Consider the following 55,736-nt stretch of genomic DNA (forward strand, 5'->3'; position numbering starts at 1 on the left):
CTCCTCTTGCCTCCCGCGCTGGGTCTCTGGGGGTGGGCTCTCGCGTTCCCCCCGCCTGCGGGTGCGGCGGCGGACCGGGTGCGGGGGGGGGCGCGGGGAACTGCGCGACAAGCCGACCACCGGGCCGCAGAGACCAACGGCCCCGCAGGGAAACGGCGGGCAGGTCAGGGCGCGCGGGGCGCGCGGGGCGCGGAGTTACATGGGGAGGCCCAAATGGGAGCCGCGGACCTTGTCCACGACGTCCTGCTCGCCCTCCACGTCCACCTGCGCAACCCCCTGGCGGCCGAACGCGAACATCGTCAGCTCGCCCGGCGCGCCGGTGACCGTCACCACGGGCGCGCCCCGGTGCGCCACCACCGTCTGGCCGTCGGGGCGCCGCAACACCAGCCCCGCCGGCGACTTGCGGCCCAGCAGCCGCGCCGCCTTCTCCAGCCGCGCCCACAGCGCGTCCTCGAACACCCGGTCCAGGGGGCGCGGGGTCCAGTCGGGCTGCGCCCGGCGGACGTCCTCGGCGTGCACGTAGAACTCGACCGTGTTCGCCGCCTCGTCGAGCTGCTTGATGCCGTACGGCGACATCCGCGGCGGCCCGGTGCGGATCAGCTGGATCAGCTCCTCGTACGGCTTCGCCGCGAACTCCTCCTGCACCCGCTCCAGCCGCCCCTTGAGCGCACCGATCAGGATGCCGCCGGCCGCGTCCGGGCGGCGCTCGCGCACCACCACGTGGGCCGCGAGGTCCCTGGTCCGCCAGCCGTCGCACAGGGTCGGCGCGTCGGGGCCGACGCCTTCGAGGAGGTCGGCGAGGATGAGCCGTTCACGCTTCGCATGGGTCGACATGTCCGCCAGCGTACGGCGCACGGGTCGACTCCGCCCAGTGACCGGCCCGTGGACGGCCGCCCCGTCCGCCCCGGCCGACGCGGCACAATGGCCGCATGACCAGCCGTGTCCCCGCAAGCAACCTCGACCCCGCGGTCGCCGCCCGCCTCCGGCGCACCGCCGACGGGCTCGTGCCCGCGATCGCCCAGCAGTACGACACCGGAGAGGTGCTGATGCTCGGCTGGATGGACGACGAGGCCCTGCACCGCACCCTCACCACCGGACGCGCCACCTACTGGTCCCGCAGCCGGCAGGAGTACTGGGTGAAGGGCGACACCTCAGGACACGTCCAGCACGTCAAGTCCGTCGCGCTCGACTGCGACGCGGACACCGTGCTCGTGAAGGTCGACCAGGTCGGCGCCGCCTGCCACACCGGCGACCGCACCTGCTTCGACGCGGACGTGCTGCCGCTCGAACTTCCCGGAAAGTAGGGTCCGGCCCCATGACCATGGACCTCGACACCTTCCGCAAGCTCGCCGCGGACCGCCGCGTCATCCCCGTCAGCCGCAGGCTGCTCGCCGACGGCGACACCCCCGTCGCGCTCTACCGCAAGCTCGCCGCCGAACGCCCCGGCACCTTCCTGCTGGAGTCCGCGGAGAACGGGCGGTCGTGGTCGCGGTACTCCTTCGTCGGGGTGCGCAGCGCCAGCACGCTCACCGAGCGCGACGGTCAGGCCCACTGGCTGGGCACCCCGCCCGTCGGCGTCCCCGAGCACGGCGACCCGCTCGCCGCGCTGCGCGCCACGGTCGAGACCCTGCACACCGAGGGAGACCCGGACGCCGGCATGCCGCCCTTCACCGGCGGCATGGTCGGCTACCTCGGCTACGACGTGGTGCGCCGGCTGGAGAAGATCGGCCCCGGCGAGCGCGACGACCTGAAGCTGCCAGAGCTGACCATGCTGCTCACCTCGGACCTCGCCGTCCTGGACCACTGGGACGGCACCGTCCAGCTGATCGCCAACGCGATCAACCACAACGACCTGGACACCGGCGTCGACGAGGCGTACGCGGACGCCGTCGCCCGGCTCGACGCCATGGAGCGCGACCTGGCCCGCCCGCTGGCCTCCGCGCCGGTCGCGCTGCCCCCGTCCGAGCTGCCCCCCTTCACCGCGCTGTGGGGCGGTGCGCAGTACCAGGAGGCCGTGGAGGACGTGAAGGAGCGCATCCGCGCCGGCGAAGCGTTCCAGGTGGTGCCGTCGCAGCGGTTCGAGACGCCGTGCGCGGCGAGCGCCCTGGACGTGTACCGGGTGCTGCGGGCGACCAACCCCAGCCCGTACATGTACCTGTTCCGCTTCCCGGACAGCGACGGCGGCACCTTCGACGTGGTGGGCTCCAGCCCCGAAGCGCTCGTCAAGGTCGAGGACGGGCGCGCCCTGCTCCACCCCATCGCCGGGACCCGGCCGCGCGGCGCCACCCCGCAGGAGGACCACGACCTCGCCGAGGAGCTGCTGGCCGACCCCAAGGAGCGCGCCGAACACCTGATGCTCGTCGACCTCGGCCGCAACGACCTGGGCCGGGTCTGCGATCCCGGCACCGTCGAGGTCGTCGACTTCATGTCGATCGAGCGCTACTCGCACGTGATGCACATCGTGTCCACGGTCACCGGCGAGGTCGCCGCCGGCCGCACCGCCTTCGACGTGCTCACCGCCTGCTTCCCCGCCGGCACCCTCTCCGGCGCGCCCAAGCCCCGCGCGATGCAGATCATCGACGAGTTGGAGCCCTCCCGGCGCGGTCTGTACGGCGGCTGCGTCGGCTATCTGGACTTCGCCGGCGACTCGGACACCGCGATCGCCATCCGCACCGCCCTGCTGCGCGACGGCACGGCGTACGTCCAGGCCGGCGCGGGCGTCGTCGCGGACTCCGACCCCGTCGCCGAGGACACCGAGTGCCGCAACAAGGCCGCCGCGGTACTCCGCGCCGTCCACACCGCCAACCGTCTCGCCGCGGCGACGACCAGCGGGAACGGCGACGGCCGGAGGGCGGCTGCGGAGCCGGCGGACGCGTAGGGGATAGTGGGGTGCGTGAGCGCTGTTCCCGTACCCCAGCCCCGCGCCGGGGCTCACTCCCAAGCCGCAGCCGCCGCGAAGAACGCGGACACCGGCCGGCGGACCCTCGGCGCAGCCCTCTTCCTCGGCGCCGCCGGTGCCACCGTCGTCCTCCTCGCCGCCGGCCAGACCTGGGCGGAGGGCGGTGCCGCGGTCCCCGGCGGCACCCTGCCCGTGACCGTCGACGGCGGTGACGTCACCGGCGTGCCCACCGCACTCGCCATCGTCGGCCTCGCCGCGCTCGTCGCCGTCTTCGCCGTGCGCCGCAAGGGCCGGCTGGTGGTCTCCGGACTGCTGGCCCTCAGCGGCGCGGGCGCGACCGCCGCCGCCCTCTTCGGCGCCGGCGACTCCGACGCGCTCGACGAGCAGGCGGCCCAGTACACCAGCGACACCGCCGCCGCCGTCTCCGGCGTGACGCACACGCCCTGGCCGTACGTGACGGCCGCGGCCAGCCTGCTGATCCTGCTCGCCGGGCTGCTGGCGCTGCGGTACGGCAAGCTCTGGCCCGCGATGTCCGGCCGCTACGAGCGCGACGGCACGCCCCGGCCCCGCAAGGCGCCCGTGGTCGACCCGGACCGCCCCGAGGACGTGTGGAAGGCCCTCGACCGCGGCGAGGACCCCACCGACCCCACCCGGGGCACCTGACCGCCGGAACTGTCAGACGCGTCACCCTGACTCCCGACCACGGATGGAGTACGGGACAATGGAGGACGGAAGGGTCTGACGACCCACCCCCGGAGCGCGACGGACGGTCGCCGCGTTCGCAGTACCCCGCGCGTCAGCGCGCACTCAGCAACGAGGAGCAACTCATGGCGGGCAGCGCCCACGGACACGGACACACCCCGGCCGCCTGGACCGGCGTCACCATCTCCTTCATCGGCTTCTGCGTCGCCGGTGTCTTCATGGTCGCGGCGAACCCCCTCGGGTTCTGGGGCGGCATGGCCATCGTGCTCGTCGGCGGCGTCGTCGGCTACGGCATGAGGGCCGCCGGCATGGGCGCCCAGAAGGAGTCCGCCGAGCGCAAGCAGGCCCGCGAGCAGGCCGGCCGCGTGGTCGCCGAGCGCGTGGCGGCCCAGTCCGCCGCCTGACCGCCCCACGAGGCAGTACGACGTCGTACGCGGCAGGCAGCAGTACGCAGCGGTACGACGCGAGGCGCAGACCGGCACCCGCCGGGCTGCGCCTCTTCGCACGAGCGGGGACAATCACACGGTGGATTCGAGGACAGCACCCCCCGTCGCCCCCCGGCCCGCGCCCCTCGCCCGACGGCTGGCCGCGCCGCTGGCCACCCTCGCCGCCGTCGGCGCCGCCTTCGCGTACGTCGGCGCCGTCGACCCGAATGAATCCGGTCACTATCCGACCTGCCCGCTGCTGGCCGTCACCGGCATCTACTGCCCCGGCTGCGGCGGGCTGCGCAGCGCCCACGCCTTCGTCCACGGCGACCTGACGACCGCCTTCGGGGCCAACGCCGTCGCCGTCGTCGGCTACGGCGTCTTCGCCGTGCTGTGGACGCTGTGGCTGGTCCAGGCCGTCCGGGGCACCCCGGGCGCCACCTGGAAGATCACCGTCCGGCCCCTGTGGTGGTGGCTCACGGGCGCCGCGGTCCTCGCCTTCAGCGTCGTACGGAACCTGCCCTTCGGCTCCGCGCTGGCCCCGTGACCCCCGAGAGCCCCGCGACCGGCCGGAAACGGACCGTGCGACGGTCCCAGCCAGTGGGACGGCGGACCACCGGATGCGAAGTCCGGGCCGTCCTGCGGATACCATCGAGATGGTTGATCCCTGACCATCATCACCGTCCCGGAAGGGGGCCGCTCGCGTGAGTGTGCTCGACGAGATCATCGAAGGCGTCCGCGCCGACCTCGCAGAGCGGCAGGCGCGGGTCAGCCTCGACGAACTCAAGGAGGGCGCGGCCAAGGCGCCCGCCGCCAAGGACGGCGCCGCCGCGCTGCGCGGCGAAGGCGTCACCGTGATCTGCGAGGTCAAGCGCTCCAGCCCGTCGAAGGGCGCGCTCGCCGCGATCGCCGACCCCGCAGGACTCGCCGCCGACTACGAGGCGGGCGGCGCCGCCGCGATCTCCGTCCTCACCGAGGAGCGCCGCTTCGGCGGCTCGCTGGCGGACCTGGAGGCCGTGCGCGCCCGTGTCGACGTCCCGGTGCTGCGCAAGGACTTCATCGTCACCTCGTACCAGCTCTGGGAGGCCCGGGCCTACGGCGCCGACCTCGCCCTGCTGATCGTGGCCGCGCTGGAGCAGGAGGCCCTGGTCTCCCTGATCGAGCGCGCCGAGTCCATCGGCCTGACCCCCCTCGTCGAGGTCCACGACGAGGACGAGGTGGACCGCGCCGTCGACGCCGGCGCCCGGATCATCGGCGTGAACGCCCGCGACCTGAAGACCCTCAAGGTCGACCGCACCACCTTCGAGCGGGTCGCCCCGGAGATCCCCGCCAGCATCGTCAAGGTCGCCGAGTCCGGCGTACGCGGGCCGCACGACCTGATCGCGTACGCGAACGCCGGCGCGGACGCCGTCCTGGTGGGGGAGTCCCTGGTCACCGGCCGCGACCCCAAGACCGCCGTGGCCGACCTCGTCGCCGCCGGCGCGCACCCCGCGCTGCGCCACGGGCGGAACTGAGCTCCCGTGCCCCTGTCGCCCCTCGCCCGCCCCTGTGCACCGGCCTCCGGTGACGCGTACGCCCGCCTCGCGCGCGGCTGCCGTCCCCGGGGCTGCCGTGCGCCGGCGCGGCGGGTGCACGGGCGCCGGGTGCGCTATGTGATCGGCTCCGAGCCGGGCCAGGTCAATGGAATGCGATGGCGTACGGCCGCCGTCCGCGCGGCCCGCTGACGCGCCACCGCTCCTGAGGCAGCTCCACCCGTACGCCTTCGGTCGCAGTGGTGTGCGCGGCGACGGCCCGCACCGGCAGCCCCACGATCCATTCCACCCAGACCGGGGGCGCACGCCCCCTAGGAGTACGTCGGATGTCCTCTGACTTCTTCATCCCGGACCCGGAAGGCCGGGTCCCGAGCGCCACGGGCTACTTCGGCGCCTTCGGCGGAAAGTTCATCCCCGAGGCCCTGGTGGCCGCCGTCGACGAGGTCGCGGTCGAGTACGACAAGGCGAAGGCCGACCCCGCCTTCGCGGCGGAGCTCGGCGACCTCCTCGTCCACTACACCGGCCGCCCCAGCCCGCTGACGGAGGTGCCCCGGTTCGCCGAGCACGCCGGCGGGGCGCGGATCTTCCTCAAGCGGGAGGACCTGAACCACACCGGATCCCACAAGATCAACAACGTGCTGGGGCAGGCGCTGCTCACCAAGCGCATGGGCAAGACCCGGGTGATCGCCGAGACGGGCGCGGGCCAGCACGGCGTCGCCACCGCCACCGCGTGCGCCCTCTTCGGCCTGGACTGCACGATCTACATGGGCGAGGTCGACACCCAGCGCCAGGCCCTGAACGTCGCCCGGATGCGGATCCTCGGCGCCGAGGTCATCCCGGTGGCCTCCGGCAGTAGGACCCTCAAGGACGCCATCAACGAGGCGTTCCGCGACTGGGTCGCCAACGTCGACAGCACCCACTACCTCTTCGGCACGGTCGCCGGCCCCCACCCCTTCCCGGCGATGGTCCGCGACTTCCACCGCGTCATCGGCGTCGAGGCGCGCCGCCAGATCCTGGAGCGCGCGGGCCGCCTCCCGGACGCGGCCGTGGCGTGCGTCGGCGGCGGCTCGAACGCCATCGGGCTCTTCCACCCCTTCATGGCGGACGCCTCCGTCCGGTTGGTCGGCTGCGAGGCCGCGGGCCACGGCGTGGACAGCGGCGAGCACGCGGCGACGCTGACCGTGGGCGAGCCGGGCATCCTGCACGGCTCGCGCTCGTACGTCCTCCAGGACGACGAGGGCCAGATCACCGAGCCGTACTCGATCTCCGCCGGGCTCGACTACCCGGGCATCGGCCCCGAGCACTCGTACCTCAAGGACAGCGGACGGGCCGAGTACCGCCCCGTCACCGACGACCAGGCGATGCAGGCGCTGCGGCTGCTGTCGCGCACCGAGGGCATCATCCCGGCGATCGAGTCCGCGCACGCGCTCGCCGGCGCCCTGGAGGTCGGCCGGGAGCTCGGCCCGGACGGTCTGCTCGTGGTCAACCTGTCCGGCCGCGGCGACAAGGACATGGACACCGCCGCCCGCTACTTCGGGCTCTACGACGGGGAGGACGCGAAGTGAGCGGGAACGCGACGCTGCTCAGCGAGACGCTGACCGCGGCGAAGACCGAAGGCCGGGCCGCGCTGATCGCCTACCTCCCGGCCGGGTTCCCGACCGTGGACGGCGGCATCGAGGCGATCAAGGCCGTCTTCGACGGCGGCGCCGACGTCGTCGAGGTGGGGCTTCCGCACAGCGACCCCGTCCTGGACGGGCCCGTCATCCAGACCGCCGACGACATCGCCCTGCGCGGCGGGGTGCGGATCGCCGACGTGCTGCGCACGGTCCGCGAGGCGCACGCCGCCACCGGCAAGCCCGTCCTGGTGATGACGTACTGGAACCCGATCGACCGCTACGGCGTGGCCCGGTTCACCGCCGAACTCGCCGAGGCGGGCGGCGCCGGCTGCATCCTGCCGGACCTGCCCGTCGAGGAGTCCGACCTCTGGCGCGAGCACGCCGCCAAGCACGGTCTCGCGACCGTCTTCGTCGTCGCCCCCAGCAGCAAGGACGCCCGCATCGCCCGGATCGCCGAGGCCGGCTCCGGCTTCGTCTACGCGGCGTCGCTGATGGGCGTCACCGGCACCCGCGAGTCCGTGGGCGCCCAGGCGGAGGACCTGGTGCGGCGCACCCGGGCCACCACCGACCTGCCGGTCTGCGTCGGCCTCGGGGTTTCCGACGCCGCCCAGGCCCGCCAGGTCGCCGCCTTCGCGGACGGCGTGATCGTCGGCTCCGCCTTCGTCCAGCGGATCCTCGACGCCCCGGACGCCGCGGCCGGGACCGCGGCGGTCCGCAAGCTCGCCGCCGAGCTCGCCGAGGGCGTGCGCACGGGCTGAAACGGACGCTTCTCGTACGCATCGCTCGTACGGGTGGATCTGGGACCGGGGAGGCGCGGGTGCGCCTCCCCGGTTCGTTTGCGGGGTGTGAGCGAGAAGAACAGGGAACCGAAGAGGACCGCGCGCGAGCGGATGCAGCAGGAGCGGGCGCGGGAGAAGGCCCGGGAGAAGCGGCGGCGCCTGCTGGTGGTGTCCGCGGGCGTGGTGGGCGTGCTCGGGCTGGCCGCCGTGGTCGGCGTCGTCGCGGCCAATGCGGACAAGGGCGACAAGGGCGGCAAGAGCGGGAACAACACCGCCGGGCCGCTGCTGGCGCCCGCCGGCGCGGAGGGCAAGGAGCAGCTCGCCATCCGGGTCGGCGCGACCGACGCCCCTTCCACGCTCACCGTGTGGGAGGACTTCCGCTGCCCCGTCTGCGCCCAGTTCGAGAACGTGATGCGGGACGCGATCCAGGACCTGGAGAAGTCCGGCGACCTCAAGGTCGAGTACCACTTCGCGACGATCATCGACGGGAACATGGGCGGCAACGGCTCGCTGCGCGCGGCCAACGCGGTGGCCTGCGCCCAGGACGTCGGCAAGTTCGCCCCCTACCACGACGTCCTCTACCGCAACCAGCCGCCGGAGCCGGACGACGCCTTCGCGGACAACGACAAGCTGATCGACCTGGCGAAGAAGGTCGACGGCCTGGACACCCCCGGCTTCCGCAGCTGCGTCCAGGACGGGACGCACGACTCCTGGGTGGCCAAGTCGAACAAGGCGTTCGCCGAGGGCCGCTTCCAGGGCACCCCGACGGTGCTGCTCAACGGCGAGTCGATCTTCCCGACGAAGGACGGCAAGCAGATCTCCCCGGAGAACCTGAAGAAGTGGGTCACCGAGGCGAACAAGGGCAAGGAGCCGGGCAAGCAGAGCGCGGAGCCCGGCGGTGGCGAGTCGGGTGGCGGCCAGCCCGGTGGCACCGAGTCCGGTGGCGAGGAGACGGGCGGCGGGCGGTCCTCCGAGCCCGGGCCCGCGACGTCGTAAGTCCACGCCCACCAGGCATTTCGGCCCCGTGCCGCGCCCGGGCAGCCGCCGGTCCCCGGCCGGCCCGCCCGGCGCGCACGGGGCCTTCGTGTGCGCAGAGTTATGCAGAAGTTGCCGGGGGAGGTTGTCGCTCCCACTGCTAAGCAAGGTAGCGTCGGACCTGCCATGGACCTTGCCTACATTCCCAGCCCGTCGTCCGGCGCGATCCACATCGGACCGCTGCCGCTGCGCGGCTACGCACTGTGCATCATCATCGGCGTCTTCGTGGCCGTCTGGTACGGCAACAAGCGCTGGATCGCCCGCGGCGGCAAAGCCGGCACGGTGGCCGACATCGCCGTCTGGGCGGTGCCCTTCGGCCTCGTCGGCGGCCGGCTGTACCACGTCGTCACCGACTACCAGCTGTACTTCAGCGAGGGAAAGAACTGGGTCGACGCCTTCAAGATCTGGGAGGGCGGCCTCGGGATCTGGGGCGCGATCTCCCTCGGCGCGGTCGGCGCGTGGATCGGCTGTCGCCGCCGGGGCATCCCGCTGCCGGCGTACGCCGACGCGCTCGCGCCGGGCATCGCCTTCGCGCAGGCGATCGGCCGCTGGGGCAACTGGTTCAACCAGGAGCTCTACGGAAAGCCGACGGACCTGCCGTGGGCGCTGAAGATCAGCGAGGGCACGAACCGTGAGGCCGGGCTGTACCACCCGACGTTCCTGTACGAGTCGCTGTGGTGCATCGGCGTCGCGGTCCTGGTCATCTGGGCGGACCGCCGCTTCAAGCTGGGCCACGGTCGGGCCTTCGCCCTGTACGTGGCGGGCTACTGCGCGGGCCGCGGCTGGATCGAGTACATGCGGGTGGACCAGGCGCACGAGGTCCTGGGCCTGCGGCTGAACGTGTGGACCGCGATCGTGGTGTTCGTGCTGGCGGTGGCGTACATCGTGATCTCGTCGCGGCTGCGGCCGGGGCGCGAGGAGGTCGTGGAGCCGGACCGCAAGGAAGCGGGCGCTTCCGACGAGCCCGTGCCTTCGGACGAGCCCGCGGCTTCGGATGAGGCGACCCCCGAGGAGCCCTCTGAGTCCCCGACCCCAACGGAAGCCCCGAAGTAGCCCCGCGGAGTCTGTTCGCGCCCCTGTGCCCTGCGGGTACGGGGGCGCGGCGCTTTCCTGGACCCTCTCGCCGTTTCCCCGCGGGAGCGTCGGTCCCTGCGGCCAGGTGGGGCTTGTTCGCGCAGTTCCCCGCGCCCCTAAAACCCCTGGTCCCGGCCCGCAGACAAATGGCGGGAGGCACCGAAACAGGGGCGCGGGGAACTGCGCGACAAGCCATGGACGGTCCGCAGACAAACGGGGGTTTAGGGGCGCGGGGAACTGCGCGAACAGCCCACCACCGGGCCGCAGGGACTGGTGCTCCCGCAGGGCTACGGCGGTGGTGTCCAGGGGCGCGGGCGAACGCAAACAGTGGCGCTCCTGCGGGGGACCGAGGCCGCCCACCTGGACCCGGCCCCGTCAGGGGGCCACTCGGCGGGCCAGGGACAGGACACGTTCCGCCGTCGCGACGATCGCCGCGTCCACGAAGCGACCGTCCGGCAACGCCTGCGCCCCCTCCCCGCGCGCCGCCGCCCGCACCACCTCCACCGCCGCCGCGATCTCCTCCGGCGTGGGGCGGAAGGCCCGTTCGATGACGGGCAGCTGGCGCGGGTGGATCGCCGCCCGGCCCACGAAGCCGAGGGCGCGGCCGTGGGTGCAGGAGGCGTACAGCCCGTCCATGTCGCGGATGTCCGGGAAGACCGACTGCACCGGCGGCGCCAGCCCCGCCGCCCGCGCGGCGACCACGATCCGGGTGCGCGGCCAGTCCAGCCCCGCGCCGCTGCGTACGCCCAGGTCGGCGCGGAGGTCCGCCTCTCCGATGCCGATGCCGCGGACCGCCGGGTGCGCGCTGGCGATGGCGTACGCGTGCTCGATCGCGAGCGCGGATTCGAGCAGCGGATAGAGCGGGACGCCGGGCGCGAGGTCGGCGACGGGGGGAATGTCAGTGCCGTGTGTCACCTTGGGAACACGGAGGGCAGCCAGGCCGGGCAGTCCGGTCAGGGTCTCGATCTCTTCGGGTGAGCGGGGGGAGTTGATGCGGACGTGCACGGGCAGCGGCTGCGGGTCGGAGAGGAGTTCGACGGTCGCGGCGAGGGCGTATTTCTTCCGGTCGGGCGCGACCGCGTCCTCCAGGTCGACGATCACGACGTCCGCGCCGGAGGCGATCGCCTTGCGCACGACCTCGGGGCGGTCGCCGGGCGCGTAGAGATAGGTGAGGGAGATGTTCATAGCGCGCCCTGGGTGCGGAGTGCGGTGATGTCGTCCGGGCTCATACCGAGTTCGGTGAGTACGGCGTCGGTGTCGGCTCCGTGGGGGCGGCCGGCCCAGCGGATCGCGCCGGGGGTCTCCGAGAGCCGGAAGAGGACGTTCTGCATGCGGATGGGGCCGAGCTCCGGGTCGTCGACCTCGGTGACGGTGTCCAGCGCGCGGTACTGGGGGTCGTCCACCACGTCGCGTACGTCGTAGACGGGCGCGATCGCGGCCTCCGCCTTCTCGAAGGCGGCCAGCACCTCGGACCGGGGGCGGCGGGCGATCCAGCCGCCGACCGCGGCGTCGAGTTCGTCGCAGTGCTCGGCGCGGCCGGTGCCGCTGGCGAACCAGGGCTCGTCGACGAGGTCGGCGCGGCCGACGAGCCGTAGCACGCGTTCGGCGACGGACTGCGCCGAGGTGGAGACGGCGACCCAGCAGCCGTCCGCGGTGCGGTAGGTGTTGCGGGGGGCGTTGTTGCGGGAGCGGTTGCCCAGCCGCGGCTGGACGTAGCCGAGTTGGTCGTACCAGAGGGGCTGCGGCCCGAGGACGGTGAGGATCGGTTCGATGATCGCCATGTCGACGACCTGGCCGCGCCCGGTGGCGGCGCGCGCGGCGAGCGCGGTGAGCACGGCGTAGGAGGTCGCGAGGGCCGCGATCGAGTCGGCGAGGCCGAAGGGGGGCAGCGTGGGCGGGCCGTCGGGCTCGCCGGTGACTGCGGCGAAGCCGCTCATGGCCTCGGCGAGGGTGCCGAAGCAGGGGCGGTGGGAGTACGGGCCGAACTGACCGAAGCCGGTGACCCGGGTCAGCACGAGCCGGGGGTTCGCCCGGCTGAGTTCGTCCCAGCCCAGACCCCAGCGCTCCAGCGTCCCCGGGCGGAAGTTCTCGATGACGACGTCCGCGGTGACGGCCAGCTTCAGCAGGGTGTCCCGGCCGCCCGGGGCGGACAGGTCGAGCGTGATGGTGCGCTTGTTGCGGCCCAGCAGCTTCCACCACAGGCCGACGCCGTCCTTCGCCGGTCCGTGGCCGCGGGAGGGGTCGGGGCGCCCCGGGTGCTCGACCTTGATCACGTCGGCGCCGAAGTCGCCGAGCATGGTCGCGGCGAGGGGGCCGGCGAAGAGCGTCGCCAGGTCCAGTACGCGCAGGTCGCGCAACGGAGGGTGCGAGGCGGAAGGAGGGAGGGAGCGCGATGACGGCTGTGGCTGCTGTGTGTGCTGGGTCTGCTGCGTACTCTGCGTTTTCATCAGGGTGTGTCCTCCTGCGGGGCGGGCGTCGGGGCGAAGGCCGCGTCGATCTCCGGGCGGTACGGCAGGGAGGCGGACGCGCCCTCGCGCTGGACGCAGAGCGCGGCGGCGCAGGACGCCCAGCGCAGGGCCTCCTCCACGCGCCGGCCCTCGCCGAGCGCCACGGCCAGCGCGCCCGTGAAGGCGTCGCCCGCGCCCGTGGTGTCGACCGCGGTCACCCGCGGCGCCGGCACGGCGATCGGCGCGCCGCCCCGTCGGGCGTACAGGCTGCCCGCCGCGCCCAGCGTGATCACGACCTCGGGCACCTGACGCAGCAGCACCTCAGCGGCGGCGCGCGGGTCGGCCACGCCGGTGAGCTGCGCGGCCTCGTGCTCGTTCGGCACCAACAGGTCGACGACGGCGAGCAGTTCGGGCGGCAGCGGCTGGACGGGCGCCGGGGTGAGCACGGTCCGCACGCCGTGCCGGCGGGCCGCGGCGGCACCGTCGAGCACGGCGCTGAGCGGGAGTTCGAGTTGGAGCAGGAGCAGGTCCGCGGCGGCGATCAGGGTTTCGTCGCCGGGGGTGAGGGCGGTGACGGTGCCGTTGGCGCCGGGGACGACGACGATCGCGTTGCCGCCGTCGTCGTCGACCACGACGTGCGCCGTGCCGGAGGGGCCTTCCGCGGTGCGCAGCAGGTCCGTGTCCACGCCGGACGCCTCCAGCGCGTGGCGCAGCCGCTCGCCGAAGGGGTCCGAGCCGACCGCGCCGATGACGGCCGTGTCCCCGCCCGCGCGGGCGGCGGCGACGGCCTGGTTGGCGCCCTTGCCGCCGGGCACGGTGCGAAAGGCGCGGCCGGTGACCGTCTCGCCGCGCTTGGGCGGGTGGGCGACGTAGGCGACGAGGTCCATGTTGGTGCTGCCGAGCACCACGATCGTGGTCATGGGCGCTGGGCCTCCTGGTGGGTGAGGTGGGCGAGGGCGTCGAAGCCGATCCCGTCGAACGTGCCGACGGAGGTGGCGAGCCGGTTCTTCAGCGGGCCGGTCCACCGCTCGCCGAGGCCGGCGGGGTGTCCGACGAGCAGACCGCTGATCGATCCGGCGGTGGCGCCGTTGGAGTCGGTGTCCCAGCCGCCCGACACGGCGCGGCAGACGGCGCCGCCGAAGTCGCCGTCGGCGTGCGTGAGCGCGGCGGCGAGCAGGGCGGCGTTGGGGACGGCGTGCACCCAGTGGTAGTGCCCGAAGGCGCGGTGGAGCCGGTCCACGACGGCGTCGAACTCGGCTTCGGCGCGGGCCGTTTCGATGCCGAGGCGTACGGCGCCGGCGAGCCGGGAGCGCGGGGGCACCACGGTCAGGCCGGTGGCGAGCGCCTGGTGGACCCTGGCGCCGCTGCCGGCCGTACCACTGGCGGCCGTGCTGCTGCCGCCGCCGGCTGCGGCGATCGTCGCGGCCACGAACATCGCCGCGTACACGCCGTTCGCGGTGTGGGTGAGCACGGCGTCCCGGTGGGCCTGGGCGGCTGCGGCACCCGGGTTGCCCGGGTGGGTCCAGCCGTGGACGTCGGCGCGGATGGCGGCGCCGATCCACTCCCGGAAGGGGTTGTGGTGGCGGGCCGTGTCGGGCGGCTCCACCCCGGCGAGCAGATTGCGGTACGCGATGCGCTCGGCGGTGAAGGTGCGGCCGGCGGGCAGTTCGTCCAGCCAGAGCGCGGCCACGTCGCGGGTGGTGAAGCCCCGTCCGTACCGCTGCAGCAGGAGCAGGTTGAGCAGCGGGTAGTTGAGGTCGTCGTCCTCGGGCATGCCGTCGATGTTCTCGGCGAGCGAGGTGGCGGCGGAGCGGCGGTTCCAGGGGTGGGCGCGGGCGAGGTCGTCCGGCAGTCCCTCGGCGGTGAACCAGGTGCGCAGCGGCCAGTTCCCGGTCGCGGTGGCGAGCGCCCTGATCCCGGCGAGCGGCAGTTTCTCCACCGGCTTGCCGAGCAGGCATCCGACGGCCCGGCCCAGCCAGGCGGCGTGCAGGGCGTCGACGCGGCCGTGCCCTGGGGCGGTGGGGCGGGGGAGGTGCCGGGAGCCGACCGAGGCGTCCGCGCCGGCTGTGTCGCCGTCCACCGGCCCGCCGCCCTGGCCGCCGCACCGGGGCGCGGCGGGCCAGTCGGGGCAGGCGGCGAGGATCGCCGACAAGTCGGTGGGCTCGCGGTCCGCGCAGCCGCCCGGCAGCGCGGCCAACTCGTCCAACAGCCGCTCGGCGAGAGCCCGCAGCCGCGGGGGAGCGGGGCTCGGCGACGCCCCGGCGGCGCAGGGCGCGGGCGCGCCGCCGGCGTCCCGCCAGGCGTCCGCGACGGCGGCGACGGCCCGCGGGTCCCGCCCGTCCTGCGCGGCCTGCCGCAACTCGTGCCCCACCAGGTCCTCGGGCTGCACCCAGGTCACCCGCAGCGCATCGCCCCGCCCGACGGCCGGCCGCTCGTCCTCCGTCTCCGCGACCGTGGCGACGATCGACGTCATGACGCCTCACCTTCCGCGATGCGCATACGCGGTGGGCGCACGGCCCTTGGGCGACGGCCCGCGGGCCGCAGCCCGCCGTGCCCGCCGTGTTCGGGGGTGGCGTACGGCGTCGTCCGCGAGGGCCGGCCGCTGAGCCCGGGCCCGCCTCCGTGGGCAGCCCGCTCGCAGGGACCTGCCGTGTCGGGTGTCGTCGTCAGTGCCGGGGTACGCCGCAGGAGCACGGCCCAGGTGCACGAGCCCGAGGAGGCCGGTGCGACGCGCCCGCCGTGCCCGCAGGGCGCAGGGGGCCATCGGCGAGTGACGACGGCACCGGGGTCCTTCTCCCGTGCCCGAAGGGCTGCGGGGAGCGGCGGGGTGGCAAGCCCGGCAGGGTCCGGCATACCTGCCCTGGGGCGAGAGGAGCGTCGCCGTGGTGCGGCCGTGCCAGGGCGCCGTGCGGCACGGGGCGTCCGAGGGCAGACAGGGCCGCCCGCCGGGGCGGGTGCGGCGTCCGGAACGCGCGCGCTGCTCCGTACCCGTTCGGGCGCGATCGTCGGCGTGCGTCCTGCGCGCGGGTGGCCACCCCCGGTCGGAAGGGTGGGCGGCGCGGGCGGGGTCACTTGGGGTCACCCGCCAGGAGGGCGAAGTCTTCCTCGTGGGTGCGGCGGCGTTCGACGTCGCGGGCGAAGACCTCGCGGGCGACCGCGGCCAGTTCGCGGGCCGGAGCGTGCAGATCCAGCCGGCTCGCCTCGGCCACGGTCTTCGACCACTCCCGCGGGATCGCCGCCTCGCCGTGCAGGGCGCCCGCGATCGCGCCCGCCATGGTGGCGATGGAGTCGCAGTCCCGGCCGTAGTTGACGGAGCCCAGCACCGTGCGCCGGTAGTCCCCGCCGCCGATCAGCAGCATCCCGAGGGCGATCGGCAGCTCCTCGATCGCGTGCAGCCGCGACGGCCGGCGCGCCCCGAGCGAGGGGGCGCGGTAGTCCGGGCCCACCGTGTCGAAGGGCGCGACCGCCGCGCGCAGCGCGGTGAGCGCGGGCTCGAAGTCCGTGTGCCGTACGGCGACTTCGGCGACCGCCTCGATCGCCGTCCGCGTGCCGTCCTTCGCCAGCGCGAGCGCCGCGTCCACGACGGACGCGGGGGTGGCGCCGGGGGCGCAGGCCGCGGCCACGGCCGCCGCGAAGACGCCCGCCGCCTCCCGCCCGTACGAGGACTGGTGCGCGCCGGCGACGTCCAGGGCTTCGGCGTACGCGGCGGCCGGGTCGGCCGCGTTCACCAGGCCCACGGGGGCCATGTACATCGCGGCGCCGCAGTTGACGATGTTGCCGACGCCCGCCTCGCGCGGGTCGACGTGGCCGTAGTGGACCCGTGCCACCAGCCACTTCTCGGCGAGGAAGAGCCTTTGCAGCGGCAGCGCCTCCGCTTCGAGTTCGGGGATCCAGCGCGGGGTGGTCATCAGGTCCGGGACCAGGTGGTCGGCGACCGCATACGCGTCGAGGTGGTCGCGGACCGTGGCGTACACCCGGATCAGCGCGTGCGTCATCAGGGTGTCGTCGGTGACGTGCCCGTCGCCCTTGTGGTACGGCGCGATGGGGCGCGCGGTGCGCCACTCGGCGCCGTTCCAGGGGCCGACCACGCCCTGGACCCGGCCGCCGTGGCGCTCGGCGATCTGCTCGGGGGCGTATCCCTCGACGGGGCCGCCGAGCGCGTCCCCCACGGCCGCGCCGACCAGGGCGCCGGCGACGCGGTCATCGAGTCCCGGCGATGTGTGCGTGATCGGCATCATTGGTGCCATTGATGTCATGTCGGAATTGTCCACCTCGGGCGGTCGGTTCCGTGGGTGCGAGCCGCTCGGCGAGTTCCACCAGGTCCGTGCCGGCAAGCCGGGGCAGGGCGCAGCCCGCGAGGGTGCGGCACGCCTGCCGCCAGGTGTCGGGGATCGCGCCGCCGCCGCCCAGGACGCCGGTGAGCGCCCCCGCGAGCGCGGGCGCCGAGTCCGCCACGCGCGACAGGCAGGCCGCGGTCGGCACGGCCTCGGCCACCCGTCCACGGGCCGCCGTCACGACCGCGAGCGCCACCGGAACGGTCTCCGCCGCGGCGATCCCGTAGCTGTAGACGTGGTCGACGATCTGGTGCTCCAGCAGGGGGACGAGGTCGAACGCGACGCAGTCGCCCTCCATGGAGCGGGCGAGGCGCACCGCGTGCTGGGCGTTGCGGCCGATCTCGGTCGAGTCCGGCAGTTGGGCGAGCGCCGCGTCCACGGCGTCGTCCACGCCCGCGCCTCCGAGCGCGGCGGCGACCGCCGCGGCCATCGCGCGGGCGCCGTGTACCCCGTCGCCGTCCTGGGTGTAGCGCGCGTCGAACTCCGCGAGCGCGGCGGCGGCGTCGGGGTCCCCGGGATGGACGACCGCGAGGACGGCCGCCCGGACGCAGGCGGCGTCGTCGAAGTAGTGCGGGTTGTCGTGGCCGGTCGCCGGCGGGCGCAGCCCGGTAGCGAGGTTGCCGAGCCCGGCGCGTACGGAGATCCGGGCGCGCAGCGGCAGCACGGCCGACTCGACCTCGGGCGCACGGGCCGCGGCTGCGGCGACCTCGGCGGCGAGCGAGTTCCAGGCCAGGTCGACGGCGGCGCGCAGCCGTCGTTCCGGGGCGAGGCTCGCGAACAGGTCACCGGCCGCGGTGAGTACGGTCTCGGCCGCGAAGGCGGCCCACTCGGCGTCGTCGGACGGGCCGAGGCGCAGGGGCTCGGGGGGTTGGTTGAGCGCGATGGGGACGGGGAGGGTGGTCGTCGCGTTCTGCTCGGCGAAGGTGTCCAACTCCCGCGTCAGGCGCCGGGTCCACTCGGGCATCCGGGCCGCCCGGTGCCGCGCGGCGGGCCAGCCGGCGGCGTCCCCGGCGGCGAGGCCGAGCAACAGGCCCTCCACGGGGCGCGTCCGGAGGTCGGGGCCCTTGTGACGGGCGGGCGGGCGGGCGGCGTCGGCGGGGGGTGCGATGACGACGCGGGCGCCTTCGAGGGCCGAAGCGTGCGGTGGCGACGGGGGCGCCGGTGGGGCGGCGTCGGGGAGGCGGACCGTTCCTGCGGTGGACGAGGTGCGCAGCGTACGCCGCTTGCCGGTGCCGGTGCTGGTGCCGGTGTCCGTGCCTGGATCCGTACTCGTACTCGTACGGGCTGATGCGGCGGTGCGGCCGGTGCCCTCGGCGCCGGGCTGCGCTCCGGTGGTCACGACGCCGCCTTCGGGTCGTCGTCCGGGGTGAGCAGATCGGCGACGTCGAGCACGTGCTGACCGGCCATCGACGGCAGACAACTGCCGCGCACCGGGCCGATCGCCGACGCCCACGCCTCGGGGATCGCCGCGGCCCCGTGGACCGCGCCGGCCAGTGCCCCCGCGACCGCCGCGGTCGTGTCCGCGTCCCGGCCCATGTTGACCGCGGTCAGCACCGAGCCCCGGAAGTCACCGCGGGCCGCCGCGAACGCGCCGAAGGCCAGCCCCACCGCCTCCGGCGCGAGGTCCGTCCACGGGTAGCCGCCGATGACCACCGACGACCGCACGGCGCGCTCCATCGTCAGGGTGTCGGGGTACGTGCGCTGTGCGGTGACCACTCCGCGGCGCAGCGAACGCGCCGTCCAGGAGTCCATCGGGATCACCGACAGCGCGGCCCCGATGACCCCGGCGGGACCCGCGCCGGTCATCGCGGCTGCGACGCCCGCGGCGACCGCCTGGCCGCCGTAGATGCCCTCGCCGTCGTGGCTGACGGAGCCGTCGATGGCCACCAGTCTGGCCGCCTCCAGGGGCCGGCCGGCCGCGAACACCCCGAACGGCGCGGCCCGCATCGCGAGTCCGTCGCTCCAGGCGTGCCGGTGCTGCGCCGAGATGGGGGCGGCGAGCCCGCGCCGCAGGTTCTCCAGGGTGCCGCGCTCGCTGAAACCCGCGCCCCTGAAGGGGCCTTCGTCCAGGTCAGCGATCCAGTGGTGCCAAGCCTTCTCCACGTGGGCGACGGTCAGCGCGGAGCCGTGCCGGGCGAGGAGGAGGCCGGAGAAGATGGCGTACTCGGTGTCGTCGGTGCCGGCCGGGTCGTCGTCGACGAACCCTTCGATGCGGCCCCAGCGGCGACGGATCTCGGAGGGGCGCAGGTTCTCCGCGGGCGCGCCGAGCGCGTCGCCCACCGCGAGGCCGAGCAGCGCGCCGCAGGCGCGGTCGCGCCGGGTGGGCGCGGGGGCGGCCGACGGCCGTGGCGCGGGGTCGAACGGATCGGCGGGATTGCATGCAACGAGCTCCATGAGGAGGGCCCCTTTCGCGCGCGCGAGCCTTTGCCTGCAATCTGTGCCACACGCGGCGCGGGACGAGTCTGAGAAACGTCCCTGTCACCCCGACTGTCACCCGGGAGAGCCCAGGCAAGTGCCGTGGAAGCCCAGGTAAGTACGGCCTACCTTGCTAGCGCGCCCCTTACATCGCGCGTATTTTCGATGGTGTTCGAGGGGGCGGAACGATCAGTTCCGCTGTGAGTCGGTTCCGCCGTGAACGGACGGGGAAGCAAGGGGAGAGGCATGTCCATCATCGAGTCCGCCGCGACGCTGCACGAAGCGCACCGCGACAACCACACGCACCGCGACGTCAACGGCGGCTGGCTGCGGCCGGCGGTCTTCGGCGCGATGGACGGGCTGGTCTCCAACCTCGCCCTGATGACCGGTGTCGCGGGCGGCGCGGCGTCCTCGCAGACCGTCGTCATCACGGGGCTGGCGGGGCTCGCGGCGGGCGCGTTCTCCATGGCGGCGGGGGAGTACACATCGGTGGCCTCCCAGCGCGAGCTGGTCCAGGCGGAACTGGACGTGGAGCGGCGCGAGTTGCGCAAGCACCCGGTGGACGAGATGGAGGAGCTGGCGGGGTTGTACGTGGCGCGGGGCGTCGAGCCCGCGCTCGCCCGCGAGGTCGCGATGCAGCTGTCCAAGGACCCCGAGCAGGCGCTGGAGATCCACGCGCGCGAGGAGCTGGGGATCGACCCGGACGACCTGCCGTCGCCGCTGGTCGCGGCGGTCTCCTCGTTCGGCGCGTTCGCGCTGGGAGCGCTGGTGCCGGTGCTGCCGTACCTGCTGGGCGCGAGTGCGCTGTGGCCGGCGGTGCTGCTGGCGCTGCTGGGGCTGTTCGCTGCGGGGGCGCTGGTGGCCCGGGTGACGGCGCGGAGCTGGTGGTTCAGCGGGCTGCGGCAGCTGGTGCTCGGCGGTGTCGCGGCGGCCCTGACGTACGGCCTGGGCACCCTACTGGGCGCCGCGCTCTAGCTGCGCGCGGCTGGGCCCCTGGCGCCCGCGCCGTCTCCCTGCGGCTGCGTCGACCTCCGCGCCCCGTCTGTGGCTGTTCGCGCAGCTCCGCCCCCTGTGCCCTGCGGGCACGGGGGGACCCTCGGCGCCTGTGGACGCCGGCGCCGTCTCCCTGCGGTGGCGTTGGTCTCCGCGGGCCGTGGTGGGCTGTTCGCGCCGTTCCCCGCGCCCCTAAACGCCCCGCCGCTTTCCTGCGGGAGCGTGCGTCTCTGCGGCTGCTCTGTGGCTTGTCGCGCAGTTCTGCCCCCTACGCCCCTGTGGGCACGGGGGACCCCCAGCGCCCCTGTTTCGCTGCCCCGTCACTCGCCTGCGGCCTGGGGCACGGGGTTTTAGGGGCGCGGGGAACTGCGCGAACAGCCCACCACCGTCCGCGGAGACCAATGCTTCCGCAGGGGAACGGTGAGAGTGTCCAGGAGCGCTGGAGTCCCCCACGCCCTCTGGGCGTAGGGGCGGAGTGTCAGCCCCCGGCGCGATCGTCACCCGATCGACGGGGGTAGCGAAACAGGGGCGCTGGGGGTCCCCCCATGCCCGCAGGGCATGGGGGCGGAACTGCGCGACAAGCCACCCACCGGGGCGCGGAGACCAAAGTCCCCGTACAGAGGTGGCGAGGCCGTCCAGGGGCGCGCATGGGCACGCTCCCGCGGAGCAGGGCGCGGCGGGCCGTGTGACGTAGCTCCCCGGGACGGGAACGCCACGGGGTGAGAGACTGTGCGTGACGTCCACGAAACACAGCGGACATCGCGGTTTCGAATCGCCCACCACCGGGCATGAGCCGAAAGCGCTACGGGCAAAGAAGCCCGCGCCGACAGCACCAGCCCCCCTTCCCCCTGCCCGCGGAGCCTCCGCGGGACCCCGTGGAACCTCAGTGGAACCCCCGTGGGACCCTCATCGGTCACCCCACCACATGTCCGCATGTTGGAATGAAGAATCCACTTTCTGGGAATCAGTCCATCATGTAACCTGCACAAAATTCGCAGAGGGCCAACGTCGTCCCTCGGCACAGCACATGCCACGACGACGACGGGAGAGCCGATGCGTTCCGACGCCTGGTCGCCCATGGACGGTCGCCCCGCCCCCCAGGGGATGTACGACCCCCGTAACGAACACGACGCCTGCGGCGTCGGGTTCGTGGCCACCCTGACCGGTGTTGCCAGCCACGAGCTGGTGGAACAGGCGCTGACGGTCCTGCGGAACCTGGAGCACCGCGGTGCGACCGGCTCCGAGCCCGACTCGGGAGACGGCGCCGGAATCCTGCTCCAGGTGCCGGACGCGTTCCTGCGCGAGGTCAGCGGCATCGAGCTGCCCGAGGCCGGCTCGTACGCCGTCGGCATCGCCTTCCTGCCCGTGGACGGCACCGAGGACGCCGTCTCGCGGATCGAGACGATCGCCGCGGACGAGGGCCTGACCGTCCTCGGCTGGCGCGCTGTCCCCACCACCCCGGACCTGCTCGGCAACGGCGCCCGCGCCACCATGCCCGTCTTCCGCCAGCTCTTCGTCAGCAACGGCGACAGCACCGGCCTGGAGCTGGACCGCAAGGCGTTCGTGCTGCGCAAGCGCGCCGAGCGCGAGGCCGGCGTGTACTTCCCGTCGCTCTCCGCGCGCACCATCGTCTACAAGGGCATGCTCACCACCGGGCAGCTGGAGCCGTTCTTCCCGGACCTCTCCGACCGCCGCTGCGCCACCGCCGTCGCCCTGGTGCACTCGCGGTTCTCCACGAACACCTTCCCGAGCTGGCCGCTGGCCCACCCGTACCGCTTCGTGGCGCACAACGGCGAGATCAACACCGTCAAGGGCAACCGCAACTGGATGCGGGCCCGCGAGTCGCAGCTCGCCACCGAGCTCTTCGGCAAGGGCGACCTGGAGCGGATCTTCCCCGTCTGCACTCCGGACGCCTCCGACTCCGCCTCCTTCGACGAGGTCCTGGAACTGCTCCACCTCGGCGGGCGCTCCCTGCCGCACGCGGTGCTGATGATGGTCCCCGAGGCGTGGGAGAACCACGACTCGATGGACCCGGCCCGCCGCGCCTTCTACCAGTACCACTCCACGATGATGGAGCCCTGGGACGGCCCCGCCTGCGTCACCTTCACCGACGGCGTCCAGGTCGGCGCGGTCCTGGACCGCAACGGTCTGCGGCCGGGCCGCTACTGGGTCACCGACGACGGCCTCGTGGTGCTCTCCTCCGAGGTCGGCGTCCTCGACATCGACCCCGCGAAGGTCGTCCGCAAGGGCCGCCTCCAGCCCGGCCGGATGTTCCTCGTGGACACCGCCGAGCACCGCATCATCGAGGACGACGAGATCAAGTCCACCCTCGCCGCCGAGCAGCCCTACGAGGAGTGGCTCCAGGCCGGCATCATCGGCCTGGGCGACCTGCCCGAGCGCGAGCACGTCGTCCACACCCACGCCTCCGTCACCCGCCGCCAGCAGACCTTCGGCTACACCGAGGAAGAGCTGCGCGTCCTGCTCGCCCCCATGGCGCGCGCCGGCATGGAGCCCATCGGCTCCATGGGCACGGACTCCCCGATCGCCGCCATCTCCGCCCGGCCCCGGCTGCTCTTCGACTACTTCACCCAACTGTTCGCGCAGGTCACGAACCCGCCGCTGGACGCCATCCGGGAAGAGCTGGTCACCTCCCTGCACTCCTCCCTCGGCCCGGGCGGCAACCTGCTCGCGCCGACGGCCGCGTCCTGTCGCAGCGTGACCCTGCCGTTCCCGGTGATCGACAACGACGAGCTGGCCAAGCTCATCCACATCAACGCCGACGGCGACATGCCCGGCATGAAGGCCGCGACCATCTCCGGCCTCTACCGCGTCGGCGGCGGCCACGTCGACCTCGCCGCCCGCCTCGACGCCGTCTGCGCCGAAGTGGACACCGCCATCGAGGACGGCGCCCGGCTGATCGTGCTCTCCGACCGCCATTCGGACGCCGAGCACGCCCCGATCCCCTCGCTGCTGCTGACCTCCGCGGTCCACCACCACCTCATCCGCACCAAGCAGCGCACCCACGTCGGGCTGCTGGTGGAGGCCGGTGACGTCCGCGAGGTGCACCACGTCGCGCTGCTCATCGGCTACGGCGCCGCCGCGGTCAACCCGTACCTGGCCATGGAGTCCGTGGAGGACCTGGTCCGCGCGGGCACGTTCATCGACGGCATCGAGCCCGAGCAGGCCATCCGCAACCTGATCTACGCCCTCGGCAAGGGCGTGCTGAAGGTGATGTCCAAGATGGGCATCTCCACCGTGGCCTCCTACCGCGGCGCCCAGGTCTTCGAGGCCATCGGGCTCGACGAGGGCTTCGTCGAGCAGTACTTCCACGGCACCGCCTCCAAGATCAGCGGCGCCGGCCTCGCGGTGATCGCCGACGAGGTCGCCGCCCGCCACGCCAAGGCGTACCCGGCCTCCGGCCTCGCCCCGGCGCACCGCGCGCTGGAGATCGGCGGCGAGTACCAGTGGCGCCGCGAGGGCGAGCCGCACCTGTTCGACCCCGAGACGGTCTTCCGCCTCCAGCACTCCACCCGCAGCGGTCGCTACGACGTCTTCAAGCAGTACACGCAGCGGGTGAACGAGCAGTCCGAGCGGCTGATGACGCTCCGCGGCCTGTTCGGCTTCGCCGCCGACCGCACGCCCGTCCCGCTGGACGAGGTCGAGCCGGTCTCCGAGATCGTCAAGCGCTTCTCCACCGGCGCCATGTCGTACGGCTCGATCTCCCGCGAGGCCCACGAGACGCTGGCGATCGCCATGAACCGGCTCGGCGGCAAGTCGAACACCGGCGAGGGCGGCGAGGACCCCGAGCGCCTCTACGACCCCACCCGGCGCTCCGCCATCAAGCAGGTCGCCTCCGGCCGCTTCGGCGTCACCAGCGAGTACCTGGTGAACGCGGACGACATCCAGATCAAGATGGCCCAGGGCGCCAAGCCAGGCGAGGGCGGCCAGCTGCCCGGCCCCAAGGTGTACCCCTGGGTCGCCAAGACCCGGCACTCCACCCCGGGCGTCGGCCTGATCTCGCCGCCGCCGCACCACGACATCTACTCGATCGAGGACCTCGCCCAGCTCATCCACGACCTGAAGAACGCCAACCCGCAGGCCCGCATCCACGTGAAGCTGGTCTCCGAGGTCGGCGTGGGCACGGTCGCCGCGGGCGTCTCCAAGGCGCACGCCGACGTCGTGCTGATCTCCGGCCACGACGGCGGCACCGGCGCCTCCCCGCTCACCAGCCTCAAGCACGCGGGCGGCCCCTGGGAGCTGGGCCTCGCCGAGACCCAGCAGACGCTGCTGCTCAACGGCCTGCGGGACCGGATCGTCGTGCAGACCGACGGCCAGCTCAAGACCGGCCGCGACGTGGTCATCGCCGCGCTGCTCGGCGCCGAGGAGTTCGGCTTCGCGACCGCGCCGCTGGTCGTCTCCGGCTGCGTCATGATGCGCGTCTGCCACCTGGACACCTGCCCCGTCGGCATCGCCACCCAGAACCCGGTGCTGCGCGAGCGGTACGCCGGCCAGGCCGAGCACGTCGTCACCTTCTTCGAGTACATCGCCGAAGAGGTCCGCGAACTCCTCGCCGAACTGGGCTTCCGCACCCTCCAGGAGGCCGTCGGCCACGCCGAACTGCTCGACACCGAGCGGGCCGTGACCCACTTCAAGGCCCAGGGCCTCGACCTGGCCCCGCTCTTCCACGTGCCCGAGCTGCCCGAAGGCGCGGTCCGCCACGCCCTGGTGTCCCAGGACCACGCCCTGGAGAAGGCGCTCGACAACCAGCTCATCAAGCTGGCCGCCGACGCGCTCTCCGCGGACTCCGCCGAAGCCGCCCAGCCGGTGCGCGCCCAGGTCGCCATCCGCAACATCAACCGCACCGTCGGCACCATGCTCGGCCACGAGGTCACCCGCCGCTTCGGCGGCGCGGGCCTGCCGGACGACACGATCGACATCACCTTCACCGGCTCCGCGGGCCAGTCCTTCGGCGCCTTCGTGCCGCGCGGCGTCACCCTGCGACTGGAGGGCGACTCCAACGACTACGTCGGCAAGGGCCTGTCCGGCGGCCGGATCGTGGTCCGCCCCGACCGCGGCGCCGACCACCTCGCCGAGTACTCCACCATCGCGGGCAACACCATCGCGTACGGAGCCACCGGCGGCGAGATCTTCCTGCGGGGCCGCACCGGCGAGCGCTTCTGCGTCCGCAACTCCGGCGCGACCGTCGTCTCCGAGGGCGTCGGCGACCACGGCTGCGAGTACATGACCGGCGGCCACGCCGTCGTGCTCGGCGAGACCGGACGCAACTTCGCGGCCGGCATGTCCGGCGGCGTCGCGTACGTCATCGACCTCGACCGGGACAACGTCAACGCCGGCAACCTCGCCGCCGTCGAGGCCCCGAGCGAGGCCGACCAGCAGTGGCTGCACGACGTGGTGCGCCGCCACCAGGAGGAGACGGGTTCCACCGTCGCCGAGAAGCTGCTCGCCGACTGGCCGGCGAGCGCCGCCCGGTTCAGCAAGATCATCCCGACCACGTACAAGGCAGTGCTCGCCGCCAAGGACGCCGCTGAGCTCGCCGGTCTCTCCGAGCAGGAGACCACCGAGAAGATGATGGAGGCGGCGACCAATGGCTGACCCCAAGGGCTTCCTGACCACCGGACGCGAGGTCGCCGAGACCCGCCCCGTCGCCGAGCGCGTCAAGGACTGGAACGAGGTCTACGTACCCGGCTCCCTGCTGCCGATCATCAGCAAGCAGGCCGGCCGCTGCATGGACTGCGGCATCCCGTTCTGCCACAACGGCTGCCCGCTCGGGAACCTGATCCCCGAGTGGAACGACTACGCCTACCGCGAGGACTGGAGCGCCGCCTCCGAGCGGCTGCACGCCACCAACAACTTCCCGGAGTTCACCGGGCGGCTGTGCCCCGCGCCCTGCGAGGCGGCCTGCGTGCTGGGCATCAGCCAGCCCGCGGTCACCATCAAGAACGTCGAGGTCTCCATCATCGACAAGGCGTGGGACTCCGGGGACGTCACTCCGCAGCCTCCGGAGCGGCTGTCCGGCAAGACGGTGGCCGTCATCGGCTCCGGACCGGCCGGGCTCGCCGCGGCCCAGCAGCTCACCCGCGCCGGCCACACCGTCGCCGTCTTCGAGCGCGCCGACCGCATCGGCGGGCTGCTGCGGTACGGCATCCCCGAGTTCAAGATGGAGAAGGTGCACATCAACCGGCGCATCGAGCAGATGCGTGCGGAGGGCACCAAGTTCCGCACCGAGGTGGAGATCGGCCGCGACATCGACGCCGCCGCGCTGCGCCGCCGGTACGACGCGGTCGTCATCGCGGCCGGCGCCACCGTCTCCCGCGACCTGCCCGTGCCCGGGCGCGAGCTGGCCGGCATCCACTACGCGATGGAGTACCTGCCGCTCGCCAACAAGGTCCAGGAGGGCGACTTCGTCGCCCCGCCGATCACCGCCGAGGGCAAGCACGTCGTGGTCATCGGCGGCGGCGACACCGGCGCGGACTGCGTGGGCACCGCGCACCGCCAGGGCGCGGCGTCCGTCACCCAGCTGGAGATCATGCCCCGGCCGGGCGAGGAGCGCAGCACGGGCCAGCCGTGGCCCACGTTCCCCATGCTGTACAAGGTCACCTCGGCGCACGAGGAGACCACCGAGCTGGCGCGCATGAGGAGCGACGGTGCGTCGGAGCAGGGACCCTCCTGCCCGCCGGGGGGCAAGGAGGGACGGGTGTACTCCGTCTCCACCACCCACTTCGAGGGCGACGAGGACGGCAACGTGCAGGCCCTGCACCTCGTCGAGGTCGAGTTCGTCGACGGCAAGTTCACCCCGAAGCCGGGCACCGAGCGCCGCATCCCGGCGCAGCTCGTCACCCTGGCGATGGGCTTCACCGGCATCGACCAGTCCAACGGCCTGGTCGAGCAGTTCGGCCTGGAGCTGGACGGGCGCGGCAACGTCGCGCGCGACGCCGACTTCGCCACGAACGTGGACGGGGTGTTCGTCGCGGGCGACGCGGGCCGAGGTCAGTCGCTGATCGTGTGGGCGATCGCCGAGGGGCGTTCGGCCGCGCGCGGCGTCGACCGCTTCCTGACGGGCGCGAGCGACCTGCCCGCGCCGATCCGCCCGACGGACCGTGCGCTCACGGTCTGAGCAAGCGGCACCGGTCGTCCCGTACGACACAGACGTCCCGTACAACGGCGTACGGAACTGAACGCGGCGCTCGCCCTGTCCCCGACCGGACAAGGGGCGGGCGCCGCGGTGTGTATCCCCGTTCCTGCCGGTGATATCGCACAGATGGCGTAATCTCGCGACATGATCGACCTCCGCAAGGTCCAGGAGAAGGCACCCGCCCTCGTCAGTCTCTACAAGGAGGCCGGCCGCTCGGTGCGCAAGCACGGCATGGAGGGCCAGCGGGTCGCGGTCTACCTGGTGTTGGACTACTCGGGCTCGATGAAGGACTACTACCGGGACGGCAGCGTGCAGGCGCTCGCCGACCGGGTCCTGAGCCTGTCGGCGAACGTCGACGACGACGGCCGGGTCCCCACGGTCTTCTTCTCCACCGACGTGGACGCCGTCACCGAGATCGCGCTGGACAACCACCACGGCAGGGTCGCCGAGATCGTCGCCGGCCTCGGCCACATGGGCAAGACCAGCTACCACCTGGCCATGGACGCGGTGATCGACCACTACGTCGACCAGCAGGACGCCGGCGCGAGGGACCCCGCGCTGGTGGTCTTCCAGACCGACGGCGGCCCGATCAACAAGCTCGCGGCCGAGCGCTATCTGTGCAAGTCCTCCAAGCTGCCGCTGTTCTGGCAGTTCGTCGGCTTCGGCAACACCAGCAGCAAGCAGTTCGACTTCCTGCGCAAGCTCGACGACCTCCCGGTCCCCACCAAGCGCGCCGTGGACAACGCCGGCTTCTTCCACGCGGGCGAGGAGCCCTCGAAGGTCTCGGACAAGGAGCTGTACGACCGGTTGCTGGGGGAGTTCCCGAGGTGGCTGGCGGCGGCGCGGGCGCGGGGCATCGTCCGTTAATCCCAGACAGCAGGTGTCCGGATTCTCTGCTGAGGTGGTGCCCATGAGCACCGACACCTCCTGGGCGGACTTCCACGCCGCCGAGCCCGATTTCGCGGACACCGTCCAAGCCCGCTTCCAACAGCACCTGCACCACGTCCTCGCCACGCTCCGCAAGGACGGCTCGCCCCGGGTGAGCGGGCTGGAGGTCAACTTCCGCGACGGCGAGCTGTACCTGGGCATGATGTACGACTCCTGGAAGGCGAAGGACCTCCTGCGCGACCCGCGCTTCGCACTCCACGCGAACCCGGGCGAGGGCGCCGCTGCCTCCCAACTCGGCGACGTCCGCGTGTCGGGCCGCGCGACCCCGGTGACCGCCGACTCCGAAGAGTTCGCCCGCTTCGTGGAGGGCGTCCGCCCGCCGGAGCCGTTCCACCTCTTCCGCGCGGACGTCACGGAGGCGGTCCGCACGTCGGTGGAGGACAACGAACTGGTGGTCCGATCGTGGCACCCGGGCGCCCCCCTGCGCACGGTCCGCCGTAAGTAGCCTCCCGCAGGGCCAGCCACACCCCCTCGCAGCCCCAGACCGCGCAGTCCCCCGCGTCGCCGTGCCCTGTGGGTGTGGGGGACCCCGGAACCCCCTGACCGCGCGGGGCTGTACCACCCGCCGTAGCCCTGCGGGCTGGGGGTGAGGGTTTTAGGGGCGCGGGGAACTGCGCGAACAGCCCACCACCGGGCCGCGGGTGGCAACGCGTCCGTACCGTCACGGCGGGGATGTCCAGGTGGCACAGGGGGCGGAACTGCGCGAGCAACCACAGGCGGGTCGCAGCCGACAGCGCAGGCCCGCCCCCGTGGCGGATGGCTCAGCCGCTCGTCCGCACCAGCTCGCGGCACGCGCTCGGCGTGCCCCACGCACCCCGCAAGGGGCGGGCCTTGCGGAGCCAGAGCGCGAGGTCCAGCTCGTCCGTGTAGCCCACCGCACCGTGGAGTTGGAGCGCCGCCCCCGCCGCCGCGTAAACCGCCTCCCCCGTCGCCACCTTCGCCGCCGCCACATCCCGCCCGTCCAGCGTGACCGCAGCTCCGTACACCAGCGGACGCGCGAACTCCAGGCCCACCAGCGTGTCCGCGATGCGGTGCTTCACCGCCTGGAAGGAGCCGACCGGGACGCCGAACTGGACCCGTTGCGTCACGTACGCGACCGTACGGTCCAGCAGGGCCAGGCCCACGCCGAGGGACTGCGCCGCCGTCAACAGGCGGGCGAGCAGCGCCGCGTCGGTCGGGTCCACGCCCGTCGCCAGCACCTCGCCGCCCTCCGCCGGCTCCGCCAGCCGCCGCACCGGGTCCGACGAGACCCGGACGGGACCGGTGTGCCCGGGCGCGAGCCGCAGCGTGCCGGCCGACTCCGCCAGCACCAGGTCCGCCGCGTCCGCGTCCAGTGCGAAGCGGCCGGCTCCGGACAGCGCCAGCGTCGCCACGGTCCCGCCGCGTACCAGCCCGGGAATCAGCCGCCCCGCGCCCGCCCCGCCCGCCCCGCCCAACAAGACCGCAGCCGCCGCGGTCTCCACCACCGGGCCCGGCACCGCGTGCCGGCCCAACTCCACGAAGCCAACGGCCAATTCCACCGGCAGTAGCCCGACGCCCCCGTACGCCTCGTCCGCCGCGAGCGCGAAGAGTCCCGCCTCCGCGAGCCGCGCCCACAGCGCGCGCCCCGGCGCGAGGTCGCCCGCGGCCCACGCGCGCGCCGCGGCAGGCGCGTCGGCCGCGGCGAGCATCGCGTCCAGCGACGCGGCGAAGGCGCGTTGTTCGTCCGTCAGCAAGAAGCGCATCAGCGGCGGCCCTTCGGGAGGCCGAGCAGCCGCTCGGCGATGATGTCGCGCTGGATCTCGTTCGTCCCGGCGTAAATGGGGCCGGCGAGGGCGAAGAGATGGCCCTCCGCCCACGCCGTGTCCGCGCACTCGCCCTCCTCGCCCAGCAGGTCGAGCGCGGTCTCGTGGAGCGCGATGTCGTACTCGGACCAGAAGACCTTGTTGAGGCTGGACTCCGCGCCGAGCTGCTCGCCCGCCGCGGACCGGGACGCCGCGGCCCAGGTGAAGAGTTGATACGCGCGCGCCCCGATCACCGCGTCCGCGACCCGGTCGCCGAGCGCCCCGCCAGGCGCTCCCGCCGTGCGCCATTGCGCCACGAGCCGGTCGGCGGCGGCGAGGAAGCGGCCGGGGGAGCGGAGCGTGAGCCCGCGCTCGTTGCCGGTCGTGGACATCGCGATGCGCCAGCCCTGCCCGGGCTCGCCGATGACGTCGTCGTCGGGGACGAAGACGTCGTCCAGGAAGAGTTCCGCGAAGGCCGGCTTGCCGTCGAGCCGGCCGATGGGGCGCACGGTCACGCCCGGCGCCGCGAGGTCGAACATCAGATACGTCAGCCCCCGGTGCGGCCGGTCCACCTTCTCGTCGGTGCGGAAGATCCCGAACGCCCGGTCCGCGAAGGCCGCCCGGGACGACCACGTCTTCTGCCCCCGCAACAGCCAGCCCCCCTCCGTGCGCACCGCGCGCGACCGCAGCGCCGCGAGGTCGGACCCCGCCTCCGGCTCGGACCACGCCTGCGCCCAGACCACCTCGCCGCTCGCCATCGACGGCAGCACCCGCGCGCGCTGCTCGGCCGTGCCGTGGTCGAAGAGGGTGGGCGCCAGCAGGCTGATGCCGTTCTGCGAGACGCGGCCGGGCGCGCCCGCCGCCCAGTACTCCTCCTCGAAGAGGAGCCAGCGCACGAGGTCGGCGCCCCGGCCGCCGTACGCGACCGGCCACGACACCGCCGACCAGCGGTCCGCCGCCAACTCTGCCTCCCACTTGCGGTGTTCGGCGAACCCTTCGCCCGTCTCCAGGGACGGGAGGGGTTCACGGGGCACGTGCGCGGCGAGCCAGTCACGGGCTTCGCGGCGGAACGCCTCCTCCTCGACGCCGAGTTGCAGGTCCACGACGACACCCACCCTTCCCTAACAAGTGTTTGGTAGGTTAACGTGCCCACGTGGCGAACAACAGGGAGCGGACCGCACCGGGAGCACCGGCCCCCGCCTACGTACCGGGCCACGGCCTGCTCACCGGCCGCACCGCCGTGATCACCGCGGCGGCCGGCGCCGGCATCGGCGGCGCGACCGCCCGCCGCTTCCTGGAGGAGGGCGCCCGGGTCGTCATCAGCGACGCCCACGAACGCCGCCTCGCCGAGTCGCGGGCCGCGCTCGCCGACGAGTTCGGTACGGACGCGGTCGCCGCCCAGCCCTGCGACGTCACCGACGAGGCCCAGGTCGGCGCCCTCTTCGCGCGCACCGTCGAGGAGCACGGCGGGCTGGACGTCGTCGTCAACAACGCCGGCCTCGGCGGCACGGCCACCGTCGTCGACATGACCGACGACCAGTGGAGCCGCGTCCTGGACGTCACCCTGAACGGCACCTTCCGCTGCACCCGCGCCGCCCTGCGGGCCTTCCGCACGACCGGCCGCGGCGGTGTGATCGTCAACAACGCGTCCGTCGTCGGCTGGCGCGCCCAGGCCGGCCAGGCGCACTACGCGGCGGCGAAGGCGGGCGTCATGGCGCTGACCCGCTGCTCCGCGATCGAGGCGGCGGAGTACGGCGTACGGATCAACGCCGTCGCCCCCAGCCTCGCGATGCACCCGCACCTGGCGAAGGTGACCTCGGCCGAGCTGCTGGCGGAGCTGACCGAGCGGGAGGCGTTCGGCCGGTACGCGCAGCCGTGGGAGGTCGCGAACACCATCGTCTTCCTGGCCAGCGACTACGCGTCCTACCTGACGGGCGAGGTCGTCTCGGTCAGCAGCCAACGCGCATGAGCCGGCCCCGTTTCGCCATGCGACAAGCCCACCACCGACCGGTGGAGACCAACGCACCGCAGGGCAACGGCGCCCCCGTCCAGTTGCGCAAGCGGGCGCAAGAAGGCGCACGGACAATGGAGTCGTGCCGAAGACGAAGAAGACCCAGGTGACGGCCTCGCCCGAGCGCCGTCGCGAACTGCTCCGCCTCGCCGCCGAGGTGTTCGCGGCCCAGGGCTACAACGCGACCACCGTCCGCCGCATCGCGGACGAGGCCGGCATGCTCGCCGGCAGCCTCTACTACCACTTCGACTCCAAGGAGTCGATGTTGGACGAGATCCTCTCCACCTTCCTGGACGAGCTCTGGCAGGGGTACGACGCGGTGCTCGGCGCCGACCTCGGCCCACGCGAGACCATCGAGGCGCTGGTCACCGAGTCCTTCCGGGAGATCGACCGGCACCGGGCCGCGGTCGCGATCTATCAGAAGGAGTCCCGCGCGCTCGCCGCGCAGCCCCGTTTCCACTACCTCACGGACTCGCAGCGGAAGTTCGAGCAGGCGTGGCTGGGGACGCTGGAGCGCGGCGTCGCCGACGGCGTCTTCCGCGCCGACCTCGACGTCCGGCTGGCTTACCGCTTCGTGCGCGACACGGTGTGGGTCGCCGCGTCCTGGTACCGCCCGGGCGGACAGCACAGCCCCGAGGAGATCGCCCGCCAGTACCTGTCGATGGTCCTGGACGGCATCGCCGTACGCACATAGACATGAGCAGGAGGAGAGCGAGATGGCCGAAGCATACGTCGTCGAAGCGGTCCGCACCCCGGTCGGCAGGCGCCGGGGCGGACTGGCCCGGGTCCACCCCGCCGACCTGGGCGCCCACGTACTGACCGCGCTCGTCCAACGCTCCGGCATCGACCCGGCCGCGGTCGACGACGTCGTCTTCGGCTGCCTGGACGCGGTCGGCCCGCAGGCCGGTGACATCGCCCGCACGGCGTGGCTGGCCGCGGGGCTGCCGCAGGAGGTGCCGGGCGTGACCGTGGACCGCCAGTGCGGATCGTCCCAGCAGGCCGTCCACTTCGCCGCGCAGGCCGTGCTCTCCGGCACCCAGGACCTGGTGGTCGCGGGCGGCACCCAGAACATGTCGATGATCCCCATCGCGTACGCCTCCCGCCAGGCGGCCGACCCGCTCGGACTGACCGAGGGCCCCTTCGCCGGCAGCGAGGGCTGGCGCGCACGCTACGGCGACCAGCCGGTGAACCAGTTCCACGGCGCCGAGTTGATCGCCGCGCAGTGGGGCATCACCCGCCGCGACCAGGAGGAGTACGCCCTGCGCTCCCACGAGCGCGCCGTCCGCGCCCTCGACGAGGGCCGCTTCGACCGCGAGACCGTCCCGTACGGCGACGTCGTACGCGACGAGGGCCCGCGCCGCGACACCTCCCTGGAGAAGATGGCGGCCCTGGACCCGGTCGTGCCCGGCGGCACCATCACCGCCGCCTGCTCCTCCCAGGTCTCCGACGGCGCCGCGGCACTGCTGCTCGCCGGCGAGGCCGCGGTCCGCGAGCACGGCCTGACCCCGCGGGCCCGCATCCACCACCTCTCCGTCCGCGGCGAGGACCCCATCCGGATGCTCTCCGCCCCGATACCGGCCACCGCCCGCGCGCTGAAGAAGACCGGACTCACCCTCGACGACATCGACCTCGTCGAGATCAACGAGGCGTTCGCCCCGGTCGTCCTCGCCTGGCTCAAGGAGACGGGCGCCAACCCGGCGAAGGTCAACGTCAACGGCGGCGCGATCGCGCTCGGCCACCCGCTGGGCGCGACCGGCGCACGCCTGATGACGACCCTGCTGTACGAGTTGGAGCGCACGGGGGGCCGGCTCGGGCTCCAGGTGATGTGCGAGGGCGGGGGACAGGCGAACGTGACGATCATCGAACGGCTGGCCTGACGGACACGCCACCCCCCGCCGTGCGCGAAGGGCGTGCGCGCGCCACGTCCGGCCTTTTCGACGGCCGCACGGAATCTCCATCGGTGGCACGGAACCCTTGCGAAGTGATAGGGCCGTCGCAGTCAGACCGTGATGCTTGCTGTGTCCAGATCGCGCTGATGCATGACTCGATTGATTGAATTCGTTGTCGTGATAGTCGTTCAGGCGTAGGAATGCCTGCGGCGACATCGAACTCGTGTCGCAATCGGCAACCGATCGGCTAACCGTCGCCCGTGGGTGCGGGCGGCGTGAGAGGACCGACTGGCATGTTTGCGAAGAAGAAGACGAAGGTGAAGGCGAAGCGCAAACACCCGTTATCCATGACCATCGGCGTGGCGCTGCTGACCTTGGTTCCGCTCGCCGTGACGACGGGTGCCTTCGCTGAGGAGACCAAGCCGGCTTCCGCGACGAAACGATTCCTCCCCAATGTGGATCCGGCTGGTCCCCCGGCCGAAAGGCCGGCGGCCGGGCCTGAGAAGCCCGTCCTGGCCGCGGCGAGCCGCCCGGTGTCCGGCCGCAATCCGCAGGCCGGCCCGACGTTCACCCAGTCCGGCGGGGTGTGGAACGTCAACCGTTCCACCGCCGTACTCCGCAACACCGTGACCGACGCCGACGGCGATCGGGCCAACCTGAGCTTCGAGGTCTGGACCGTCGACGCCAACGGCAACCCGAAGACCCAGGTGAAGCTCACCGACGCCAATCCGTACGGCGTGCTGGTCTCGGCGTTCGTCGCGTCCGGGCGGACCGCGGAGGTCTCCGTGCCCTACGAGAGGCTGAAGCCGAACACGACGTACGTGTTCCGCACGTCCGCCTACGACGGCGCCCTGTACGAGACGTCCTGGTCTCCGTGGGCGAAGTTCAAGATCCGTGACCACGCCGTGGACATCACCCTGCCGGCGCCGAACAAGAACGCAGAGAACCCCGACTTCGACAACGCGTGGCAGCCGGTCCCCGGTTGGCCGAACGTCACCACCAGGCCGCGGGCCACGGCTGACGCCCGCCACTGCGAGCCGACCAGGAGCGGTGATCGACTCTGCATCACGTCCGCCCCGGTGGCCGATGCCGACATCGCGCGGGCGCAACAGGCTCGGGCCCGTCTCAAAGAGGCGCGAGCGGCGGCTCCTCCGCTGAACGCCAACTGTGAGGCCGGTGCACCGCAGGGGAAGTACGAGTCGATCTTCACCCGCGATGCGGCGTGCATGTACAACGTGCTGTCCGTGGAAGTGACCAACCAGCAGCAGACGGAGTCCAAGGGCTACCAGGAATTCCTGATGTCCTACCACATGAAGACGGACCTGCTGGGCACCCAGATGAGCCTGTGGGCACGCATCACACCGTTGCCGATGCCGGCCGGGAAACTCCCGTTCCCCGCTCAGCCGGGTGCCATCAAGCTGACGATCACGCCGATGTGCAGCGCCGGATGCAAGGACAAGCCGGCGTACAGCTGGGACGGCAACCTCATGTGGGGCGGGTCCTACGACATCGACGGCCACGAGGAAACCGCTACCTCGACGGTCCAGTGGGACGGCAAGGTGCCGAATGCGAGTGGAGTCAAGGACAGCGACCTGTCGCAGGCCATGGCCTTCGCCCCGTTCGCGACCTTCTCCACCAGCGTTCCCGAGACCTTCCCCACCGACAACAGCCACGGCTTCATTGGGAGTCCGGTCTACACCCGCTGCGACGCGGTGTACTCTCCGTCCGGCTGCGTCCTCCGCGACTACATGCCGGGCTACGTCTTCAACACAGCGAAGACGCCGGCGGCTGCCGCACACGCCTGGCTGATCAACACCAAGATCCGCAGGGGTGCTCCGCTGAACTACCTCCCGGACCGCAGGGGCTCCACCGGGACGCACGGCGAACGCAACCGCTACAACCGCGACCCGGACGCCAACCGCAAGGTGATCTGCCCCGACGGCTGGGCCGCCAGGGACGGCAATCCGAGGACGACGCCAGTCACCGACATCAGTGCTTCGGACCGGGCGAGTTGCGACGAGTTCGCCTTCGCCTCCACGTACAACAGCGGCGGCATGCCGGCGGCGGCCGAGGGCACCAATCCGGTCAGTTCCGGTGACGCGTGCGTGCAGACCTTCGCCACCAAGCTGTCCAACGGCACGTGGAAGCTGTACGACGAGGATCGCCAGGCGGCTCCCACCTGGCGGGAGGTCTGTGGTCGCTCGGCGATGTCCGGGTGGATCAACTCCACCTCCATGAGCCGCTTCTCGTCCTTCTCCAAGAAGCTGCGTCTGCTCGATCAGGATCTGTACTTTGTCAGGACGCCGGGCTTCGAGAGTTGTGACGCGAGCAAGCCGACCGTGAAGTGCGACGTCCGGTGACGCTCTAGCAGAAACCGGCCCGTCGGCCTGCTGACGGGAGAGCGGTGGGGGCGGTGCGGAGCGCCGCCCCCACCGCTTGCGAAGGAGGGCAAGTTGAACGACGGAATCGGGTGGCTGGCGCGTGCGGACATCACGTGGCTGGGCTACTGCGTCACGCTCGCCAAAGGCATGGAGCCGGTGGAGCTGGTGCGGCGCCTCGCGGGGGGCGGGGTGTCAGAGGAGATCGGTGACCGGGGGGCCGAGGAGCTGACCGGCCTCCTGGCCCGGCGCGACCGGGATCGCGGTCGGGACGACGGGGTGGCCGTGCGCTACGGGGACTCGGACGGCCTGTCGTTCGCGGTGGCGTACGGACAGTGGCCCGGGGTCGTGGGGCCCGGTTACGCCGACGGACTGGCCGTTCGGGACGGTCGGGACGAACACGTCTTCCAGCTCTACTGCGAGACGCAGAACCCGAAGTTGCCGCCACCGGAGTTCGCCTACTTCCACGACGGCGTCTACGCGTGCGGCTTCCAGATGTACATGCACACCTGGTCGAGCGAGATCACCGGGCCGTGTCCGGAGCTGGTCAGCGACGCGGTACGGGCCGCTGGCATCCCGCAGGAGGAGGACAGGGACGCGGCCCACGCCAAGTCCCTCGCGGTCGTGGAGGAGGCGTTCGGGCTGAGCCTGCCGCGGCAGCAGGTGCTGCACGGGGAGCTTCCCACCGCGTTGATCGCGTAGCGAACGGGTCAAGTTCTCTTCGTCCCGTTGGGGAGTTCCCGGGCCCAGGGCTCCCGGTCCTGGAGGGTGAGGATCTGGCGTACGCCGAAGAGTTGGGACGGCGGCATGTCCAGGAAGGCGGTGCGGGCCTCGCGCCAGACCGTGGCGCCTCGGGGCGGGTTCCCGGCTGCGTGGTGGGCGGCGAGGGCGCGGCGCAGCGGGGCGAGGGCGGCTTCGGCCTCGCCGGTTCGGATCAGCATCGTCCCGATGTTGGTCTCGATGATGCCGACCGCCCGCAGGTCGATCGGGCCGAGCAGCGGACCGTGGAGGTGAAGGTCCGCCCGCAGTAGGGTCGTCAGTTCGTTCGCGAGGCGTGCGAGCCGTTTTGGGGTGGCGTCCGGCGGGAGTGGGCGTTCGTCGGCGGCGCGCTGCCAGACGTCACCCTGTTCGTACCATTCGAGTCCCGCGCCGCGGAGGAGGGCCGTGCACAGGAGGACGGACAGCTCCCGACGGCCGAGCCCGAGCCCGCGCGGGTTCCCGGCGACGTCCTTGGCACCGTTGATCAGGGCGGCCCGGCTGTCGGCGTGGAAGAGGTCGTGCGCGGTGTCCATCGCGTCGGAGCCGCCGAAAGCAGCGGTTTCGGGTTCGTGGACTCCGGTCCGCCAGCGTCGGAGGTGAGCGTGCGCCGTGAGGGCGTCGAGGGCGGCACTCACCGAGGCACGCAAGGCGGTGTCCCGGGTGTGCAGACGGATGCGCCAGCAGGGGTGCTTGCGGATGAACCACCAGGGGCGAGAGGTGGCTTCGAGGACGGGCAACAGATGGGTGGCGGCGACTTGTTCGGCCGCGGTCCAGTCGGGGAACTCGACCGTTGCCTGCCACCAAGGTGCGGTGGAGCGCTCTTCGACGGCCCTGGCTCCGGCGGCGCAGAAGGAGTCGACGGCGCTCTCCAGAGCGTCGGTGGTGATGCCGGCACGGACGGCCGCTTCGAGCGGGGGCGTTCCTGCCAGCACGGCCAGGACTGCTGCGACGGTCGGTCCGACAGCGCTCAGTCGATCAGAGGCATGCGTCCCATTCCGAGGTCGGGGTCTCGTCGCGGGTGGCACGCCAGGCGGTCTGGTGGGTACCGGCCCAGCCGTGGCAGATGCCGGCGTCGGCGAGTCGGGCGAGCTGGGTGGTGTCGGACCTCGCCGAGCCACCCGGCATCGACTCGGGCGACCCTCCGGTGTGTGTCGGCCTCCGGCCAATCGGCCCGGGGCGGATCACCGACGCGTACCGGCGCGATGCCGGCGAAGAGGCCGAAGGGTGTGGCCCGGTGCTGCCAGCGCAGCCGGTACAGAGCGACGGACAGCACCGCCCGTCGGACCCTCCGGGCCTCTTGCACCTGCCCGTTCACGATGCGCTGAACCTGCTCGCCCAGGCCCGGGCTGGTCGCACTCACCGTGGTGCGAAGCCGCTCCCGTGACCAGCACTCCACGAGCCACTCACGGCCGTTGGCCGCTTCGTCAGGGGCGGCCGGGTCGGGGCCGTCCGGTAAGTCCAGACCGACGGGAACCGTCGTCACCCGGACCAGAGCGGCGCCCTGCCAAACGAACTCCACAGCGCCTCCCCATCCAGCCCCGTCGAGCCTGGTGCATCTGGTGTGGCGGGTGTGCCGGGGAAGCGCCCTGGCACACCCGGGAGCAGCGGTTCATCCAGGTCGGGTAACGGCGACCAGGACAGGGCGACCCGGCTGTGCGCCTTGTCGATGACCCGTCCACCGGAGCTCTCGGGGATCTCGTCGTCGGGCGTGCCGGCCGGGTAGACGGTGATGCGGGGGCCGGGCCCCTCGCGGTGGTTCCGGTTCCAGTCCCGCAGGTGTCCCGCCACCTCCTCGACGAAGCCGACGGCCTCCGGACCCAAGGCGTGGACCCCGTACTCGAACGTCCCCTCGTCGGCCGGCCGAGGCGTGACGTAGGCGAAGCTGCGACCGTCCTCGGAGACGGCCGCGAGGGAGAACCGCTTGTTGTAGGGCGCGACCAGCCCGGTGTCCAGGGCGGGGGCGACGGACATGGTGCAGAATCCCGGCAACGCGGTGGCCAGGTAGAGCTGGAGGGTGTCCAGCGGAACGCCGCGCCGGACCATGACGCCGGTCCACCGTTCCACCCGACGGGTGCGGATGACGTTGTCCAGCAGGCGGGGATCGCTCGACAGGCCGTCGTCGAATCGCAGGGTGATCTCGTCGGTGCCGGTGAGCTGCAACACCTGCGAGGCGTGGGCGCCGGAGCCTTGCATCGGCACGAAGCCGCAGGCGCGCGCGGACGTGCTCACCAGACGGTCACCTGGGCTGGAAGGCGACGGAGCGCATCAGGCCCCGCATGCGCAGCGGAACGATCAAGCGCCCGGTTTCCGTGAGCTGAGCCGTCCAGGCGGGTGGTACGTCCCAGGAGCCCGCCGTGACGAGGACCCTGTCGTACGGGGCGCCCTCAGGCACGCCGCCCTCGGCATCCGCCGTCACCACGTGGACCCGTCATGCGTACCCGTTGGCTTCACTCACTTGAAGTAGACCTTCAGAAAATTAAGGCCTGCTCGTTGCAGACTTAAAAAACTCAAGGTACAAATGAAGGGCAGGTGCGGCGCTGAGGGTGTGCCGTCGAAGGGCTAGGGGGTCGTGGGTGGAGTGGCAGGAGCTGACCGATCTGACGCAGGGGCGGTCGTTCGTGGTCGAGCGGGTGCGGCTCGTGGAGAGCGGTGTCGCGGTCGAGGGGCAGTTCGAGCCGCCGCAGTTGGCTCAGCTCGATGTCGATGACCAGGTGTTCGTCGCCGCGTTCGTGCGGGCGCACGGGTCCATCAAGGAGATGGAGCGGATCTTCGGGGTGAGCTACCCCACGGTGAAGTCCCGGCTGAACCGGATCGCGCAGCGCCTCGACTTCGTCGACACCGACCCGGCGCCCAGCGGCGCGGACACCTTGGACCGCCTTCAGCGCGGGGAGATCGACGTCCAGGAGGCGCTGGCCGAGTTGGAGGGGCGGCGGTGATGCCGCAGTTGGTGACGGCGCGCTATCGCCGGGCTGACGGCCGTGTGCGACGGCTGTACGTCCCGGTCGTCCCGGTCCTGCTGGTGCTGGCGCCGCTGCTGCTGCTCGCCGTGGTGGGCGGGCTGATCGCCTGCCGCGTCTTCGGCATCGGCCTGCGGGGTGCGCCGGGGGCGCTGCTCGGCGTCGGGCGGGTGCTGTGGGCGCTGTCCGGGGCCCGGTTCGAGATGGTGCAGGGCCGAACGGCCGTGCAAATCAAGGTCAGTTGAGACGGAGGGGGAGTACGACATGAGTACGGTAGTGAACGAGGAGCGTCGCCAGATCCTGGAGATGCTGGCCGACGGGAAGATCACCGCGGACGAGGCGGGGCAGTTGATCGACGCGCTGGGGCGGCAGCGGGAGGAGGCGCCGCCCGGGGTCGCGTCCGGGCCGAAGGACCGCCGCCCCAAGTACCTGCGCGTGGTGGTGCACTCGGACGATCCGGGCGGCGACGGACCCAGCCGGATCAACGTCCGCATTCCGCTGCAACTGCTGCGCGCCGGGGTCCGGCTCGCGAGCCTCATTCCGCCCCAGGCGCTCACCAAGGTCAATGAGCAACTGCACCGGAACGGGGTCCCGATCGACCTCGCCGAACTCAAGCCGCAGCACCTTGAGGAACTCGTCGAGCACCTCGACGACATCCATGTGAACGTCGACGACCCCGACTCCACCGTCCAGGTCTTCTGCGAGTGACGTCGAAACCTGCGCGAAACCTCCGGAGCTGCGTGATTTCTTTGCGCGGCTCCGTGATTCTCTGAGTAGGTGACCACGGCAAGTGATCGCGCGGTGATGCATTGATCGATTGCCTCCTCTTGGTGAACTCTGTGTTGCGGGAAACACCCCGGCCAAGGGAGGAAACCTCATGCAGATCCTCAAGAAGAAGCTCACCGGTGTCATCGGAATGACGGCTGCGGCTGTCGCGGCCGGCGTTCTGACGATGCCGGGCCAGGCGCATGCGGCTGAGGCTGCGTTCTGGTCTGTCGACTGCGACAAGGTGGCTGCTCCGGGTGACCCCGGGGCCCACAACCTGAGTGCCCGCATCTGGCGGACGGCCGAGCCTGGAAAGTCTGCCCTGGCGCATTTCCAGGGCGGTCCCGAGACGCTGTCGCTCAGCAATCGGGCCGGGGCCATGATGCATTTTACTCTGCAATGGACTAATGCGGCTGGTAACCGTATCGAAAGGGCTTGGGAACTGCACCTGGGGTCCGGTGAAACCCGCAATGAGGACTTCAACATCCCCGAGGGGCGCACCGTTTACGTGTCCGTCGGAACGCCGGGTGGGAGCACCGCCTACTGCAACGGCAAGTCGTAACGGGATTTGATTTCCGGGCAGGTGGTCACCTGCACCGGCTAGAGTGTGAATGCAGGGCCTCCGGGAGTGACCGGAGGCCCTGCATTTTGCATGGCCCGGACCGTCCCGCGGCCCGTCCCTCAGCCCCGGCGGGCGGCCCGCCGTCCCAGCAGGCGGGCTTGTTCGCGCTTCAGGCCGGCGAATCCCTGCCGTGCGTACGCGGCGAGTTCCTCGCTGGGGAACGGCACCAGTGAGAGGTGCTGGCCGTAGTCGCCCTGCGCCCACCGGGCCGTCGTTATCTCGTAACCCGAGACGTGGGCGCACAGCTGGAGCAGGATCGGTGGCATCTCCGGCTCCTCCAGGAGGTCCGCATGCCTGATGACGAGATCGCGCATGGCCTGGATGTTCGGGAGGAAGACGGTCGTGACCCACAGCCTCCACTCGGCGAGTTCGTCGTCCGTGGGCGGTGGTGTCCCGTGCGCGAAGGGCGATCTGCCGTCAGGGCGGGCGTTGCGTTCTTTGAACGCCTGAAAGCTGCGGCTGTTGGCCTCCGTGAGGGCGAACAGGGGCCCGTAGAAGTCGCTGAGCTGGCGGTTCAGGCGCGCCAGACGTTCTTGGCGCTGTGCCAGGCGAAGGCCGTTGAGGTAGGTGGCGACGAAGCCGACGAGCGCAAGTCCGATGGTGACGACCAGAGCGATCATGAAGGGCGATGCTACTGAGCGGTGCGCGCCTTGGTGCCGGCCGCGAGCTTTCCCTCGGCGAGACTCCGGCGTGCCGGGCACGCCGACATCCTGCGCGAAGGCATCGACGGCCGGGCCGGGGTTGCCGCGTGAGACACCCTCTTAATTATTCGCTAACAATTTGATGGGCGCGCGCCCATTTAATGCGATCGCGCGGTGATGCCTTGATCGGAGACCTCCTCTGGGGAACTCTGTGCCGCGGTAGGAGTCCCTGATGTGCGAGAGGGGGGAGTCGGTCATGCGGCTTCTGTGGGGGAAGAACCACACCGGTGTCGTCGGCCTGATGGCGGCGGCTGTTGCGGCCGGCGTCCTGGCGACGCAGGGGCAGGTGCACGCGGCGGAGGCTGCCGGCTGGACGGCGCAGTGCGCGAAGACGCCTGTGGTGGGAGCGCCGGGCGTCTATGACCAGCGAGCATCGGTCTGGAAGACGGACGATCCCAGCAAGCTCGCCGAGTCGATCTTCAAGCCTGCGGAAGACAGGTATTCGGTGCGCAACGAGTCGGGAACCACGATGCGGTACACCATCCAGTGGACGAACGCGAGCGGTACCGCCATCGAGCGGACTTCGTCGTACAGCGTGATGTCCGGCCTGGCCAGGCACATGCTGCTCGATATTCCTGAAGGTCGCACCGTCTACACGTCCATCTCCGCCGGCGACGGCACCGTCGCCCGCTGCTCGGGCAAGTCGTAAGGGTCTCGCTCGTCAGGTGAAGCCAGGGCCGGCAGGTCCTGGCTTTTCTTTGTGTGCAAATTGATGGGCGGGCGCCCATTAAATGTTGAATCACGCGGTGATCGCTTGATCGATGGCATCCGTTGAGCAATTCTCTATTGCTGTAGGGAGCACGTGGTCGGAGAGAGAGGAAGGGATCGGTCATGCAGATTCTCAGGAGGAAGAACCTCACCGGAGTCGTCGGCCTGATGGCGGCGGCCCTCGCGGCCGGCGTTCTGACGATGCCTGGCCAGGCGCACGCGGCGGAGGCCGCCTACTGGACCGTGGACTGTGACAAGACGCCCGCGACCGGCGACCCGGGCGCCCACGACCTGATCGCCATGATCTACAAGACGGGCGACCCGAACAAGGGCGCCATTTCGTCCTTTAAGGCCGCTGGCGAGACGCTGACCATCAGGAACTGGTCCGGTGCCATGATGCGCTTCACTTTGAAGTGGGCGACCGCGGACGGCAGCCGGATCGAAAAGGCGTGGGAGCGGCACCTTGGAACCGGTGGTTCCGTGACGGAGACCTTCAACATTCCTGAGGGGCGCAAGGTTTACACGTCCGTCGGAACGCCGGGTGGGAGCACCGCCTACTGCAACGGGATCTCGTAAAGCGGCTCCCTTTCCGGCCCGTTGATTGAGCGGGCCGAAGGTGCGTGAAGCCAGGGCCTCACGGCCGCCCGGAGCGCGACTCGCTTCGGATGGGACCGGGAGGCCCTGCCTTCGTTTGGCTTCCGCTGGCTTCCGCTGGCTTCCGCTGGCTTCCGCGCGTGGGTGCAATACCACCCGCCGACCAGACCTCAAGGGGGATATTTCCCCCGGGATAAATGGGAGGCTGCTCCCGTGTGCCGCCGGCTCTTCACCGTGAGGATGGGTTCAGGCCGTCGGGGGCAGACAAAAGGAGTTCAGTAGCATGACCAAGCACCACCACCAGCGCATCGGCCGCAGGGCGCTGCTCGCCACGACGGCGGGTGTCATGGGAGCGGCCCTCGTCGCCGGGGCGGCGTACGCGGCCCCGGTCGGGGACGGGGCGACGCCGCGGGCCGCCGCCCGGGAGCAGGCCCAGGACCCCGTGGTCCGCGCGCTGGACCGGATCGCCCACCCGCTGCGCTCCACCGAACCCGGTGGGAAGAACGCCGACCTTCGGGCGTTCGGCGCGATGATCGGCAGTGCCAAGGTCGTCGGCGTGGGCGAGGCCACCCACGGCTCCCACGAGTTCTTCACCATGAAGGAACGGCTCTTCCGCTACCTCGTCCAGGAGAAGGGATTCCGCGCCTTCTCCCTGGAGTTCAGTTGGCCCGCCGGACTGCGGATCAACGACTACCTCCAGACCGGCAAGGGCGACGCCCGGCAGGTCGTCAAGGAGACCCTCGCCGGTACGCCCTGGGACCGCGAAGAGTTCGTCCACCTCATCGAGTGGATGCGCGACCACAACAGCCGCAACCCCACCCGCACCGTCCACTTCGTCGGCAACGACCTCGGCGGCCCCGCCATCACCGACGACTTCTTCGCCCGGATCACCGACTACGTCCGACAGCACCACCCGACGCTGGAACCCCGTATCAACGACCTCTACACGGGGCTGCGCCCCCTCGACGACGTCTTCGCCTACCTCAACAAGCCGCTCGCCGAGCGCCAGCGCTTCGCCGACCGGGCCCAGACCGCCCTCGACCTGATCAGCGCGGCCGGTGGCAAGGACCGGAACGCCCACGCGTGGGCGGTGCAGAACGCCCGCTCCGTCGCCGACACCACCAGGTTCCTGACCGCTGACCCCAGCGACCCCGCGAAGATGCCCGACTTCCAGCGCATCCGCGACAAGGCCATGGCCGACAACGTCCTGTGGTGGCAGAAGCGCACCGGCCACAAGATGCTGATCTCCGCCCACAACGACCACCTCGGCCTCATCGCCGGCACCGCCTCGATGTACCCCAAGACCCAGGGGTCCCTCCTGCGCGACGCGCTGGGCCGGAACTACCTGCCCGTCGGCATGACCTTCGACCGGGGCTCCTTCCTCGCCCAGAAGACCGGCGTCGGCGGCGACTGGAAGAAGTTCACCGTCGGCGCTGCCGCCCCCGGCACCAACGAGCACACCCTCGACCGGGTCCGCCACGACGACTACTACGCCGACATGCGCGCCGCCGCGCCCAGCGCACGCCGCTGGCTGGACACCGCGCGTCCCACCCGCACCATCGGCACGGGCTTCGACGCCAACTACCCCCTGTACGACCTGGCTCTCGGCCGCTCCTTCGACGTCCTGATCCACCTCCACGACGTGCGGGAGGCCGACCCGCGCAAGCCGTAACCGGGTCGGTTCGGATCGGATCGGTTCGGATCGGTTCAGAGGGCGCCCGTCCGGCCCTGACCCTTGCCCAGGTGGGCCGGACGGGCGGCTGGTGGCCCGCCCCCGGAGGCCGGGACCGGGGACCTCGGGGGCGGGCCGGCCCGTCGGCCGGGGCGTAGGCCGGCGGGCGTTCTTGGGGGTGGGGGGTTACGGGTCCGGGGATACGAGGCCGGGTGCGTCGATGTCGTACGAGCAGCGGCCCGGGTGGTCCCGGTACAGGAAGCACACGTCGTCCCGGCCCGAAGGCGCGCCGTTCGTCTCGGCGCAGTCGGGGAGCGCGGTGATCTGTTCCGGGGGGTGGTCGTCCGTCCAGTGGGTCCACAGGTTCTCGCCGTGCGGGGCCGGTAGTAGACGGACGAGCGCGGCGTGCGGGGTGTCCTGGTGCGCTTCGAGTTCGCACGTCAGGCGCGTCTGGATCGCCATGAGCGTTTCGGGCGCGTGGCCTTCGGCGTCCCGGGCGTCGAGCACGAGTTCCGGAGGCAGTACGGCGGGAGCGCGGCAGGCGCGGGGCGGGTCGGGGATGTGGGGGGATCCCATGTCAGCTCCGCTGACTGCTGTTGGCGTTGCGCTCGCTCAGGGCCGGCGCGATCCGGTCGCTGTTGGTCGCCCGACGGGTGAGGTCGCGCAGGGCGTCCCACTCGATGCCGCCGCGGGGCGGGCGGAGGGCGTAGTAGTTCCTGAACACCTCCATGACCACCCCGAGTTCCTGGGTCTCGGTGTCGTACGCGAGTTCGCCAACTCTGAGTTCACCAAGGTCGCCGCACATGAATGCTCCTCTCTGTAGCCAAACCGCTACCGGGCGCAGTCAGATTGGCCTAGTGTTGGTACTGCCTCAACGGGACAGGGCGAGGAGAGCACGTTGGTGAACCGCAAGGAGTTGAATCCGGAAGCATCGGCCCAGGCGGCGTACGGAGCGCGATTACGCAGTCTGCGCGACGCCCGCGGATGGACGCAGGACGAACTCGCGTCCCTGATGGACTACTCGGGGCGGCACATTTCGGCCGTCGAAACCGGCCGTAGAACGCCAACGCGCCAATTCTCGCTGAGTGCGGACCATGTCTTCGAACTCGAAGGTGCGGCCGACACATTCGAACGCGCGTGGCGGGAAATCCGACACGGTGCGCTGCTGCAAGGCTTCCCGGAGTTCATCGGCCACGAGGGTCGCGCTGTGGAGCTCCGGCTGTACGAAATCGGGATCGTCCCTGGGCTGCTGCAAACACCTGAGTACGCAACGGTGCTTGCGAACAGTGCAGTTCAACGCGGTGCCATCTCGGAGACCCAAGCGGAAGAACGAGTGTCGATGCTGATGCAGCGGCAGTCGGCGCTGACGCGTGACCGTCCGCCCATGATGTTCGTGGTCATGGACGAGAGCTGCATCCAGAGATGGGTCGGTGGTCACGACGTCATGAGCGGACAGCTCGACCGACTGCTGGAGTTCGCAGCGCGCCCGAACACCGTGCTTCAGGTCGTCCCGTTCGCCATAGGGGAGCGCAGGCCCTTCAACCTGCCGGTGACTCTGTTGACGCTGTCAGACCTGTCCATGGTCGCCTACGCGGAGTCACAGACCCTCGGTCATCTGGACCGCGAAACCACCGCTGTCCTTCCGTTGTTGACGGCATACCATCAGCTACAGGCCGAAGCGCTCCCGCAATCGGCATCCGTCGACATGATCCATGAGGTACGGAAGGGCACCCCGTGACGACCACAACCGAACCACTGCACTGGTTCAAGTCTTCGTACAGCGACAACGGCGGTCAGTGCATCGAATGGGCCCCCGCGTACGCGTCCGCGCACGGCGTAGTTCCGGTTCGGGACAGCAAGCAGTCCGAAGGGCCGGTCCTGATGGTGTCCGCTGGCGCGTTCGCCAGCCTCGTCTCGCTCGCGCGAGGCGCCGCGCTATAGCCCGTAGCTCCACAGCCACACCCTGAGCCCCGTACGCCGCACTGGTCGTACGGGGCTCAGCGCGCGCCCAGCCCGCGTAGGACCGCGTCCGCGTCGCGTACCACCCGGTCCACCAGCTCCGCGCAGCTCGGCAGGTCGTCCAGCACGCCCGCGACCTGGCCCGACGCCAGTACGCCCAGATCCGTACGGCCGTCGACCATCGCCGCGCGCAGCAGCATCGGGGTGTTGGCGGCCAACAGGACCTGGCTCCAGGTCAGTTCCTTGCCGTGCTTCAGCGCGAGGCCGTCGCGGACCATCGAGCGCCACGTCAGGCCGGACAGTTTTCGGAACGCCGCCGCGTGGCGTAGGGCCAGTGCCAGCGAGCGGGCGCGGCCGTGGCGTTCCAGGGCGGCCACCAAATCCGTACGCAGCATCCGGTGCGGGAGGCCGTCCACCGCGCGCGTGACGGTCACGTCGTTGACCGTCGCCGCCAGATAGCGCGCCTTCACCGCGGCCGGGACGGTGGAGTCGGAGGTCAGCAGGAAGCGGGTGCCCATCGCGACGCCCGCCGCGCCCAGCGCGAGCGCGGCCACCAGGCCGCGGCCGTCGTGGAAGCCGCCGGCCGCGACGACGGGGATGTCGACCGCGTCGACGACCTGCGGGACCAGCACGGTCGTGGCGACCGCGCCCGTATGGCCGCCGCCCTCGCCGCCCTGCACCAGCACCGCGTCCGCGCCCCACGCGGCGACCTTCTCCGCGTGGCGGCGGGCGCCGACCGACGGGATCACGACCACGCCCGCGTCCTTGAGTTCGGCGATCAGGTCGCGGGACGGCGCGAGGGCGAAGGAGGCGACGCGTACGCCCTCGTCGACGATGATCCGTACCCGCTCGCGCGCGTCCGCCGCGTCGGCGCGCAGGTTGACGCCGAAGGGGGCGTCGGTGCGGGCGGCGACCTCGCGCACCGCGTGCCGTAGCTCGTCGACGGTCATGGTCGCGGAGGCGAGGATGCCGAGGGCGCCCGCGTTCGCCGTCGCCGAGACGAGGCGGGGGCCGGCGACCCAGCCCATGCCGGTCTGCACGACGGGGTGGCGTACGCCGGTGAGCCGGGTCAGGGCCGTCTCGATCACGGCGTCCGTCATCCGGCCTTCACCTCGCGCTCGCGCAGGCCGTCCGGGTCGATCACCTCGCGGATCAGCCGTAGTTCCTCGGGGGTCGGCTGACGTGTCGACGGTACGTCCCCGTCGTCGTCCGGTACGGCCAGTTCGAAGCCGGTGGCGGCGCGTACGTCCGCCACCGTCACGCCGGGGTGCACGGACACCAGCCGCATCGTGCGGTCCGGGGTCGCGAAGTCGAAGACGCCGAGGTCGGAGACGACGCGGGGGATGCGGTGGAAGCGCGTCGCACTCGGCCCGGCCGCGGCGGCGCGGTCGTAACCCACTCCGCAGACGACGTCCACCTCCGGGACGAAGACGCGGGGCGAGTGCTTGGGGACCCAGTAGCTGACGGGGTTGTTGAGGGTGTTGACGGGGGCGCCGCGCATTCCGAGGAGTTGGCGGGTCGGGCGGGCGAAGTCGGGGCCGATGGCGGAGATGTTCTGGTTGCCGTGGCGGTCGAGCTGGCTCGCGCCCATCATCACGTGGCGGCGCCCGCCGGTGACCATCGCGAGGTGGCGGCGGTACGGAAGCCAGCCCTCCACCGCGCCGTCGAGGCCGACGAGCAGCGCTTCGCCGTCGGTGAGGAGGAGGTCGGGGGAGAAGGTGCGCTTCGCGAGGCGGGCGCCGACGGACGGGATCAGGCCCATGGGGCTGGCGAGCACTTCGCCGTCGTCGCGCCATGCATCGGCGCAGGCGACGACGCAGTACTCGGCGCGGGTCACGGTCGCGGTCGCGGGCGTAGTGGTGCGGGTGTGGGTGCTCATCGGGACTCCTCCTGCCAGCGGGCGACCGCGGCTTGGTACGCCTTCTCGTCGCCGTCGAGGAAGCGCGCCGCGAACTCGTCCCAGGGCGTGGCGGCGTACGCCTTCTGGAACGCCTCGTCGCGCCCGTAGTCGGGGGCGCAGGAGGTGAAGTGCGCGCCGTTCGGGGTCTCCACCACGCCCGTGACCGAGTGCCGGGAGACGAGGAGGGACTGGGGCGGGACGTCCGCGAACGTGTCAACCAGCGCTTCGCAGCAGACGTACGCAGTGTCCGCGGCTTCGCAGAACAGGTCGTCGAAGTACGGGTCGGGGCCCAGGTAGCAGGCGTTGCCGAGCCGGTCGGCGCGGTTGAGGTGGACGAACGCGGCGTCCATGCGCAGCGCGGGCACGGCGACGAACTCCTCCCCGTCCTCGTACGGCGAAGTCACCGTCCGCAGCTCCGGGTTGAGCCGCAGCACGTCCGAGCCGATGCCGGCGCGCACCGGCAGGAACGGCAGCCGGTTCGCGGCGGCGTGCAGGCCCCACATGAACATCGCCTCGTCGATCTCGGTGACGGGGAAGTCGCCGCGCTGGCGGGCGGCGCGGTAGTGGGGTTCGAGGGGGATGGAGTCGAGCGTCACGAAGGCGGTGACCAGGCGGCGGATGCGGCCGGCGGAGGCGAGGAGGCCGATGTCCGGGCCGCCGTACGACACCACGGTGAGATCGGTGATCTCGGAGCGGAGCACTGCTCTCACGAGGGCCATCGGCTTGCGGCGCGAGCCCCAGCCGCCGATGCCGATGGTCATTCCGCTGCGCAGCCGCCCGACGACGTCGTCGAGTGACATGACCTTGTCGCTCATGCGCCTCCGCTCCTCTCGGGGGTGGTGGGGCCGTCGGGGCTGGTTGGCCTTCCGAAGGTGGCGCGGACCCGGTCCGCGACCCCGCTGAGGCTGGCCTCGTAGGTGAAGCCCTGCTCGAAGCGGTAGCTGCGGCGGACGTCCACCGGGTCGATGCCGTTGATCGCGGCCTTCGCGAGCCGCAGCAGCGTGCCGTCCTTGCGGGCGATCTCCCGCGCCAACTCCAGTGCTGTCGCGTCGAGTTCTGCGCGCGGCACTACCCGCCACACCGAGCCGTGGCCGTGCAGCTCCTGCGCGCTCACGGTCCGGGAGGTGAAGTACAGCGCGCGCATCAGGTGTTGGGGCACCAGCCGGGACAGGTGCGTGGCCGCGCCGAGCGCGCCCCGGTCCAACTCCGGCAGCCCGAACGTCGCGTCGTCGGCGGCGACGATCACGTCCGCGTTGCCGACGAGGCCGATGCCGCCGCCGAGGCAGTGGCCGGCGACCGCGGCGACCACCGGGACCTCGCACTCGTACACCGCGGCGAACGCCTCCGCGCAGCCGCGGTTGACGTCGATCAGTGCGGAGTTGTCCGCGGCGCCCTGGAGTTCCTTGATGTCGACGCCCGCGTTGAAGCCGCGGCCGGCGGCGGCGAGGACGACGCAGCGGACGTCCGGGTCCCGGCCGGCGGCGCGGACCGCGTCGGCCAGGTCGTACCAGCCCTGGACGGGAAGCGCGTTGACGGGCGGACGGTCGACCGTGACCGTCCGCACCCCCTTCGTCTCGTTCGTGGTGGAGACACCCATCACAGGATCAGCTACCTTTCCACCAAACATTTGTTAGGTGAGGAAGGTAGCAGCGGATGGAGCTGGACGGGAGGGTCGCGGTCGTCACCGGCGGCACGCGCGGCGTCGGCGCGGGCATCGCACGGTCCTTCCGGCGGGCCGGGGCGGTGGTGGTGGTCTGCGCCCGCCGCCCACCCGAAGTCGCCATCGGTGGAGTGGAGTTCGTACCACTGGACCTACGGGACCCGGACGCCGTCTTCGACTTCTTCGCGGACGTCGCCGCGCGGTACGGACGGCTGGACGTGCTGGTCAACAACGCGGGCGGGACGCCGCACCGGGCGCTGGCCGACGCCCCTGCCGCCCGGCACGTACGGGTGCTGGAACTCAACCTCACCGCGCCGCTGACCGCGTCCCTCGCGGCGTACGAGCACCTGCGGGCCGCCCGCGGCTCGATCGTGATGATCGGCAGCGTCAGCGCGGACCGCGCATCGCCCGGCTCGGCGGCGTACGGCGCGGCGAAGGCGGGGCTGGCGAACCTGGCGCGTTCCATGGCGGTGGAGTGGGCGCCCGAAGTGCGGGTCAACACGGTCGTGCCCGGCATGGTCCGTACCGAACTGTCCCATCTGCACTACGGCGACGCGGCCGGCGTCGCCGCGGTCGGCGCGACCGTGCCGCTGGGGCGGCTCGCGGAGCCGTCCGACGTCGGCGAAGCTGCGGTCTTCCTCGCGTCGGCGCGGGCGGCGTACGTCAGCGGCGCGTCGCTGCACGTCCACGGCGGGGGAGAGCGTCCGGCGTTCCTCGCCGCGGCTGCTTCTTCCGACTTCGGCTCCGACTCCGGGAAGGCTTGAGATGACGGGACGACTGTGCGACGGCCGGGTCGTGGTGATCACCGGCGCGGGGCGGGGACTCGGGCGGGCGCACGCGCTCGCCTTCGCCGCGGAGGGCGCTCGGCTGGTCGTGAACGACCTGGGTGCCGGCCTCGACGGCGCGGGCACGTCCCGCGGCCCCGCGGCCGACGTCGTCGCGGAGATCCGCGCGGCGGGCGGCGAAGCGGTGCCGCACGGCGGCGACGTCGCGACGAGCGACGGCGCTTCCTCGCTCGTCGCCACCGCGCTGGAGACGTACGGCCGGCTGGACGCGTTGGTCAACAACGCGGGCTTCGTACGGGACCGGATGCTCGTCAACCTGGAGGAGGACGACTGGGACGCCGTCGTACGCGTACACCTCAAGGGCCACTTCCTGCCGCTGAAGCACGCTGCGGCGCACTGGCGCAGCGAGGCGAAGGCGGGGCGGCCGGTGGCGGCGCGGGTCGTGAACACGACGTCGGGCGCGGGCCTGTTGGGCAGCGTCGGCCAGGCGAATTACGCGGCGGCGAAGGCGGGCGTCGTCGCGCTGACGCTCGTCGCGGCGGCGGAGCTGGCCCGCTACGGCGTCCAGGCGAACGCCGTCGCCCCCGCGGCCCGCACGAGGATGACGGAGGAGGTCTTCGCCGACCTCACCGCACTGCCGGAAGACGTGTCACCGCTGGTGGTGTGGCTGGGCTCGGAGTCGAGCGGGGGTGTGACGGGCCGCGTCTTCGAGTCGGAGGCGGGCCGGCTGACGGTCATGGAGGGCTGGCACCCCGGCCCGACGAGCACGTCCTCTGTCCGCCGGACACCGTCGGAGACGGGGGAGGCGGTGCGGAAGCTGCTGGCGGTGTCTGAGCCTCCGCGGCCGGTGTACGGGGCGGGGTGAGGTTTGCGGCTTGCTGCGGGGCGGGGCGGGAAGGTCTGATGGCCCGGTCCGTCAGCGGGCTTCGAGCTCTTCGGCTTGCTGCGTGAGTTCCGTCGCGATGTCGTCCCATTCCGGACCGTGTAGCCAAAGGTTCTGCGCGGCCTCCCGCAGAAGCGCTGGCTGGTCCGGCTTCTGCAGCAGCACGAGCCGGTAGGCGAGGTTGCGAATCCGCACCGGGAGCTGGCCGTCGACCACGTTCGGGCAGAGCTCCCGCAGCATCGAGAGAATCGCATCCGCATCAGCGAAGGTCAGCTCTTCGATGAAGTTGTGCTCGTGGTGATCTCGACCGCATGCCGGTGTCAAACGGTACTCATCTCCGTAGAGGCACCGGGCGTGCTCGGTCAGCGTGCTGTGCATGCGCTGGAGCCTACGACGTCATGATCCGCCGGACAGAACCTAGCCGTGTGGTGCTGAAGGTCCCCACCGCAGCCGTCCCGACACGTGCAGGGGCGTGTAGCGGCGCAGGTCAGAGCGAGATGATCAGCTTGCCTCGCGTACGGCCGCGTTCGGCGTGGGTGTGGGCCTGGGCGGTTTGTTCAAGTGGGTAGACCCGTTCGACGCGGGGGCGGTAGGCGCCCCGGTCGCCCAGCTCGGCCGCTTCCGCCAGCAGTGCGGAGTCGTTCGACGCATTCACCAGGCGCACACCGAAGCGGTGGGCGTTCGCGTAGTCCGCGATCGTCGAGACGCGTGCGGCGTTGCCGACGATCGCGACGAGATCGGGGAGGGAGCCGGACGCCGCGGTGTCGAGTGCGACGTCGACGCCGCCCGGCGCCAGCGTCGCGACGCGGGCCGCGAGGCCGGGGCCGTACGTCGTCGGGACGGCTCCGAGGGAGGCGAGGAAGGCGTGGTTGCGCTCGCTCGCCGTGCCGATCACCGTTGCGCCGCGGGCCGCCGCGAACTCGACCGCCGCACTGCCCACACCGCCCGCGGCGCCCTCGACCAGGAGGGTGCGGCCCGCCAGCGGGCCGAGTGCGTTCAGGCCGCCCAGCGCGGTCACGGACGCCAGGCCGGCGCCGGCGGCCTCTTCGTCGGTCCAGGTGGCGGGCGCGGGGGCCCAGGCCGAGAGGACGGCCAGCTCCGCCGTCGCGCCGGTGACGCCGCCCAGGCCGAAGACGCGGTCGCCGATGCGTACGCCCTGCACGCCCGCGCCGAGCTCGTCGACCACGCCGACGGCGTCCCGCCCGGGGATCGCGGGCAGGTCCACGGGGAGCACGTCGCGCACCGCGCCGGAACGCACCTTCCAGTCGACGGGGTTGACGCTGGCCGCCGCCACGCGGATGCGGATCTCGCCGGATCCCGGATGCGGATCGGGCGCCGGCTCGACCACCAGGTTCTCCACGCCGCCGTACTCGTGATAGCGGGCTGCGCGCATGACGTACTACCTTTCCGCAGGTCAGTGAAGGCGAATGCTCGGCGGGTGCCGACGACCACTACGCTAAAACCTGACGCCAACGTGAGGTGCAAGTCGGGCGGCCGGCCGCCCGGGCGAAGGAGGACCCGTGCGCATCGGAGAGGTCGCCGAGAAGGCGGGAGTGAGCGTCCGGGCGCTGCGCTACTACGAGGAGCAGGACCTGCTCCACGCGCGCCGCAGCCCCGGCGGTCAGCGGCACTACCCCGACAGCGCGGTCAGCCGGGTTCGCCTGATCCAGCAGCTGTACGCGGCAGGGCTACCGAGCAGGGTGGTCCGCCAGGTGCTGCCGTGCGTGGACTCGGGCGAGCCGGCCCCCAAGCTGCTGGACCAACTTGAGGCCGAGCGCGTCCGCGTCGACGAGCGGATCACGGACCTGCTCGCCGTACGGGACCGGCTCGACGACGTGATCGCGGTGACGCGGGATCCCGACGCGGTGTGCTCGTACGGGCGGTGACGCGCGGGGACGCGCGCGCGGCGACGCCTGCTGCGCGGTGGGCGCACTGGCCGGATCTTGCTCACCGTTGGTGTGCATAAAGCCGTCTCGCGTCCATGCGGGATTCGGCTCCGGCATCCTGTGGCGATGACTCGACTCTCCCAGCACCAGCAGCGACGGTGGGTGCGACTGGGCCTCTTAGTGCTGTGCGCGCTGGTGTCGGCGGCACTCGGCTGGGTGTTGCTGGGATCCAAGGAGAAGTTGGGAGCCGAGCAACTCGTCGCCTGGGCGGGACTGTTCGTGGCCCTGGCCTCTCTGGCAGTGGCCGCGGCTCAGCTCTTCCCGCCGCTCCCTCCGCCGGCCGACGTGGCGCAGCTCGCGGACGACCTGGAGGCGTCGGTGCGCAGGCAATGGGAGGAAGAGGTCACCGCCCGCAGTCTGCGCCTTCCGCGCGTGATCCCGCTGTCCTGGTCCGCCACCAGCCGACCGGTGGCTGCGCGGCCCGAGGAGACGCACGGAGGCACCATCGACACCCCGGTGCTCCGGCTGTCGCTGAACGGCCGGCTGGAAGGCAACTTCGACCAAGCCGCCCGGCAACTGGCCCAGGGCTACCGCCGCGTGCCCTCAGGCCGACTCGTGATCCTGGGCGAACCCGGTGCGGGCAAGACGGTACTGGCCACCATGCTGACTCTGGGGCTGCTGGCCGAACGCGAACCGGGAACGCCGGTACCCGTGCTGCTCACGCTGTCCGACTGGGTCCCCGTGAACGAATCGCTCAACGACTGGATCGAGCGCACCCTGGGCACCGCCTACTACGGCGGGCGGACCGACATTCCCAGGCTGCTGCTGCGGGGCCAGCGCCTGTTACTGATCCTGGACGGCCTGGACGAGATGCCCGAGACATGGCGTCGCAAGGCCGTAGAAGCGATCAACGGTTCCTGTGGTGACGGTACCGGGGTCGTACTGACCTGCCGCTCGGCCGAGTACCAGGACGTCATCGAGAGGGGCTCGCCCGTCCTGAGGCGCGCACCGGTGGTGGAGGTGGCGCCGGTTTCGGTCGCGGACGCCGTGGCGTACCTGAGCGACATCAGCTGGCCCGCCGGCGTCGAATGGGAGCCGGTGTACGAGCATCTGCGGGCGCTCCCCGACAGCTCGACGTCGGTCGCCCTGTCCACCCCGTTGACCCTCACCCTGACCCGCACCGTGTACAGCAACTGCGACCGCGACCCGAGTGAACTCCTGGAGTTCGACAGCACGCACGCGGTGGAGGACCACCTCCTCGACCACGTCGTCACCGCTGCGTACGCCCCGGCGCCGGGCAGCGGCGGGCAGGGGAACGCGGATGACTGGCGCCAGCGCGCGAAACAGGCCGAGGCGTACCTGACGTATCTGGCGACCTACCTCGAAGAGCACCGCGAACGCGACCTCGTCTGGTGGAAGATGAGCCGACGCCTGTTGTCCCGGCTCACCGGCTTGGCCCTGGGAATCGGCGTCGGCCTGCTCGTGATGTTCA

General features: G+C 72.0%; 57 protein-coding genes and 1 pseudogene (1 of these 58 running past the window's edge). 34 read left to right on the forward strand and 24 right to left on the reverse strand.

The features are described from left to right. Nucleotides 1-195: 195 nt before the first annotated feature. Nucleotides 196-834 (reverse strand): TIGR03085 family metal-binding protein, encoded by a 639-nt coding sequence (locus ABZ842_RS29740; protein ID WP_361543441.1) that lies wholly within the window; start codon nt 832-834, stop codon nt 196-198. 95 nt (nt 835-929) lie between these two features. Between ABZ842_RS29740 and hisI the strand changes: the two genes are divergently transcribed. The 11 genes from hisI (at nt 930) to lgt (ending at nt 10,041) form a co-directional block, all read left to right on the forward strand. Next, nucleotides 930-1,304 (forward strand): phosphoribosyl-AMP cyclohydrolase, encoded by a 375-nt coding sequence (gene hisI / locus ABZ842_RS29745; protein ID WP_361543444.1) that lies wholly within the window; start codon nt 930-932, stop codon nt 1,302-1,304. Between the two features lie 17 nt (nt 1,305-1,321). Then, entirely contained in the window at nt 1,322-2,878 is a 1,557-nt protein-coding gene (locus ABZ842_RS29750; protein WP_361543699.1) for an anthranilate synthase component I, read from the forward strand. Nucleotides 2,879-2,884: 6 nt separating this feature from the next. After that, nucleotides 2,885-3,562: a TIGR02234 family membrane protein gene (locus ABZ842_RS29755; RefSeq protein WP_361543447.1), complete on the forward strand. Its 678-nt coding sequence runs from the start codon at nt 2,885-2,887 to the stop codon at nt 3,560-3,562. A gap of 164 nt (nt 3,563-3,726) precedes the next feature. Continuing rightward, entirely contained in the window at nt 3,727-4,005 is a 279-nt protein-coding gene (locus ABZ842_RS29760; protein ID WP_361543450.1) for an HGxxPAAW family protein, read from the forward strand. A 121-nt stretch (nt 4,006-4,126) separates the two neighbouring features. Further along, nucleotides 4,127-4,573, forward strand: coding sequence for a DUF2752 domain-containing protein (locus tag ABZ842_RS29765; protein ID WP_361543453.1), 447 nt, complete (start codon nt 4,127-4,129; stop codon nt 4,571-4,573). A gap of 157 nt (nt 4,574-4,730) precedes the next feature. Beyond that, nucleotides 4,731-5,540, forward strand: coding sequence for an indole-3-glycerol phosphate synthase TrpC (gene trpC / locus ABZ842_RS29770; RefSeq protein WP_361543456.1), 810 nt, complete (start codon nt 4,731-4,733; stop codon nt 5,538-5,540). 6 nt (nt 5,541-5,546) lie between these two features. Next, nucleotides 5,547-5,750, forward strand: coding sequence for a hypothetical protein (locus tag ABZ842_RS29775; RefSeq protein WP_361543459.1), 204 nt, complete (start codon nt 5,547-5,549; stop codon nt 5,748-5,750). Nucleotides 5,751-5,884: 134 nt separating this feature from the next. Beyond that, nucleotides 5,885-7,123, forward strand: coding sequence for a tryptophan synthase subunit beta (gene trpB, locus ABZ842_RS29780; protein WP_361543462.1), 1,239 nt, complete (start codon nt 5,885-5,887; stop codon nt 7,121-7,123). Then, entirely contained in the window at nt 7,120-7,932 is an 813-nt protein-coding gene (gene trpA, locus ABZ842_RS29785; RefSeq protein ID WP_361543464.1) for a tryptophan synthase subunit alpha, read from the forward strand. The genes trpB and trpA overlap by 4 nt, the downstream gene beginning before the upstream one ends. Before the next feature lie 87 nt (nt 7,933-8,019). Beyond that, a complete protein-coding gene (locus ABZ842_RS29790) occupies nt 8,020-8,949 on the forward strand; it encodes a thioredoxin domain-containing protein (protein ID WP_361543467.1) in 930 nt (309 codons plus the stop codon). A gap of 165 nt (nt 8,950-9,114) precedes the next feature. Further along, nucleotides 9,115-10,041, forward strand: coding sequence for a prolipoprotein diacylglyceryl transferase (lgt, locus tag ABZ842_RS29795; protein WP_361543470.1), 927 nt, complete (start codon nt 9,115-9,117; stop codon nt 10,039-10,041). A gap of 396 nt (nt 10,042-10,437) precedes the next feature. On the opposite strand, the gene ABZ842_RS29800 is transcribed toward lgt, so the two are convergent. The 7 genes from ABZ842_RS29800 to ABZ842_RS29830 all read right to left on the reverse strand — a co-directional run bounded on the left by ABZ842_RS29800 (nt 10,438) and on the right by ABZ842_RS29830 (nt 19,237). Beyond that, complete coding sequence (locus ABZ842_RS29800; protein WP_361543473.1) at nt 10,438-11,247, reverse strand: CoA ester lyase; 810 nt, start codon at nt 11,245-11,247, stop codon at nt 10,438-10,440. Next, a complete protein-coding gene (locus tag ABZ842_RS29805) occupies nt 11,244-12,509 on the reverse strand; it encodes a CoA transferase (protein ID WP_361543476.1) in 1,266 nt (421 codons plus the stop codon). Before ABZ842_RS29805 ends, ABZ842_RS29800 begins: the two co-directional genes overlap by 4 nt. Further along, nucleotides 12,509-13,429 (reverse strand): ribokinase, encoded by a 921-nt coding sequence (rbsK, locus tag ABZ842_RS29810; protein ID WP_361543479.1) that lies wholly within the window; start codon nt 13,427-13,429, stop codon nt 12,509-12,511. Before rbsK ends, ABZ842_RS29805 begins: the two co-directional genes overlap by 1 nt. Continuing rightward, on the reverse strand, nt 13,426-14,982 hold the full coding sequence (locus ABZ842_RS29815) for an ADP-ribosylglycohydrolase family protein (protein WP_361543482.1): 1,557 nt from the start codon (nt 14,980-14,982) through the stop codon (nt 13,426-13,428). The genes rbsK and ABZ842_RS29815 overlap by 4 nt, the downstream gene beginning before the upstream one ends. Before the next feature lie 595 nt (nt 14,983-15,577). Further along, nucleotides 15,578-16,756 carry an ADP-ribosylglycohydrolase family protein gene (locus tag ABZ842_RS29820; protein WP_361543701.1) on the reverse strand — a complete coding sequence of 393 codons (1,179 nt, stop codon included), beginning with the start codon at nt 16,754-16,756 and terminating at the stop codon, nt 15,578-15,580. Next, nucleotides 16,710-18,182: an ADP-ribosylglycohydrolase family protein gene (locus ABZ842_RS29825; protein ID WP_361543485.1), complete on the reverse strand. Its 1,473-nt coding sequence runs from the start codon at nt 18,180-18,182 to the stop codon at nt 16,710-16,712. Before ABZ842_RS29825 ends, ABZ842_RS29820 begins: the two co-directional genes overlap by 47 nt. After that, nucleotides 18,179-19,237 (reverse strand): ADP-ribosylglycohydrolase family protein, encoded by a 1,059-nt coding sequence (locus ABZ842_RS29830; protein WP_361543488.1) that lies wholly within the window; start codon nt 19,235-19,237, stop codon nt 18,179-18,181. The genes ABZ842_RS29825 and ABZ842_RS29830 overlap by 4 nt, the downstream gene beginning before the upstream one ends. 267 nt (nt 19,238-19,504) lie before the next feature. On the opposite strand from ABZ842_RS29830, the gene ABZ842_RS29835 reads away from it, so the two are divergent. The 5 genes from ABZ842_RS29835 to ABZ842_RS29855 all read left to right on the forward strand — a co-directional run bounded on the left by ABZ842_RS29835 (nt 19,505) and on the right by ABZ842_RS29855 (nt 28,797). Then, entirely contained in the window at nt 19,505-20,233 is a 729-nt protein-coding gene (locus tag ABZ842_RS29835) for a VIT1/CCC1 transporter family protein (RefSeq protein ID WP_361543490.1), read from the forward strand. A gap of 1,071 nt (nt 20,234-21,304) precedes the next feature. Then, a complete protein-coding gene (gene gltB / locus ABZ842_RS29840) occupies nt 21,305-25,864 on the forward strand; it encodes a glutamate synthase large subunit (protein WP_361543493.1) in 4,560 nt (1,519 codons plus the stop codon). After that, nucleotides 25,857-27,386, forward strand: coding sequence for a glutamate synthase subunit beta (locus ABZ842_RS29845; protein ID WP_361543496.1), 1,530 nt, complete (start codon nt 25,857-25,859; stop codon nt 27,384-27,386). Before gltB ends, ABZ842_RS29845 begins: the two co-directional genes overlap by 8 nt. A gap of 162 nt (nt 27,387-27,548) precedes the next feature. Further along, nucleotides 27,549-28,271 (forward strand): VWA domain-containing protein, encoded by a 723-nt coding sequence (locus tag ABZ842_RS29850; RefSeq protein ID WP_361543499.1) that lies wholly within the window; start codon nt 27,549-27,551, stop codon nt 28,269-28,271. Between the two features lie 43 nt (nt 28,272-28,314). Continuing rightward, nucleotides 28,315-28,797, forward strand: a complete 483-nt coding sequence (locus ABZ842_RS29855; protein ID WP_361543502.1) for a pyridoxamine 5'-phosphate oxidase family protein — start codon at nt 28,315-28,317, stop codon at nt 28,795-28,797. A gap of 316 nt (nt 28,798-29,113) precedes the next feature. Here ABZ842_RS29855 and ABZ842_RS29860 read toward each other — a convergent pair whose 3' ends face one another. Both ABZ842_RS29860 and ABZ842_RS29865 read right to left on the reverse strand, forming a co-directional pair. Then, entirely contained in the window at nt 29,114-30,076 is a 963-nt protein-coding gene (locus tag ABZ842_RS29860; RefSeq protein WP_361543505.1) for an acyl-CoA dehydrogenase family protein, read from the reverse strand. Continuing rightward, nucleotides 30,076-31,218, reverse strand: coding sequence for an acyl-CoA dehydrogenase family protein (locus ABZ842_RS29865; protein ID WP_361543704.1), 1,143 nt, complete (start codon nt 31,216-31,218; stop codon nt 30,076-30,078). Before ABZ842_RS29865 ends, ABZ842_RS29860 begins: the two co-directional genes overlap by 1 nt. A 50-nt stretch (nt 31,219-31,268) precedes the next feature. Between ABZ842_RS29865 and ABZ842_RS29870 the strand changes: the two genes are divergently transcribed. From ABZ842_RS29870 to ABZ842_RS29890, 5 genes are all read left to right on the forward strand, one after another. Then, a complete protein-coding gene (locus tag ABZ842_RS29870; RefSeq protein ID WP_361543508.1) occupies nt 31,269-32,084 on the forward strand; it encodes an SDR family oxidoreductase in 816 nt (271 codons plus the stop codon). A gap of 124 nt (nt 32,085-32,208) precedes the next feature. After that, nucleotides 32,209-32,820: a TetR/AcrR family transcriptional regulator gene (locus ABZ842_RS29875; RefSeq protein ID WP_361543511.1), complete on the forward strand. Its 612-nt coding sequence runs from the start codon at nt 32,209-32,211 to the stop codon at nt 32,818-32,820. Between the two features lie 22 nt (nt 32,821-32,842). Beyond that, nucleotides 32,843-34,003: an acetyl-CoA C-acetyltransferase gene (locus tag ABZ842_RS29880; RefSeq protein ID WP_361543514.1), complete on the forward strand. Its 1,161-nt coding sequence runs from the start codon at nt 32,843-32,845 to the stop codon at nt 34,001-34,003. A 305-nt stretch (nt 34,004-34,308) separates the two neighbouring features. Continuing rightward, complete coding sequence (locus ABZ842_RS29885; protein ID WP_361543517.1) at nt 34,309-36,375, forward strand: hypothetical protein; 2,067 nt, start codon at nt 34,309-34,311, stop codon at nt 36,373-36,375. A gap of 93 nt (nt 36,376-36,468) precedes the next feature. Then, nucleotides 36,469-37,095: a DUF6461 domain-containing protein gene (locus ABZ842_RS29890; RefSeq protein ID WP_361543520.1), complete on the forward strand. Its 627-nt coding sequence runs from the start codon at nt 36,469-36,471 to the stop codon at nt 37,093-37,095. An 8-nt stretch (nt 37,096-37,103) separates the two neighbouring features. Here ABZ842_RS29890 and ABZ842_RS29895 read toward each other — a convergent pair whose 3' ends face one another. The 5 genes and pseudogenes from ABZ842_RS29895 to ABZ842_RS29915 all read right to left on the reverse strand — a co-directional run bounded on the left by ABZ842_RS29895 (nt 37,104) and on the right by ABZ842_RS29915 (nt 39,571). After that, the gene (locus ABZ842_RS29895; protein WP_361543523.1) at nt 37,104-38,084 is read right to left on the reverse strand and encodes a thiopeptide-type bacteriocin biosynthesis protein; all 981 of its coding nucleotides are present in this window, start codon (nt 38,082-38,084) and stop codon (nt 37,104-37,106) included. 43 nt (nt 38,085-38,127) lie between these two features. Further along, nucleotides 38,128-38,277: a hypothetical protein gene (locus ABZ842_RS29900; RefSeq protein ID WP_361543713.1), complete on the reverse strand. Its 150-nt coding sequence runs from the start codon at nt 38,275-38,277 to the stop codon at nt 38,128-38,130. 13 nt (nt 38,278-38,290) lie between these two features. Further along, a pseudogene (locus ABZ842_RS29905) lies at nt 38,291-38,671 on the reverse strand (lantibiotic dehydratase); the annotation flags it as partial. Then, on the reverse strand, nt 38,632-39,381 hold the full coding sequence (locus ABZ842_RS29910) for a hypothetical protein (protein WP_361543526.1): 750 nt from the start codon (nt 39,379-39,381) through the stop codon (nt 38,632-38,634). The gene ABZ842_RS29910 and the pseudogene ABZ842_RS29905, both read right to left, overlap by 40 nt. Nucleotides 39,382-39,388: 7 nt before the next feature. Then, entirely contained in the window at nt 39,389-39,571 is a 183-nt protein-coding gene (locus ABZ842_RS29915) for a hypothetical protein (RefSeq protein WP_361543529.1), read from the reverse strand. 154 nt (nt 39,572-39,725) lie between these two features. Between ABZ842_RS29915 and ABZ842_RS29920 the strand changes: the two genes are divergently transcribed. From ABZ842_RS29920 to ABZ842_RS29935, 4 genes are all read left to right on the forward strand, one after another. After that, on the forward strand, nt 39,726-40,088 hold the full coding sequence (locus ABZ842_RS29920; RefSeq protein WP_361543532.1) for a DUF2089 domain-containing protein: 363 nt from the start codon (nt 39,726-39,728) through the stop codon (nt 40,086-40,088). Continuing rightward, nucleotides 40,088-40,354 (forward strand): hypothetical protein, encoded by a 267-nt coding sequence (locus tag ABZ842_RS29925; RefSeq protein ID WP_361543535.1) that lies wholly within the window; start codon nt 40,088-40,090, stop codon nt 40,352-40,354. The genes ABZ842_RS29920 and ABZ842_RS29925 overlap by 1 nt, the downstream gene beginning before the upstream one ends. 19 nt (nt 40,355-40,373) lie before the next feature. Next, on the forward strand, nt 40,374-40,817 hold the full coding sequence (locus ABZ842_RS29930) for a hypothetical protein (protein WP_361543538.1): 444 nt from the start codon (nt 40,374-40,376) through the stop codon (nt 40,815-40,817). 169 nt (nt 40,818-40,986) lie between these two features. Then, nucleotides 40,987-41,436: a hypothetical protein gene (locus ABZ842_RS29935; RefSeq protein WP_361543541.1), complete on the forward strand. Its 450-nt coding sequence runs from the start codon at nt 40,987-40,989 to the stop codon at nt 41,434-41,436. Between the two features lie 119 nt (nt 41,437-41,555). On the opposite strand, the gene ABZ842_RS29940 is transcribed toward ABZ842_RS29935, so the two are convergent. Next, nucleotides 41,556-42,116, reverse strand: a complete 561-nt coding sequence (locus ABZ842_RS29940; protein WP_361543544.1) for a hypothetical protein — start codon at nt 42,114-42,116, stop codon at nt 41,556-41,558. Between the two features lie 277 nt (nt 42,117-42,393). Here ABZ842_RS29940 and ABZ842_RS29945 point away from each other — a divergent pair, with 277 nt between their 5' ends. From ABZ842_RS29945 to ABZ842_RS29955, 3 genes are all read left to right on the forward strand, one after another. Next, the gene (locus ABZ842_RS29945) at nt 42,394-42,846 is read left to right on the forward strand and encodes a hypothetical protein (RefSeq protein WP_361543547.1); all 453 of its coding nucleotides are present in this window, start codon (nt 42,394-42,396) and stop codon (nt 42,844-42,846) included. A 182-nt stretch (nt 42,847-43,028) separates the two neighbouring features. Beyond that, nucleotides 43,029-43,481, forward strand: a complete 453-nt coding sequence (locus ABZ842_RS29950; RefSeq protein WP_361543550.1) for a hypothetical protein — start codon at nt 43,029-43,031, stop codon at nt 43,479-43,481. A gap of 301 nt (nt 43,482-43,782) precedes the next feature. Next, the gene (locus ABZ842_RS29955) at nt 43,783-45,171 is read left to right on the forward strand and encodes an erythromycin esterase family protein (RefSeq protein ID WP_361543553.1); all 1,389 of its coding nucleotides are present in this window, start codon (nt 43,783-43,785) and stop codon (nt 45,169-45,171) included. A 186-nt stretch (nt 45,172-45,357) separates the two neighbouring features. Here ABZ842_RS29955 and ABZ842_RS29960 read toward each other — a convergent pair whose 3' ends face one another. Both ABZ842_RS29960 and ABZ842_RS29965 read right to left on the reverse strand, forming a co-directional pair. Then, complete coding sequence (locus tag ABZ842_RS29960; RefSeq protein ID WP_361543556.1) at nt 45,358-45,747, reverse strand: hypothetical protein; 390 nt, start codon at nt 45,745-45,747, stop codon at nt 45,358-45,360. Between the two features lies 1 nt (nt 45,748). Next, entirely contained in the window at nt 45,749-45,976 is a 228-nt protein-coding gene (locus tag ABZ842_RS29965) for a hypothetical protein (protein WP_361543559.1), read from the reverse strand. A 96-nt stretch (nt 45,977-46,072) separates the two neighbouring features. Here ABZ842_RS29965 and ABZ842_RS29970 point away from each other — a divergent pair, with 96 nt between their 5' ends. Next, nucleotides 46,073-46,909, forward strand: a complete 837-nt coding sequence (locus ABZ842_RS29970) for a helix-turn-helix transcriptional regulator (protein ID WP_361543562.1) — start codon at nt 46,073-46,075, stop codon at nt 46,907-46,909. After that, complete coding sequence (locus tag ABZ842_RS29975) at nt 46,906-47,112, forward strand: DUF397 domain-containing protein (protein ID WP_361543565.1); 207 nt, start codon at nt 46,906-46,908, stop codon at nt 47,110-47,112. Before ABZ842_RS29970 ends, ABZ842_RS29975 begins: the two co-directional genes overlap by 4 nt. A gap of 56 nt (nt 47,113-47,168) precedes the next feature. On the opposite strand, the gene ABZ842_RS29980 is transcribed toward ABZ842_RS29975, so the two are convergent. From ABZ842_RS29980 to ABZ842_RS29995, 4 genes are read right to left on the reverse strand one after another with little or no spacing between them, the layout of a single operon-like run. Further along, nucleotides 47,169-48,215 (reverse strand): nitronate monooxygenase, encoded by a 1,047-nt coding sequence (locus ABZ842_RS29980; protein WP_361543707.1) that lies wholly within the window; start codon nt 48,213-48,215, stop codon nt 47,169-47,171. An 11-nt stretch (nt 48,216-48,226) separates the two neighbouring features. Next, the gene (locus tag ABZ842_RS29985) at nt 48,227-49,009 is read right to left on the reverse strand and encodes a CoA-transferase (RefSeq protein WP_361543568.1); all 783 of its coding nucleotides are present in this window, start codon (nt 49,007-49,009) and stop codon (nt 48,227-48,229) included. After that, complete coding sequence (locus tag ABZ842_RS29990) at nt 49,006-49,845, reverse strand: CoA-transferase (RefSeq protein ID WP_361543571.1); 840 nt, start codon at nt 49,843-49,845, stop codon at nt 49,006-49,008. Before ABZ842_RS29990 ends, ABZ842_RS29985 begins: the two co-directional genes overlap by 4 nt. Next, on the reverse strand, nt 49,842-50,627 hold the full coding sequence (locus ABZ842_RS29995; RefSeq protein WP_361543574.1) for an enoyl-CoA hydratase family protein: 786 nt from the start codon (nt 50,625-50,627) through the stop codon (nt 49,842-49,844). The genes ABZ842_RS29990 and ABZ842_RS29995 overlap by 4 nt, the downstream gene beginning before the upstream one ends. A gap of 56 nt (nt 50,628-50,683) precedes the next feature. On the opposite strand from ABZ842_RS29995, the gene ABZ842_RS30000 reads away from it, so the two are divergent. After that, entirely contained in the window at nt 50,684-51,454 is a 771-nt protein-coding gene (locus tag ABZ842_RS30000) for an SDR family oxidoreductase (protein ID WP_361543577.1), read from the forward strand. 1 nt (nt 51,455) lies between these two features. Further along, nucleotides 51,456-52,340, forward strand: coding sequence for an SDR family oxidoreductase (locus ABZ842_RS30005; protein ID WP_361543580.1), 885 nt, complete (start codon nt 51,456-51,458; stop codon nt 52,338-52,340). Between the two features lie 51 nt (nt 52,341-52,391). On the opposite strand, the gene ABZ842_RS30010 is transcribed toward ABZ842_RS30005, so the two are convergent. Next, nucleotides 52,392-52,736 carry a hypothetical protein gene (locus tag ABZ842_RS30010; RefSeq protein ID WP_361543583.1) on the reverse strand — a complete coding sequence of 115 codons (345 nt, stop codon included), beginning with the start codon at nt 52,734-52,736 and terminating at the stop codon, nt 52,392-52,394. A gap of 109 nt (nt 52,737-52,845) precedes the next feature. Beyond that, nucleotides 52,846-53,751 (reverse strand): NADP-dependent oxidoreductase, encoded by a 906-nt coding sequence (locus ABZ842_RS30015; RefSeq protein WP_361543586.1) that lies wholly within the window; start codon nt 53,749-53,751, stop codon nt 52,846-52,848. Nucleotides 53,752-53,878: 127 nt separating this feature from the next. Here ABZ842_RS30015 and ABZ842_RS30020 point away from each other — a divergent pair, with 127 nt between their 5' ends. Together ABZ842_RS30020 and ABZ842_RS30025 are read left to right on the forward strand one after the other, a co-directional pair. Further along, on the forward strand, nt 53,879-54,244 hold the full coding sequence (locus tag ABZ842_RS30020) for a MerR family transcriptional regulator (protein ID WP_361543589.1): 366 nt from the start codon (nt 53,879-53,881) through the stop codon (nt 54,242-54,244). 126 nt (nt 54,245-54,370) lie between these two features. Further along, a protein-coding gene (locus tag ABZ842_RS30025; protein ID WP_361543592.1) for an NACHT domain-containing protein crosses the window boundary here: on the forward strand, nt 54,371-55,736 show its 5' end (the start). The gene runs 1,658 nt beyond the window's last position; 1,366 of the gene's 3,024 nt are visible here — the first part of the coding sequence; its start codon is at nt 54,371-54,373; its stop codon lies beyond the right edge, outside the window.

This window comes from Streptomyces sp. NPDC047315, assembly GCF_040643215.1.
Taxonomy (GTDB): domain Bacteria; phylum Actinomycetota; class Actinomycetes; order Streptomycetales; family Streptomycetaceae; genus Streptomyces.

Bases quoted from the DNA above. Each gene is read 5' to 3' on its own strand.
- ABZ842_RS29740 (WP_361543441.1), bottom strand. From the start codon at position 834: ATGTCGACCCATGCGAAGCGTGAACGGCTCATCCTCGCCGACCTCCTC.
- hisI (WP_361543444.1), top strand. From the start codon at position 930: ATGACCAGCCGTGTCCCCGCAAGCAACCTCGACCCCGCGGTCGCCGCC.
- ABZ842_RS29750 (WP_361543699.1), top strand. From the start codon at position 1,322: ATGGACCTCGACACCTTCCGCAAGCTCGCCGCGGACCGCCGCGTCATC.
- ABZ842_RS29760 (WP_361543450.1), top strand. From the start codon at position 3,727: ATGGCGGGCAGCGCCCACGGACACGGACACACCCCGGCCGCCTGGACC.
- trpB (WP_361543462.1), top strand. From the start codon at position 5,885: ATGTCCTCTGACTTCTTCATCCCGGACCCGGAAGGCCGGGTCCCGAGC.
- lgt (WP_361543470.1), top strand. From the start codon at position 9,115: ATGGACCTTGCCTACATTCCCAGCCCGTCGTCCGGCGCGATCCACATC.
- ABZ842_RS29800 (WP_361543473.1), bottom strand. From the start codon at position 11,247: ATGAACATCTCCCTCACCTATCTCTACGCGCCCGGCGACCGCCCCGAG.
- ABZ842_RS29805 (WP_361543476.1), bottom strand. From the start codon at position 12,509: ATGAAAACGCAGAGTACGCAGCAGACCCAGCACACACAGCAGCCACAG.
- rbsK (WP_361543479.1), bottom strand. From the start codon at position 13,429: ATGACCACGATCGTGGTGCTCGGCAGCACCAACATGGACCTCGTCGCC.
- ABZ842_RS29815 (WP_361543482.1), bottom strand. From the start codon at position 14,982: ATGACGTCGATCGTCGCCACGGTCGCGGAGACGGAGGACGAGCGGCCG.
- ABZ842_RS29820 (WP_361543701.1), bottom strand. From the start codon at position 16,756: ATGGCACCAATGATGCCGATCACGCACACATCGCCGGGACTCGATGAC.
- ABZ842_RS29830 (WP_361543488.1), bottom strand. From the start codon at position 19,237: ATGGAGCTCGTTGCATGCAATCCCGCCGATCCGTTCGACCCCGCGCCA.
- ABZ842_RS29835 (WP_361543490.1), top strand. From the start codon at position 19,505: ATGTCCATCATCGAGTCCGCCGCGACGCTGCACGAAGCGCACCGCGAC.
- gltB (WP_361543493.1), top strand. From the start codon at position 21,305: ATGCGTTCCGACGCCTGGTCGCCCATGGACGGTCGCCCCGCCCCCCAG.
- ABZ842_RS29845 (WP_361543496.1), top strand. From the start codon at position 25,857: ATGGCTGACCCCAAGGGCTTCCTGACCACCGGACGCGAGGTCGCCGAG.
- ABZ842_RS29850 (WP_361543499.1), top strand. From the start codon at position 27,549: ATGATCGACCTCCGCAAGGTCCAGGAGAAGGCACCCGCCCTCGTCAGT.
- ABZ842_RS29855 (WP_361543502.1), top strand. From the start codon at position 28,315: ATGAGCACCGACACCTCCTGGGCGGACTTCCACGCCGCCGAGCCCGAT.
- ABZ842_RS29860 (WP_361543505.1), bottom strand. From the start codon at position 30,076: ATGCGCTTCTTGCTGACGGACGAACAACGCGCCTTCGCCGCGTCGCTG.
- ABZ842_RS29880 (WP_361543514.1), top strand. From the start codon at position 32,843: ATGGCCGAAGCATACGTCGTCGAAGCGGTCCGCACCCCGGTCGGCAGG.
- ABZ842_RS29885 (WP_361543517.1), top strand. From the start codon at position 34,309: ATGTTTGCGAAGAAGAAGACGAAGGTGAAGGCGAAGCGCAAACACCCG.
- ABZ842_RS29900 (WP_361543713.1), bottom strand. From the start codon at position 38,277: ATGCCGGGTGGCTCGGCGAGGTCCGACACCACCCAGCTCGCCCGACTC.
- ABZ842_RS29925 (WP_361543535.1), top strand. From the start codon at position 40,088: ATGCCGCAGTTGGTGACGGCGCGCTATCGCCGGGCTGACGGCCGTGTG.
- ABZ842_RS29930 (WP_361543538.1), top strand. From the start codon at position 40,374: ATGAGTACGGTAGTGAACGAGGAGCGTCGCCAGATCCTGGAGATGCTG.
- ABZ842_RS29935 (WP_361543541.1), top strand. From the start codon at position 40,987: ATGCAGATCCTCAAGAAGAAGCTCACCGGTGTCATCGGAATGACGGCT.
- ABZ842_RS29940 (WP_361543544.1), bottom strand. From the start codon at position 42,116: ATGATCGCTCTGGTCGTCACCATCGGACTTGCGCTCGTCGGCTTCGTC.
- ABZ842_RS29945 (WP_361543547.1), top strand. From the start codon at position 42,394: ATGCGGCTTCTGTGGGGGAAGAACCACACCGGTGTCGTCGGCCTGATG.
- ABZ842_RS29950 (WP_361543550.1), top strand. From the start codon at position 43,029: ATGCAGATTCTCAGGAGGAAGAACCTCACCGGAGTCGTCGGCCTGATG.
- ABZ842_RS29955 (WP_361543553.1), top strand. From the start codon at position 43,783: ATGACCAAGCACCACCACCAGCGCATCGGCCGCAGGGCGCTGCTCGCC.
- ABZ842_RS29960 (WP_361543556.1), bottom strand. From the start codon at position 45,747: ATGGGATCCCCCCACATCCCCGACCCGCCCCGCGCCTGCCGCGCTCCC.
- ABZ842_RS29965 (WP_361543559.1), bottom strand. From the start codon at position 45,976: ATGTGCGGCGACCTTGGTGAACTCAGAGTTGGCGAACTCGCGTACGAC.
- ABZ842_RS29985 (WP_361543568.1), bottom strand. From the start codon at position 49,009: ATGAGCACCCACACCCGCACCACTACGCCCGCGACCGCGACCGTGACC.
- ABZ842_RS29990 (WP_361543571.1), bottom strand. From the start codon at position 49,845: ATGAGCGACAAGGTCATGTCACTCGACGACGTCGTCGGGCGGCTGCGC.
- ABZ842_RS29995 (WP_361543574.1), bottom strand. From the start codon at position 50,627: ATGGGTGTCTCCACCACGAACGAGACGAAGGGGGTGCGGACGGTCACG.
- ABZ842_RS30000 (WP_361543577.1), top strand. From the start codon at position 50,684: ATGGAGCTGGACGGGAGGGTCGCGGTCGTCACCGGCGGCACGCGCGGC.
- ABZ842_RS30005 (WP_361543580.1), top strand. From the start codon at position 51,456: ATGACGGGACGACTGTGCGACGGCCGGGTCGTGGTGATCACCGGCGCG.
- ABZ842_RS30010 (WP_361543583.1), bottom strand. From the start codon at position 52,736: ATGCACAGCACGCTGACCGAGCACGCCCGGTGCCTCTACGGAGATGAG.
- ABZ842_RS30015 (WP_361543586.1), bottom strand. From the start codon at position 53,751: ATGCGCGCAGCCCGCTATCACGAGTACGGCGGCGTGGAGAACCTGGTG.